Origin of the sequence: Salinisphaera sp. T5B8 (genome assembly GCF_040361255.1) — a bacterium.
Lineage (GTDB): Bacteria > Pseudomonadota > Gammaproteobacteria > Nevskiales > Salinisphaeraceae > Salinisphaera.
On record NZ_APNG01000002.1, the window covers coordinates 113,988 to 170,027 of the forward strand.

Below are 56,040 nucleotides of genomic sequence, written 5' to 3' on the forward strand. Positions count from 1 at the left end.
TTTTCACGTTACGATAGGCCGCCATGCTGCCCGTGCGTCGTACCCCATGACCTGCCCCTGCCAGTCCGGCCTTGCCTACGCACAATGTTGCGCGCCGTATCATCGCGGCCGACCCGCGCCAACGCCGCAGGCGTTGATGCGTGCCCGCTACAGTGCGTACGCCCTGGGCGATACGGCCTACGTGAAATCGAGCTGGCATGCGAGCACACGGCCCGCCACGCTTGATCTACCGGCCGGCGACCGCTGGCTGGGCCTGACCGTGGTCGACAGCGGCGAAACGGACGACGCGGGCTGGGTGCATTTTCGTGCCATCTCTCGCGATGACAACGGCTTTGCCGTACTCGAGGAATATTCCCGATTCCTGCGCGAACACGGCCAGTGGTTCTATGTCGACGGCGAGCCGACGGTGACGGCCCTCGAGCCGGGCCGCAACGACCCCTGCCCCTGCGGCAGCGGCCGCAAATTCAAGAAATGCTGCGCAGCGTGACCGGTAGCGAGAGCGCCGCGACCACGTTGCCGGGCTTGACCTGCCAATAAGGCAGGCGCTGCGCTCGGACGCCTTGTCGCACCGTCTGTGAGGACTCGAACGCCACCCGCGAGAGGTTATGCAGCGCTTTCCGGGCGGCCACGACCGTTTGACCGTTCTTGCGCGAGTCATGACGCACGCCGGCCGTACGCATCGATACGTAACGCGTACCGACCGCGATTCAGGCGGCCGGTACCCACGGCTGCGTGCGGCTAGGACTGGGCCGTCAACGAATAGCCATTGCGCGGAAAATGCACATGCAGCGTGCCGAATTGCCAGGCATCGCGGGTAAGCACGATGCGGTCGTCGGTCAGTGCAGCCAGCGTGCCCGACACCGGGACCTTGCCGTAGTCGGCGGGTGCGACTTGAACCTCCGTGCCGATCGGCACCGGCGCATCCGCGACGCTGTCCGGCAGCGGCCGGGGTTTTCGATCGCGTGCCGAGGCAAACGCCTGTTCCTTCGCGATTTCCTCGCGGTGGCCATGGCCGATTTCGCTCACGCGCTGATACCAGGCCTTGACCTTCGGGCCCGCGTCCAGCGCGCGGCGACTGCAACTCACATGCAGCCATAGCGGATGAAAGGTGGCGAAATCCGCCACCGAGGCCTGCTCGCCTCCGACCCACTGGTGCGTTTCCAGTCGGGCTTCCAGATCGTCGATGAGCGTATTCAGTACCGCCCGGGCCTTTTCGCCCTGGGGCGCGCGTACCGTCGAGCCTTTAACGAGGTTGATACGATCCTTGATGAACTTCACCGTGCCGACCGGCCCGAACATACCGAGCATGGTGACGAGCAACCGCGGCGTCGGCACCGCGCCGATGGCGGCAAAGAAGGCCTTGCCCTGGGCATAGTCCATGAGCGCGGCGGCCTCGGCGTCCACGGCATCGGGATCGAGCGCCGGGCAATCCAGCATCACCGCAAGTTCCTTTGCGATCAGGGCGGTGTCACAGAAGATATCCGCCCCCAGCTGAGCGACGGGAATACGACGATAGCCACCCGTGAGCGGATCGAGGCTCGGCCGCGGCGGTTGTACGGGACACAGCAGCGACGACCAGCGCGCGCCCGTGAGCCCGAACATGAGCCGGATCTTCTCTGCATAGGGCGAGCCATCGTAATGATGAAGAATCAGCGGTTCGTTCATTTTTGTAAGTGTTCTCTCGTTTCGAAATGAGCCGGCATGGCCTGGCATTCGCGCTCTGTCGTCACCCGATTTTTCATGGACCTTGCCCGGTCGAGGGTCTATTCGACCGCGCCGACCGCACGGCTGACCGCGGCGGCATCGTCATATTCCTGGTCGGGTAACGCATCGATGACGGTACGCACACCCAGCGTGGCGCCCTGCCGTTCGGCGTGGTCGGCCAGTTGTTGCTTGGTGGCGGGATAGTCCATCCCGCTCAGGTATTTCTGAATTTCTGCCGCGCTCGCATGATCGGGACGGGCCATAAGGCACTCCTGTCGAATAAACAGCGACACCTTGCCAGCCGCCGCGCGCCACGGCCAGCACTGTAACCCGCCGCGGCACGCCATAGGCGAGACCCCGTGCGCCATACCGCTTGCCTCTAAAACACCTCGTCGGCCAACTCGCGCGGGCCTGGGCGCCGGGATCGCTTCGCACCAGCGCGCTGGCGCTTGCCTAAGACCCAACATATCGGCGTTGATACAGATCAAAACACTATATGTCGTATTCGCCGATGCTGCGGCCCATATTTGGCTGCCCGCGGTTCCCGGAGACTTGCATGACCCATATCGCCCTCGCCCGCCCGACGTCCGACACCGATTCGCAGGTGGCGCTCCAGCCTGCCTCGCTGGATATCTGGGATAAGAAGTACCGGCTGCGGGCCAAGGACGGCGGTGCGCTGGATACGGATGTCGATGCCACCCGCCAGCGGGTCGCACGCGCCCTGGCGGATGTCGAAAGCACGCCGGAAAAACAGCAGATCTGGTACGAACAATTCCTTTGGGCGCTACGCCACGGCGCGATTCCGGCCGGGCGCATCATCTCCAACGCGGGGGGCACACAACACAAGCCAGCGACTTCCACGATCAACTGCACGGTATCGGGCAGCATCGCGGATTCCATGGATGCGATCCTCGGCAAGGTCCACGAAGCCGGGCTCACGCTCAAGGCCGGCTGCGGCATTGGCTACGAGTTCTCCACGCTGCGGCCCAAGGGCGCGTATGTGTCCGGCGCGGGTGCCTATACCTCCGGGCCCTTGTCGTTCATGGATATCTACGACCGGATGTGTTTCACGGTATCGTCTGCCGGCGGTCGCCGCGGCGCCCAGATGGCGACCTTCGATGTCGGTCATCCCGATGTGCTCGACTTCATTCGTGCCAAACGCGAAGCCGGCAGGCTACGCCAGTTCAATCTGTCGCTGTTGATCACCGATGCCTTCATGCAAGCCGTCGAAGACGATGCCGACTGGCCGCTATCGTTCCCGCTGCTGGCCCAGGAAGCCGCGAGCAGCAACATGGATCTGGATGATCCCGCGCAGGTGATCTGGCGCGAATGGCCCGTACGCGAAAACTACGTGACGCGCGACGACGGCCTGGTGGCCTGCCGGGTCTATCGCACGGTCAAGGCGCGGCGCGTGTGGGACATGATCATGACCTCCACCTACGACTACGCCGAGCCGGGATTCATTCTCATCGACCGTGTCAACGAGTTGAACAACAACTGGTTCTGCGAAGAAATCCGCGCCACCAATCCTTGCGGCGAACAACCGCTGCCGCCCTACGGCGCCTGCCTGCTGGGCTCGATCGACCTGACCCGCTTCGTGCGCGAGCCGTTCACCGAGCGCGCCTATTTCGACTGGGATGAATACGCGCAGGTCGTGGATGTATTCACCCGCATGCTCGATAACGTGGTCGAAATCAACGGCCTGCCGCTGGCTCGCCAGCGCGACGAGATCCAGCGCAAGCGCCGCCACGGCATGGGCTTTCTGGGCCTGGGCTCGGCGCTGACCATGCTGCGCATGAAATACGGCGCGCCGGATTCACTCGAATTCACCGAGCGGGTCGCCCGGGAGATGGCCTTGCAGGGCTGGCGCAGCGCCCTGGCGCTGGCCGAGGAGAAAGGCGCCGCGCCGATCATGGACGAGGACTTCACCGTCACCGAGGCCATGCTCAAGCGCCGCCCGGAAATGGCGGCCGACGGCTACGTTGTGGGCGACACGATCAAGGCACGCGTGCTGCATGCGAAATACAGCCGCTATATGCAAAAGATCGCCGCCGAAGATCCGGCGCTTATCGAACGCCTGGCCGAACTAGGCGCACGTTTTACCCACCACAGTTCGATCGCGCCCACGGGCACGATCTCGCTATCGCTGGCCAACAATGCCAGCAACGGCATCGAGCCGAGTTTCGCCCATCACTACTTTCGCAACGTTATTCGCGAAGGCCGCAAATCCAAGGAAAAGGTCGACGTCTTTTCCATGGAACTGCTCGCCTACCGGCGTTTCGTGGATGCCGACGCCCAGCCGGACAGCCCCGACCTGCCGGACTACTTCATCACCGCCGACGAGATCACGCCCAAGCAGCATGTGGACGTGCAGGCAGCGGCGCAGAAATGGATCGATTCGAGTATTTCGAAAACGGCCAACGTGCCTACCGACTATCCCTACGCCGACTTCAAGGACATCTATCGCTATGCCCATCAACAGGGCTTGAAGGGCTGTACGACCTTTCGCTTCAACCCCGAGGCGTTCCAGGGCGTCTTGGTCAAGGAAAGCGATCTGGCCAATACCACCTATCGCTTCGTGCTCGACGACGGCTCGGTAGTCGAGGCCAAGGGCGGCGACGAAATCGAATACGACGGCGAAACCCATACCGCCGCCAACCTGTTCGATGCCCTCAAGGAAGGCTACTACGGCCGCTTCTGAGCCGGCGCACCACTACGAGAGAACCAGATCATGGCTATCAAGATCGATCGCAAGATTGTCGACTACAACGTCGCTCGCGCCGAAGACAACGCCGCACAGGCGCCAGCCGCGCCCGAAATCGAGCACATGCACGAACAGTTGCAGCGCCCGGACCGGCTTGAAGGCAAGAGCTACAAGGTAAAAACCCCCCTATCCGACCACGCGCTGTACGTGACCATCAACGACGTCGTGCTCAATGCCGGTACGGAGCATGAAAGCCGCCGCCCCTTCGAGATGTTCATCAACTCGAAGAATATGGATCATTTTCAGTGGATCGTCGCACTCACCCGTATCGTCTCGGCCGTGTTCCGAAAAGGCGGCGACTGCACCTTCCTGGTCGAAGAGCTCAAGAGCGTGTTCGACCCGCGCGGCGGCTATTTCAAGAAAGGCGGCAAGTTCATGCCATCGCTGGTGGCCGAGATCGGCGATATTCTGGAACAGCATCTCCAGCATATCGGCATGCTCGAAGCCGACCCGCTGGACGAACACCAGAAAGCCTTCATCGCGGCCAAGCGCGCCGAGATCGAAGCCCGGCAACCGCAGAAGCCAACCGCACCCGACTGCGACGACAGCGCGGCCGACTTTCCCGACAACGCCCAGCTATGCGGCAAGTGTCAGACCAAGGCCATGGTGCTCATGGATGGCTGCCTGACCTGTCTGAACTGCGGCGATTCCAAGTGTGGCTGACCGCGCGGCGGCGTAATGGCGCCGCCGTATTTACCGAGCGTGACGGTATGTGGTCGTGGGTTAATCGCCGTGTTCGAACCCGCCTAGCCATTTTCTGAGCAGTCGGTCGAGCTCAGCACGCTCTTCGTCATCCAGCGCCGCCAGGGCTTGGTGCTGATTGGCCACATGGGCGGATACCACGGTATCGATCAGTCCAAAGCCGGCCTCGGTCAAGCGAACAACGCTGGCCCGGCCGTCATGCACGGCGCGCTCACGGGTGACCAGGCCGCGCGCTTCCAGCCGGTCGATGCGATGGGTCATGGTGCCCGAAGTCACCATCGTCCAGTCGATGAGTTGCGACGGGCTCAGCGCAAAGGGCGCCCCGGCGCGGCGCAGGGTTGCCAGCACGTCGAAGCTCGCGTTATTGAGGCCGTAGTCGCCAAAAACCTGTTCCATCGACTGCGACAAATGCATACCCAGACGCTTCATACGCCCGATGGTGCCCATCGGCGCGACATCGAGCTCCGGCCGCTGCTGGCGCCACTGTTCTAGGATTCGATCCACCTGATCCATCCTGAAAGCGTATTGGCTATTTATCTTGACATCAAGCTATTTGTATATATCTTGACGTCAAACTAATCGAACAAGGCATCCCCAATGCGAATTCTGGTTTTTGGCGCAACCGGCCACGTTGGGCGCACGATCCTGGCCGAAGCATGTGATCGTGGCCACCAGGTGACCGGGGTGGCGCGATCGAAGCCGGATACCGGCCCGTCCGGCGCAACATACACGTGCCTTGACATACAGACCCAGCCGGAACGCGCGGCCGCGCTCGCCACAAAGCACGATGTTCTGATCACCGCCCTGCGCCCCGCACCCGGCCGCGAACACGCATTGGTGAGCATGACGCGTACCGTTGTGACAATCGCAGGCCGTACCGGGCGCGCTGTTTATGTGGTGGGTGGCGCGGCCAATCTGCGTCTGGCGACGAACAGCCCAGGCACGGTGATCTCCACCCCCGGCTTTTTGCCGGACAGTGTCCGTCCGATCGCGCGCGCCTGTGCGGAACTCGAGACCGTTTTGATGGAAACACCGGATGTGAACTGGCTATGCCTGCGCCCGGCGCCGCTTTTGTTTGCAGGTGCGCGCAGCGGCCGTTACGCCTTCGGCAACGACGTGGCCATCGCCGACCGCGACGGCGCATCGCGTATTTGCTATGCCGACTTCGCCGCCGCGATGCTGGATCTCGTCGAGGCCGGCAAGACGTCACGACGTTTTGTCACCGTAGGGCAGGTCGAACACGGCGACCAACCGGCCGACCGCGATGCTTGACCTACAGGCTGTTCCAAACCGTGTGGTCACCCTCCTGGTATTGATCGGTGCAGCAATCTGTCTGGGCATGACCACCACGCTGGCCAAGCTTGCCGGCAACCACGGGGTGGCGCCCGCAGGTTTCGTTTTCTGGTCACTGGCGGGCGCGACGCTGGTATTGCTGATCCATGCCGTGCGCAATGGTCAGCGGCCGAAAGTCAGCCTACGCCATCTTGAGTACTACCTGATTGCCGGGCTGGTATCGGCTGCGGGCCCGAACCTGATCTTCTTTAGTGCGATTCCCGTGGTCGGCGCGGCCTATGTGTCGTTCATTCTGTCCTTGCCGCCGCTGCTGACCTATCTGGGCGCACTGGCGCTGGGCATGGAGCGCTTTGATGCCTGGCGTTTTAGCGCGGTACTGGCTGCGTTGACAGGCACCGGCTGGCTCGCCGCGGGCCAACTCGGCACGCCGAACATGCCCGCATTCTGGATCGTCTTCCCGATACTCGGGCCGGTGTTATTGAGCATCGGCAATCTCTATCGAAGCCTGCGCTGGCCCGCCGCGGCAAGCCCTGTCGCACTCACGCCGGGGATGACCGGTGCCGCCGTACTGTTGATCGGCCTGGCCGGCAGCGGCCAGTCGCGTTTTCAGCTCGCCATCGCGCTCGATACGAAAACCGTGGTGTTGCTCTGCGCCCAGGCGGCGCTGTTTGCCGCGCAGTTTCTGCTGCTGTTCATCCTGCAACGCCGTGGCGGGCCTGTGTTTCTGAGCCTGTTGGGTGGCGTGGCCGCGATCTTTGCCGTGCCCGTGGCCATTTTTCTGCTCGGCGAGCCACGGCCCCAGTATATGCTCCCGTCAGTCGTTGGTATCGCGACGGGGGTGATCATCCTGGCAGCCCGGCGGGCACAAAGCCGACCCGCATAGCCCACCCGCGCAATGGCGAGCCAGGCCTAATCCGCGTAGCTGGGCGCTAGTAGCGCTGTGGTTTGCTGCGGCGCTAGCAGGTGGCGTCAGCACTTGCGTATCGCGCTTGTGCCGGCCATAAAAAAGCGGTCACTGAAGACAATGACCGCATTTCGCCCGGGCCGCCAGCCCGATTGGGCCGGCGGCTGTGCCAAGCGCCTTTTATGCCTCAGGCTCCATTGCATAGCGCAGCACGGCAGCCACGCCCGTGTCGGTCGGCATGAGGTTGCCCGGCACGAATTTCACATCGCCGTCGCTGGCGATCACGAACTCGGCGATCTTGTCGAGCACGTCGTCCGTGTGGCCATCGCCGGCCGCGCCGTATTCGACCCGGCCATTGCTGTCCACCGTGCCTTCAACACGCGCGGTTTCGTCGATCAACAGGGTGTCAACCTGGCCGATGGTTGCCGAGTACGCGACCTCGTCGAGCGCGCTGGCGCCTTCCTTGTGGGCGGCGCGTTCGTTGTAGCGCTCGACAAGCTGTTCGATGTTGTCGCGAGTGGCACGTTCGGCGATCTGCCAGGCCTGTTCACCGAGGTTGCTCTGTCGAATCGCCTCGAACGGATCGTGATCCAGCCCGTTTTCGAGCAGATTCGGGTGTTCGCTGACCTCGCGATACAAGCCCTGGTGCTCGGCGACCGCCGCCAGTACCAATGGACGGATGGTCTTGCCGTGGTAGTCACGAATCGCCTTGTCGACTTCCTTGAAGTAGTTCTTCAGGTCGGTGCTGTTACTACCGGCGCTTTCGGAATCCTTGCGGTTGGGCGAGGTGTCGGGTTTGCCCAGTGCCTCGCCCATGCCGCGCGGCACGTCGCTGTGCAAGTCCACTTCGACAATCGCATCCTGATTGGCGTCGTAGAGGGCGACATCCTGAACGCTGACACACAGGATCTGGTAGTCCATCCAGTTGGCCGCCGCGCGCAGTGCGGGACGCAGATGAAACGAGTCGGCGACAATACCCTGTGCTTCGACGGGGCTTGTCATCATGCGACGTACGGTAAAACGCTTGGACGAGGCGAACACGACCAGGCCGTACTGCTGGTGCGTCCAGAACACCTCGTTGGCGCCCACGGATTCGAGCTTTTCGATCAGCGCGTCGCGTTCGTACTTGTCCATGTCGCGCTGTTCGAGCGCCTCGGCGACCTTCTTGATCTGATCCTTGTAGCGGATGCGATTTTCTTCTCGATAATTCGATACCGGCGTCGTCGGCACATAGATCGTCACGCAAGGCGACTCGTCGGCCAGCGTGAGCGCATTGATATCACGCCACTGCAGCATCGGCGCGTGGGTTTCCGGGTTTTCGTTATCTTTGGAATCGGTCATGATGATCGATCGGTCTCCAGACGTTATTCAGTTCTTTCGCGTTACCCATTGTGGGTGCTGGTGAGCGAATCGTTTTTCAATAGTTCATTTTCACTTCGAATACGTAGCCGAAAAGCGGTCGCGGCACTCGCGCGTCCATGTCATGCGCCGGTCTGTCGATCGCGGCCCTGCGGGGCCGAACCCCGAATACACGGGTCACGTCACGGCGCCCGCCTTGTTCATGGCAAAGTACGCGCCGTCCCATGACCCGACCCATTGAATGAATCGCTTTTCCGATACCGCCTCCGCGTCGCCGCTGACCAATCCCCTGCTGATGGTGATGGTGCTGGCCGCGTTCACCAGCGTGCTCAACAACAGCATGGTGAATGTGGCGATTCCCACCATCAGCACCGGGCTGAATGTCTCGCCCAGTCTGTCGGGTTGGGTGATTACCGCGTTCTCGATCGTGTTCGCGACCGGCGTTGCGCTATACGGGCGCGTATCCGACAGCTACAGCTTTCGGGTGACGTTTCTATCCGCACTGGTGATTTTCGGCATCGGCTCGTTGACCTGTGCGCTGGCGCCGAGCTTCGGCTGGCTGGTCGCCGGGCGCGCCATCCAGGCAGCCGGCGCGGCGGCGATCCCGTCGCTGGCGTTTGGATCGGTGGCACGGCTGTTTGCGCCCGGCAAGCGCGGCGTGGTGTTCGGCACGTTGTCGTCGGCGATCGGTCTGGGCGCGGCCACCGGCCCGCTCATCGGCGGTCTGGGCGTGAGCGCACTGGGCTGGCGCGTACTGTTCTATGGCACGCTGAGCGTCATCGCTGTGCTGTTCGTGGCGGCCTGGCGTTTCCTGCCGGATCTGAACGCCGAACGCGAGCGCCAGCCCCATCGTTTTGCACGGCTGGATCTGCCGGGCGGGCTGTTGCTCGCGCTCGGCGCGGCCGCCCTGCTGTTCGGCGTGACCGCGGCCAATCATGCCGGGCTGACCGCGCCCTCTGCCTGGGGCGCGCTGGCGGTGTCGGCAACGCTGATCGGCCTGTTCGCCTGGCGTATCCGAACGGCGGCCCATCCCTTCGTGCCGCCGGCACTGTTCACCAATCTGCAGTTTCTCTCGGCCGCGGTGATCGCCTTGTTGTCACAGGGCGCATTCATCGGCGGCGGACTGTTTCTGACCCCGTTGCTGCTGATCAACGAACTCGGGCTGACCGCGTTTCAGACCGGGCTCGTCGTGGCGCCGGGCGCGTTCGCGGTGGCCCTGCTCGCACCGACCATCGGCCGTTTGTCGGATAAATTCGGGCCGCGCACGGTGCTCGGCATCAGCCTGAGCTGGCTGTTGCTGGGCGTGCTGTTCATGTCGTCATTCGCCGTGGGCGCCTCGCCCTGGATGGTATCGATCGCGTTGGTGATCGCCAGTATCGGTTATGCCGGGGTTACGTCGCCGGCCGCCAATGCGGCTTCCAAGGCCTTGTCAGCCGACATCGCGGGCGTGGGCTTCGGCATCTATCAGCTGTTCTTCTTCATGGGCGCGGGTACCGGGGCCGCGGTATTCGGCTCGGTCTTGTCGGCTCGCCAACAAAGTGCAGCGCCGGCGTGGAATCCGTTCTACGACGGCGGCGCGGCCACGGCGGCGTTTTCCGACGCCTTTCTGGTGGCCTGCATTGCGGTGCTTCTGGCCATGGTGCTGCTGGTCGGGCTCGGTCGCAGCCAGCCACTGGCGGTCGAAAACGATTGATCGGCCGGGCTACGGCCAGGGCGTCAATTCAAGCATTTCGCCGCCGGTGCGTCGCGCGAACAGGCAAAGTCACTCGGCGCGCGTACGATAAACGGTCGCGTTACGGCCCCGACATTTGGCCGCATACAAGGCGTTGTCGGCCCGTTCCATCCAGCTTTCGATCGTACGAGCGGGCTGAAAGGCAACGCCACCGGAAAAGCGTACCGGGCCGTGTTCAAGCGGCTGCGCTTCGCAGGCAGCCCGCAGCAGGGTGTCGACCTCTTCGACCTCGGACGGCCCCGCCTCGGGCAGGAACACGGCAAACTCTTCACCGCCGCAGCGACCGGCGGTGCCGCCACGTACGTCCACGATCTCGCGCAGAACCCGGGCAAAGAATTTCAGCGTCGTATCGCCGTAGACATGGCCGTAGCTGTCGTTGACGTTCTTGAAATAGTCCAGATCGTAGAGAATCAACGCACCGCGCACCGGCTGCGCCGTATTCTCCTGGCGGCAGTAGCCGTCGACCAGCGCATAGAAGGAGCCATGGTTGAACAGGCCGGTCAGGCTGTCGCGCAGGCCGGCTTCGCGCAGCCGTTCGGCATAGTCGTTGATCAGACGTTGTTCACTTTCGAAGCGGCGAAAGAAACCGCTGACCATGACCAACAGCAAAACGATACAGATGGTATAGGTCATCGCGGCATCGATGGCATGCGCCGCCGGCGATGGATACGGGTCGATCCAGTCCGGCCAGCGATAGTGCGACCAGATCAAGCCATAGGGCACGACAAGAAACAGCGCCGCAATCAACAGCCGCTGCCAGGGGGGCACGAGTAGCACGCCAAAGGCGTAACCGGCGACCAACATGAACAACAGCAGACTCGGCCCATCGAGCCCCTGATTGTAGATCCAGTTCAGCGGTATCAGGCCGATGATTACCAGACACGCCCCCACCATTGCGGAATGACGCATGTAATGACCGCGGCGAAGATACGCCCAGATCGCGAGCAGCGCCGAGCCGATGATCGCTACCAACACGATATAAAACATGTCGGTCAGCCCGCCCAGATAATTGAGCAGCCCGCCGGCAAAACAACCCAGCGCCGCGCAGAACAGAAAGCTGCGGTTCATGCACTGTTCCGGAGATTCCGCGTCGCCTTCCAGCAGCCAGTGCCAGCGGCGGATCAGGCGTTGGCCGATATCCCTGTTAGCGTCATTCACGAAAACTCGGTCCTTTTCTCGAGTCGGCAGTTACGAAAGATCGACGCGCCAGGAGCGGCACACGGCCCGGGCATACTTTAGCGAGGCGCAGCGTCAGGCGCTATCGGCCATCGAGCCCCACCGGCATCCTTAGTGTTTAGCGGCGGCGTGTTCCGATTCTTTTGCAGCCATTGCCAACGCCGCCTCAGGTATTAGCGGTCGGCCACCTGTAACGGGCGTGGTGTTGCTCAGACGCTAGACCGGCCATTCCGCGGCGCAGTTGGGTGTCTCCCATACGACCATTCGGGTCAGGCGGGCGCGCCCCTCACTACGCGCGGCAACCCGCGGTGCAAGCCGTTCGAACCAGTGGCGTGCGAGATTTTCTGCCGTAGGCGGCACGTCGATCACATACAGCTTGCTACCGAGCGCGGTTTGCGTGGTACTGGCAAAGCCGTTCGATACCACCGATTCTTTCAGAGCCTGCGTGAATCCGGCGCGGTCCTGGTCGGGCGGCGTGAACAGGGCCAACAGTTCCACGTCGGCCAGTTCGGCGATAAAGCCATGATCGCAGGGGCTATCGATCTCGCGCATCATCTCGTCCTTGAGAAAGGCGAAATCGAGCACCATGCCGGCCTGCTCGCCCGTCGCGGCGAGCTGCTCGGCCTCGCAGACCGCTTCGATCGTGTAACGATGACCATGCAGATGCCGGCACTTGCTACCGTGCAGGCGTATGCGATGGCCCGCGTCGATGCCGATCTGACGGCGAATACGAAAAGCGGCGGTCAAAGAGCCTCCCGGGTTTGACGGTTGGGGCTGCGCAGCACAGCTGCACACGGCGCGAACAGGCCTGTCTATTCTACGCAAGCGCGCCTGTTCGCCGAACCGAGCGCCTAACCCACACAGCGCTAGACCCCGTCGCTAAGCCGCCTCGCGCTACGCTGCCCGACTCAGGCGATACCGATCATCTTGTGGGTCTGTAACGAAAGCCGCCATTGCGGATGGCTCAGCGCGGTTTCGATACACAGCGCCACATTCGCCTCGTAGGCCGGCCCGTCCATGGGCTGGAGGTAGAAGCGCTCGAACTCGAGTGCTTCGAACTGCTCGAGCGCAAAGGCCGGCTGCGGCCAGACCAGTTTCAGTTCGTTGCCGTGCGTCTGAACCAGGGTACTGCCGGCCTTCGGGCTGACACATATCCAGTCGATGCCCGCCGGGGCCTGGATCGTGCCATTGGTTTCGACCGCGATTTCGAAACCCGCATCGTGCAAGGCCGCGATCAGCGTCGCATCGAGCTGTAACAAGGGCTCGCCGCCGGTACACACGATATACGGGGTGCCACCGTTGTTCGCGGTTTCGTGCCAGAGATCGCGTGCACGCTCGGCAAGCTCGGCCGCGTTTTCGAAGCGCGCCCCGCCGATTCCATCCGTGCCCACGAAATCGGTATCGCAGAATTGGCAGATCGCCCGGTGCCGATCCTTTTCGCGCCCAGTCCAGAGATTGCAGCCACTAAAACGACAGAACAGTGCCGCGCGCCCGGTCTGAGCGCCCTCGCCCTGCAGGGTGAGAAACATTTCCTTGACCGCGTAACTCATGAGGTATTCGTTTTCCGATCGGCTGGTGCGGCGCGTGCTCGGCACGGCGTGGCGGTTCGCGCCTTTCTAAACGATAAGCCGGCAGTGCGCCTGCCACGCCGGGCCGTGTGATTCTACGCGGCCGGGCGCGGGCCGTGGCCTCGACAACCCGACTGGCGTGATAATTTGGGCCGATTCATAACGACAAGGTGCCTGCCATGGATTCAAGTGCCGCTGAAACGCATCTGATCGAGACAACCCTCGATGCGGGTGTACTCACCCTGACCCTCGGTGCCGCACCGGCGCATCCGCTGTCACTGGCCATGATCGACGCGCTGCATTCGGCGATCACCCACGCTGCCGACAACCCCGAGGTGGGCGCCATCGTGATCCATGGGCCGGGCAAAATCTTCTGTGCCGGGCACGACCTCAAGGAAATCGCCCATCACCGCGACGACGGCGATGCCGGGCGCGGCTACCTCAAGCGTCTGTTCTCGCGCTGCGGCGAGATGATGCAGGCGCTCACGCATTCGCCCAAGCCCACCATCGCCATGGTCGAAGGCATTGCCACCGCGGGCGGTCTGCAACTGGTCGCCGCGTGCGATCTCGCCTACGCCGCCGATACGGCGACGTTCTGCCTGCCGGGGATCAACAACAAGGGTTTTTGCACCACGCCGGCGGTGGCCGTGGCACGCAACGTGGCGCGCAAGGACGTCATGGAGATGCTGCTCTCGGGTGACACCTACGATGCCCAATGGGCGCGCGAAACCGGCCTGGTCAACCGCGTACTGCCCCAGGCCGAATTACACGACTTCGTACGATCGTTTGCCACGAAGCTCGCCGCGCGCCACGGCAGCAACGTCGCCGACGGCAAGCGCACCCTCTACCGACAACTGGAAATGCCGCTGGAGCAGGCCTATGCGCATGCAACCCAGGTGATGATCGGTCATTTCATGGATCGTGAACTCATCGAACACGACCGCGAGCGCTGGGGCTGAGCGAAACAAGCGCTGCCCTATTCATACCTGGCCCGCGCTCGTGGACCCGTTTGAATAGGCACACCTGCGCGTTCTACTAGCTCGCGCGAGCGCCGAAGACGCCGGCGGCAGCCCAGGGTGAACAAGGGGGTGAACAGGTCAGCGGTTATCCAAAATCTCGGCCACCGCCTCGGAACGATAGAAGCCCTCGAGATGGCGGCGCAGCGCGGGCTCGAGCAGGCCCTTGGCCTGCAGGGCCGCCACCACCTGCGGTACGAACCGCAGGCCGTCGCGTACGATCATCTCGCGGGTCACACCGATATCGTCGAGCAGTTCGGTGAGCGTGGTGTCGCGATAGGTGTCGAAAAAGACCTCGACCCCGTGTTCGATCAATTCGCGATAGACCCGCGTACGGCGCAGGCGCTGCCAGTACTCGTAGCCAATGACGAACAGCTCTTCGATATCCAGCTGACCGGCGAATTCACCCACCGAGGCGACCGTACGGTGCTTGTGATCATCCCAGAAGTCGAGCACCGCCTGACGCAATTCCTCGGACTCGAATGCTTCGTGCAGATAGGCTTCGCTGGCCTGCATGCCGGCGCGCGTATTGCGATCCACATAATCGCGGATACCGGCTTCCACGGCCGCGCCCAGGCGCGGCGAGGCGCGATCGACCACGGCACGGGTCACCTTGAGTGCAGATCGGGCGCCGGGCACGCGAAATGCCAGTCGTTTGCCCTGGCTCAGATAGCCGCGCAAGCCTGAATACAGCAACTGGGCCACCAGATTGGCGAATACCGGATTGGCCACCGAGTGATGGATGACCTCATCGCGCAGGCGCTGCATTTCCAGCAGCTTGTCGAGCAATTCCTCGAACTCGCGATCGGGCAGTACTTCTTCGAGCCTAGTCTGTTCGTGGATCGGGTGGGCATAGATCGCGGCAGCGATTTCGCCCACCAGTACCGGAATACCGCCGCCCAGCTTCATGTCGGCGGCGTAGTCGATGGCAGTGCGCTTGATCGACGCCTCGCTGACCACATCGGCCAGGCGCAAGCGCGCGGCGTCTGCCAGCACCCAATCCACACGGCGGCGCAGTTCCGTTTCCAGCGCCGGGCCCTGCAAACGCGCCGTGATATAGGCCACATGCGCGTCGAGCAAAGCCTGTGCTTTCGATCCTGCAAATGCTTCGGTGTCCATAGCCATCAAGATCGCTCAAGCCGGGGTGGGTGATGTTATCAGCCCCGAATGGCTGATATGCCACCCACGGGGGCACGCACGCATCAAAACACGCCCTGCCGCCACCGCAGGGGCGGCCGACTCGAAAACCGTCGCGCCTAACTACTGTATTTGGCCCCGTTTGATAATAGGCTAGAACCCATAACCCGAGCCGATTCGTTCTTTCGGACCTGCCTTTGCCGACCATCATCCTCATCAATATCGTCGTCGTGACGCTTGCGGTATTCGTTCATTACGAATTCCTCTACCGCATGACCCTTCTGCTGCCCCGTCTGGGGCTGGCCTATCGTTTTCGTATTCTGCTGGGCGTGTTCGGCTCGCTGTGTGCGCACGCGGTGGAAGTGTGGCTGTTTGCGCTTGCTTACTACGGCATGCTCGCCCACGGAGGGTTCGGCCACTTCGAAGGCCAGTTCGATGGCAGCTTGCTCGACTGTGCCTATTTTTCCTTCACCACGTTCACGACCCTGGGCTTTGGCGACATCCATCCGCTGGACGGGGTGCGTTATCTCACCGGTATCGAATCGCTGACCGGACTGATGCTGATTACCTGGACCGCCTCGTTTCTGTATCTGGAAATGCAGCGCTACTGGCGTGCCAGCGGCCCGCCCGAGCACTGAACAGCGCGCCGGGATCGGCGGGATCGCGTTCAGCGATCACTCATATCGGCGGCGCATACTCAGCGCATGTTTGTTCAGACGATGAGGTGTAGAGCCATGCATCGATTGGCTGTTCCGATTGCCGCGCTTGGACTGGCGCTGAGCCTGCAGGGCTGTGTACTGGCGGCCGCGGGTGCCGGTGCCGCGGGCGGTTATGCCGCCCATGAAGAAGGCTATCGTGTGCAGTCGCCCGTAAAAAAAGACGAGGCCGGCGGCTACAAGGGCCAGAATCCGGTCGTGCACGACGAACGCAAGGACGAAACACCCGAAGCCGAACAGCGCTAATGCGACGTCGGCGCGCGCTCGCACGCGTCAGCAGCAGCGCGGATATCGTTCACGACAGCTGGCCGACATCGCGTACCGCGCCGTTGGACGCGTTGGTGGTCAGCGCGGCATAGGCCTGCAAGGCCGGCGAGACCTTGCGCAAACGGTTGCGTGGTTTCCAGGCGTTGCTGCCTTGTGCCTGCATGACGCGCCGGCGTTCGGCCAGCACCGCATCCGCGACCGCGAGCGCAATCGAGCGCCCGGGGATATCGATGACGATCGTATCGCCGGTCTCGATCAGGCCGATGAGCCCGCCTTCAGCGGCTTCCGGCGACACATGGCCGATCGACAGGCCTGAGCTGCCGCCCGAAAAACGCCCGTCGGTCACCAGCGCGCAGGACTCAGCCAACCCTTTCGATTTCAGATAACTGGTCGGATACAGCATTTCCTGCATGCCCGGCCCGCCCTTGGGGCCTTCGTAGCGCACGATGACCACCTCGCCGGCGACGACTTCGTTGCACAGAATGCCGGCCACGGCCGCGTCCTGGCTTTCGTAGACACGGGCCGTACCGGTGAAGCCCAGCATCGAGTCGGCCACGCCGGCGGTCTTGACGATGCAGCCCTCGGGCGCGAGATTGCCGAACAACACCGCCAGCCCGCCGTCGGCGGAAAACGGCGTATCGGCCGATCGGATCACGCCGGTCTTGCGATCAGTATCGAGTGTTTCCCAGCGCGCGGCCTGGGAAAACGCGGTCTGGGTGGGCACGCCGCCCGGCCCGGCCTGATAAAACGTGGTCACATCGGCTTCGGGGTCGCGCATCACATCCCAGCGTGCCAGGGCTTCGCGCAGACTTGATGAATGAATCGTCGGCAACGACGTATCCAGCAGCCCGGCACGGTCCAGCTCACCGAGAATCGCCATGATGCCGCCGGCGCGATGTACGTCTTCCATATGCACGTCGGCCTTGGCCGGGGCGACCTTGCACAGGCAGGGCACCCGGCGCGAAAGTGCATCGATATCGTCGAGACAGAAATCGACCCCGCCCTCGCGGGCGGCAGCCAGCAGATGCAGCACCGTGTTGGTGGAGCCGCCCATGGCGATATCCAGGCTCATTGCATTCGCGAACGCTGCCCGGCTGGCGATCGCACGCGGCAGCACGCGCTCGTCGTCGCCTTCGTAATAGCGTTTGGCAAGATCGACCACGGTCTGGCCGGCATTGCGAAACAGTCGTTCGCGATCGCTATGCGTGGCCAGCAGCGAGCCGTTGCCCGGCAATGCCAGTCCGAGTGCCTCGGTCAGACAGTTCATGGAATTGGCCGTGAACATGCCCGAACAGGAACCACAGGTCGGACAGGCCGAACGTTCGATGGTGGCAACTTCGTCGTCGGAATAGCGATCGTCGGCCGCCACGACCATGGCATCGACCAGGTCGAAGGCCCGGCTCTTGCCCTTGACCACGGCCTTGCCGGCCTCCATCGGCCCGCCGGAGACGAATACCGTGGGGATGTTCAACCGCATGGCCGCCATGAGCATGCCGGGGGTGATCTTGTCGCAGTTGGAAATACACACCAACGCATCCGCGCAATGGGCGTTGACCATGTATTCGACGCTGTCGGCGATCAACTCGCGCGAAGGCAACGAATAGAGCATGCCGTTGTGACCCATGGCGATGCCGTCATCCACCGCGATGGTATTGAACTCCTTGGCCACGCCGCCGGCGACGGCGATCTCTTCGGCCACGAGTTGGCCAAGATCCTTGAGATGCACATGTCCGGGCACGAACTGGGTAAAGCTGTTGGCGATGGCGATGATCGGCTTGCCGAAATCGTTGTCGCCCATGCCGGTCGCCCGCCAAAGCGCGCGGGCGCCGGCCATGTTACGGCCGTGGGTACTGGTACGGGAGCGATAGGCCGGCATACATATCTCGGTCGGCAAGTCAGAACCAGCAAGCGTATTCGCGGCTGAATGCCTTTTGAAATATATTATTCGGCTCTTATTAAGACGTATTGCATATAAGTAATGGACGTTCGCCGGCTCAGACATTTCGTTGCCGTGGCCGAGACACGACATTTCGGCCGTGCGGCCGAACGTTTGCACATGACCCAGCCGCCCTTGAGCCAGTCGATCATGGCCCTGGAGAACAGCCTGGGCGCGAAGTTGTTCACCCGCAGCAAGCGCAGCGTCGCCCTCACCGCGTTTGCCGAACAATGGTTGCCCGAGGTCCGGGCCGCTCTTGGCCGCCTGGATGGCCTGGCCGAAACCGCGCGCCGTATCCAGCGCGGCGAAACCGGGCAGTTGAAACTGTCGTTCGTAAGCACCGCCGACTACAGCCTGCTGCCCAGTCTGGTCCAGCGCTTTCGCCAGCTGTATCCGGATGTGGAACTCACGCTCAGCGAGGCGACCAGCGACATACAGACTGCCGCATTGCTGGATAACGCCTGTCATGCGGGCATCATCATTGCGCCGCTGCACACGCCGCTACCCGATGCCCTGGCCTATCGACAGCTGTTATCGGAACCGCTGATCGCGGCGGTACCCGCGCAGTGGATCGAAAGCGGCCGGCTGGTGCCCGTCGACGGCCGACTATCGCCCGCGGCCGTAGTCGAGTCTCCCCTGATCCTGTTCCCGCGCCATGTCGCGCCGTCGTTCTACGACCGCGTCACCAATTATGTGCGCGCCTGCGGCGGCCAGCCGACGATCGCCCAGCAGGCGATTCAGATGCAGACCATCATCAGTCTGGTATCGGCCGGCATGGGCATTGCCCTGGTGCCGGCCTCGTTACGCCACCTGGCACGTACCGGTACGCGTTACCTGCCGCTGCAAAGCCGCGCGCCGGAACTGGAAACCGGGCTGGTCTGGCGCCGTGAAGACAGCAGTCCGATGCTGGCCAATCTGTTGGATGTCGTGGCCGCTATCGCCGGCGAACAGCGCCCACCGGCCGGCGGCTGGACGGATCTGGACGAAAAAACGGCAGGCAACGTGTAGTCAGGCGAGGATTTCGACCGTATCCCCAGTACTAATGGCGCCTTCATTTTCGGCTACGAGGTTCTGGCCGAAATAGACCTGATTATCGTCGCCCTTGCGATAACGCAGCAGGGTTTGCATGGGCTCGCCGTCGCTACGTCGCTGCCCGCGCGCGGGATCGACGGTGATCATCACACAGCGTGCACAGGGCGCATCCACCCGGAAGGTCACCGGGCCGATACGAATACGCTGCCAGGTGTCCTCGGCAAAGGCCGCCGTATCGGCCACCACCAGATTGGGCCGAAACTGGGCCATTACATGCGTACCGTCCGTTCGTGCGTTCAGATCCGCCAGCGACGCTTCGCTGGTAAGCAGCAACGGGTAGCCATCGGCGAAACTCACCCGCGTATCGATCTTGTCGCGATAACGCGGCGACTGCTCGCCGAGCCACAGCAGATGCACCGGTTCGCCCAGGACACGGCTGAACCAGGCGTCCAGACGCTGGGTGGTGGTCCAGGCCGAGAAATCGTCGGCCCAGACCCGGGTCGCGAACGATTGGTAGTCGAAGTCGGCGCACGCTTCGGCAAGCGCGACATGATCATCGTGCAATACCGTCAACCGGGCACCGTCGAAGCGGGCGGTCACCGTCTGCAGCACCGGATAGCGGCGCGCGGTCACGAAGCTGCCATCGGGCTTGACCACCATGAAGCGCCGGTCGTGGCGCAGCCCTTCCAGCTGAACATGGGCGCTCGCGAGCGCCTCGGCCGCGCTCGACTTGATCGCGTAACGATAGATTCCGGCAAGCGTGGGCACTGCGTTTCTCCAATGGCGCGATCGTTCGACCGAGCCGCATTCCTGCGCGTAAATCATAGAGCAAGCCACACGCCATTCAACCGCGCCCGGCCGACACGCGCCGCGCCACGCGGTTGAATACAGGCATAATTACGCCATTGCTTTGCCGTAGATAAACAGCCGTGGTCGTCATGTCCCGTCGCCCGTCGCCGCACGACGCCTTTACCAACCTGGCTGCCCGTATCGCCGCGCATGTGCGTGACGACGGCTTCACCCCGACCGCGCTGGATGGGCTGACCCTGCTCGGCTATGCCGGGCATAGCGTGCGCCAGCCCGAGGTCTACGAGCCGTCGCTGGTGTTCGTGGCACAGGGGGAAAAGACCGCGCATCTGGAAGACCGGGTCATCGATTACGGCGCCGGGCATTATCTGGTGCAGGCCATGCCCGTACCCTTCGAATGCGAAACGCGGGGCGCGCCCGACAAGCCGGTACTGGGCGCGGCATTGCGTATCGATGCAGCGGTACTCGACGAACTCGTCACCTCGATGCCGAACGCGGTCTGGCCGGCAGCCGACCCGGCCGATACCGAGTCGCTGCCCATGGCCGCGGTCGCCCTGGATGAGCGAATGACCGATGCGCTGGCGCGCCTGCTTGAGTGTCTGGACGACGAGCTGTGTGCACGGGCGCTCTATGGCATGCGGGTACGCGAAGTGATCTTCGAAGCGCTGCGCGGCCCCCAGGGGCATCTGTTGCGGCGCCTGATTCACGAGCGCGGTGCCTATGCGCGTATCGGCACCGCGATCAACCAGCTGCACACCGACTACGCGAAGTCGCTCTCGGTGGCCGATCTGGCGGCGGGCGTGCATATGAGCGTGTCCAGTTTTCACCATCATTTCAAGCGGGTGACGCGGTTATCGCCGTTGCAGTACCAGAAACGCATCCGCCTGCTCGCCGCCCGCGATCTGCTGGCCAGCCAGGTCGAAAACGTCGCGGGTGCGGCCCATGCGGTGGGCTATGAAAGTGCCTCCCAATTCTCGCGCGAGTACAAACGCTACTTCGGCGTCGCCCCGACCCACGACCGCGCACGCCAGGCCCATACCGGCACCCTGGCGCTGACCGACCCGGCCTGAACCGCGGCCCATCGGCATATGGGGCACGTGCTGGCTCACGTCATCGCATTCGGATTCGACGGCATTAACGTTTGCCTGAAAGACAAGATATATCCGCAAATGAACTCGGATGAACGCCAATGGATGGTGAAAGCCGGACCGTTTTTGTCGCCGACTTTGCGTTGTGCTCGCAGCCCGTTCTACCCGAGCACACCCACTACCCCGTTTGATTTGCGTTCATTCGCGTTCATTCGCGGACTGCCTTTGAGAACGCAGCCCGCGGGCGCAATTCGCCCGCCCGGCAACACCGGCGACGACGCCCACTCCCCGTGTGCTTACCCCCTGGCGAACAGCCAACTGACACGGCTGAAACGATGGATCTATCCGCAAATAAACGCGAATGAACGCCAATGGATGGTAAAAGCCGGCCCGTTTTGTGACCGACTTTGCGTTGTGCTCGCAGCCCGTTCTACCCGAGCACACCCACTACCCCGTTTGATTTGCGTTCATTCGCGTTCATTCGCGGACTGTCTTTGAGAACGCAGCCCGCGGGCGCAATTCGCCCGCCCCGCTAAAACCGGCCGCGCCGGCAGTTCGCTATTGACTTACGGCCTTGGCCTGGCCAATTGACACGGCTGAAACAAGCGGTCCGTCCGCAAATAAACGCGAATGAACGCCAATAAATGATGATCGCCCGCGGCCGTGGTGTTTTAACCCGCTTTGAGCGCGGTTTGCGGTCATTTCTACCACCGCATGGGGCCTACCACCGTCCTAATTTGCGTTCATTCGCGTTCATTCGCGGACTGTCTTTACGAACACGTTGCCGACGTACGAGCATAAAAAAAGCCCCCGGCAAAACATGCCGGAGGCTTTCACGACGTCATGACGACGACGTTAGGGCAAGCGCGTTACTGCGCGATCATCAGCGATTTGCTGTTGACGAATTCACGCATGCCGAAGCCGCCGTGTTCGCGGCCATAACCACTATCCTTGACGCCGCCGAAGGGCAGGTTCGGCTGGGCGATGTAGTAGCCGTTGATGCTGACCATGCCGGTATCGAAATGATCCCGGGCCAGCAGCTCGGCACGCTTCTCGTCTTCCGAGAAGATGCCGCCGCCCAGACCGTAGACCGAATCGTTGGCGATACGGATCGCATCCGCCTCGTCCTTGGCACGAATCAGCGACGCGACCGGGCCAAACAGCTCGCCGTCGTAGGCCGGCATGCCGGGGGTGACGTTTTCGAGCACGGTGACCGGGTAGAAATAGCCTTCGCGATCGGGGACTTCACCGCCGGTGAGACAGGTCGCGCCCTTCTCGATCGATTCCTTGACCTGGGCATGCAGGTTGTCGCGCAGGTCTTCACGCGCGATCGGGCCGAGCTGGGTGTTCTTGTCGCTCGGGTCGCCGAACTCGATCTGCTTCATCTTGGCGAGATAGGCATCGCGGAACTGCTCGTAGACCGCATCCACGACCACGAAGCGCTTGGCGGCGACACAGGTCTGGCCGTTGTTGTTGATACGACCGGTCACACAGGCATCCACGGCCTTGTCGATATCGGCATCCTCGAGCACCAGAAACGCGTCGTTGCTGCCCAGTTCCAGCACGGTCTTCTTGAGGTACTTGCCGGCGTCGGCCGCGATCTTGCGACCGGTGGCCGCGCTGCCGGTAAAGGTCACGCCGCGTACGCGCGGATGCTCCGTGACCTGGCTGGCCTGGTCTTCCTGGATATAGAGCACGTTGAACACGTTCTCCGGCACGCCGGCCTGGCGGAAGATGTCTTCCAGCGCCTCGGCACAGCCCCAGACGTTGGGCGCATGCTTTAGCAGCACGGTGTTGCCGGCCATCAGGTTGGCAATGGTGTAGCGCACGACCTGATAGAACGGGAAGTTCCACGGCTGGATGCCGAAGATCACGCCAATCGGCTGGTGCGTAACCAACGCACGTCCGCCCGGCAGATCGCGCTCTTCATCGGCGAGGAACGTCGCCGCGTTGTCGGCGCTGTAGTCGCAGATGCCCTTGCAGAGCTTGAGCTCGCCGGGGGCCTGGCTGATCGGCTTGCCCATTTCTTCGGTGATCAGCTGGGACAGGCGATCGCTGTTCTCGACCAGCAGTTCTCCGACCTTACGGATCAGCTTGCCGCGCTCGTCGAATGAACGCTGTTTCCAGTCGAGAAACGCCTCGTGCGTCTTTTCGATCTTGTCGTTGAGCTGCTCGTCGCTGATCGTATCGAATTCGCGGATCACCGCGCCGGTGGCGGGGTTGATGGTCTTAACGGTGTTAGACACGTAGCCTCCATACAGGGCTATGAATGAACACCCCCGAGGATAGTGGCATTCGCAAGCCCACGCGTATCGCAGGCTGTCGATTGTTTGCCCGATCCTGCAAGTACGGGCCACCTGGGCGCTATGGCGACGGAGAATCCGGGTCGAGCGGCGTGGTCATCTGCGCATCGATGATCGCGAAATAGCCGGGCAATACGGCGGTCAGGCGTGCACGCCCCGCCGCAGTCAGACCGATATGCTTCGTGCGCGCATCGCGGGCATCCTTTCGCGCGTGTACGAGCCCCGCGTCGAGCAACGCGCGCAGTGTACGGGCCACCACAGGCCCCGCGACATCGAGTCGCTGCGTGATCTCGCCCACGGTCAGGGTCGCGTGATCGGGCTCGCGGTCGATCACCACCAGGAACAAAAACCGTAGCTGCGACAGCCCGTGTTCGGCGAAATAGGCTTCCAGCCGGCGAATCATCACGCTCGCGCGGCGCATGGTTTCCAGACCGGCTGCAATACGCGCGGGCTCGACATCGTATTGCGCCGTATAGCGCTCGATCATCTGCCGTGACGGCAAGTCCTTGAGGAAAAACACTAGCCAGCGCCCCCTTCCCCGGCCGCGGCATGCATCGCTGTCATGAGCTCAGCGCTGTCGGTCGCGCGCCCGAAATGCGGCACGACATGCTCGAGCACATGCCGATGCTGCGCCTGGGTAAAAGCGGCACAACAATCGGCCACAATCCAGGCATCGAGGCCCAGATCGTGCGCTTCGCGCAGGCTGGATTCGACACAGACGTGGGTGGCGAAACCACAGAAATAGACCGTTCGGATATCGTTGTTGCGTAAATACGCATCCAGCGTGGCGTTCTTGAGCACACTGGCGCCGGAGCGCCCCTTGGAGACGAACTCGCGCGCCCGATCGCCCGGCACGAATGGCGGGCGAAACGCGCTACGTGCGCCGGTCCACGTGCCGGCCCGGGCAATAGCGCCACGCAAACCGGCCTGGTCCCGGCCGAACAGCAGGTAATGCGGATCGTCGGTCATATCGAGACCGGCATGCACGATCGGCTGTTTCGCAGCTCGCGCTGACTCGATCAGCCGCGCCGCCGCGGCAATGGCCTGCGCGAAGGCATCTTGATCGCGTACGAGATTGCGCCGCAGCGGCGCATCCGTATCGAGCCATTCACCCTGGAACTCGATAAATACGATCGCTGCCCGCTCGATCGGCGGTTTAACCGGGATTCGCGCTTCGCTCATGATGGCTCTGGGTTGCACCATCTATTCGAGCCGGGGCGATTCGCTTTTTAGCAAATGCGCCGCCTGACACTTATTTATCATGATACCTATCATGCTAATAAAAAGCACGAAGCCTTCTCCCGATCACGCAACCCAGGCGGCTAACGACCGCTACGCGACGCGATAAGCGCCTCGACAATATCAACCTGACGGGCGAAATAACGGCCATCCGAGGGTGGCGTCGGGTCCGAGGTCATAACCACGGTCATATCGCGTTCGGGCACCACGAACAGCACCTGGCCGCCATAGCCGCGCCCGTAATGGGCGCTCACGCCGGCCAGCTCGGTCGTGAACCAGCCATAGCCATAGGCGTCGCCGGTGTAGACCGAGTGCGTGCGCGTGCGCCAACTGGTTTCGATCCACGCCTGCGATATGACCTGTTGCTCGCCAACCCGACCGCCCTGGCGAATCATCTCGCCGAAGGCCAGTAGCGCGCCCGGCGTGATGCCCATTTCGTTACCGCCGAAATAGATACCCTGCGGATCACGCGTCCAGGGCGGGATATCGATTCCCAGCGGCCCGGCCAGCCAAGCGCGCATGAGCGCCAAGGTGCTGCGCCCGCTCGTCTCGGTGAGAATGGCCGATAGCACATGGGTATTGCCGGTCGAATAGAGCATGCGCGTACCGGGCTCGGCCACGAACGGGCGCGACAAGGCCTCGTCCACCCAATTATCGCTGGCCACCCAGGCGCCGTAATTCGCACCCGAGGTCCGCTCCAGCCCGGCCTGCATCGACAATAACTGGCCAACGGTAATCGCGGCCACGCGCTCATCGGCATCTGGTGGCATGCGCGTGCCCAGCAGTTGGCCGATGGGCTGATCCACGCTATCGATCACGCCGCGATCGATGGCCGCGCCCACGAGCGTGGCGATCAGTGTTTTCGACAACGACTTGATATTGGCGGTCGCATCTACCCGATGGCCCCGATAGCCGCGTTCGATCACGGTATCCCCGTCGACGGCAACCAGCAATGTGTGGGTTCGCGGCAAATCGCCGGCACGCTCGGCAATCGCCTCCAGCGCGGGCGGCGCGGGCGAATCCGTCGCGGCACTGGCCATGCCGATAAAGACCATCAGCGCCCAACAGGCAGCCGACCGCACCCAACGATGAGCCCCACACCGATGCGCTGCCAAACGCGTCATTTCAACGAACCGATTACGCATGCCGCCATGGTAATCATATTACCCGCACCACGACCGCTGGCGGCACTGCGCGATCCCCACTGCCAGGGGTGTTTTTCATCCGCGGGCGCGTACTTGGCGGCAGCGCCCGAAGTGCTATCGTGCGCAAAAAATACGAGGAGCATCGATGGCTACGGTATTGGTCGCCGGCACCTGCGACACCAAGGGCGCGGAATTGCGCTATGCCTGTGATTGCCTGGCGGCGGCCGGCGTTGCCGCCCAGGTGGTGGATCTGGGGACCGGCGATATTGCACGCACCCACCCACCGGATATCGACGCCGCGAGCGTTGCAGCGCACCACCCGGACGGGGCCGACGCCGTGCTTGCAGTGGATGATCGCGGCCGGGCGGTGAATGCGATGGCCCTGGCTTTCGAGCATTACGTGGCCGCGCGCCGCGATATCGCGGGCGTACTCGGGCTGGGCGGCTCCGGCGCACGGCACTGGTTACGCCGGCGATGCGACGTCTGGCGGTAGGCGTGCCAAAGGTCATGGTGTCGACTGTCGCCTCGGGCAATGTCGCGCCCTATGTGGGCCCCAGCGATATCTGCATGATGTATTCGGTGACCGACGTGGCCGGGCTCAATCGTATTTCGCGTATAGTGATCGGCAATGCCGCGCATGCCCTGGCCGGCATGATCACCAACGCATTGCCCGAGGCGCGCGATACCAAACCCGCACTCGGATTGACGATGTTCGGCGTGACCACGCCCTGTATCACCCAGCTCACCGACGCCCTCGAGGCCGAGTACGACTGTCTGGTCTTTCATGCCACCGGCACGGGTGGCCAGTCAATGGAAAAACTGGTGGATTCCGGCGCCCTGGCCGGCGTGCTGGATATCAGTACCACCGAAATCTGCGATCTGCTCATGGGCGGCGTGATGAGCGCGGGCGATACCCGCCTGGATGCGATCGCCCGCAGTGGCGTGCCCTATGTAGGCGCCTGCGGCGCGCTGGATATGGTCAACTTCGGCGCGCGCGATACCCTGCCCGCGCAATATCGCGATCGCACCGTTTACGAGCACAACGCCCAGGTCACGCTCATGCGGACCACGGTCGAGGAAAACCGGCTGATCGGCGAATGGATCGCGGCCAAGCTCAATGCCTGTGACGGGCCGGTGCGTTTTCTGCTGCCGGAGGGCGGCGTGTCGGCCATCGACGCACCGGGCCAGCCGTTTTACGACCGAGCCGCCGATGCGGCCCTGTTCGAAGCACTCGAAACCCACGTGCAGCAGACCGAGAATCGACGGCTGATACGTGTGCCCCACCATATCAACGATCCGGCATTCGTCGGCGCGGCACTCGCTGCCTTCGAAGACGTGATGTCGACCCACCGGAATTAAAGGAAACCCCATGCCCCGATTCGAACGTCAGGCCATTCTCGACACCCTGCGCGCCAAGATCCGCGATGGCCGGCCCATCGTCGGCGGCGGCGCCGGCACCGGGCTGTCGGCGAAATGCGAGGAAGCCGGCGGCATCGATCTGATCGTGATCTACAACTCCGGGCGCTATCGCATGGCCGGGCGTGGCTCGCTGGCAGGCCTGCTGGCCTACGGCAACGCCAATGAAATCGTGGTCGACATGGCCCGCGAAGTGTTGCCGGTGGTCAAGCACACGCCGGTGTTGGCCGGCGTCAATGCGACCGATCCGTTCGTGTCGATGGACGAATTCCTGGCCCAGCTCAAACAGATCGGTTTCGCCGGGGTGCAGAACTTTCCGACCGTGGGCCTGATCGACGGCAGCTTTCGCGCCAATCTGGAAGAAACCGGCATGGGCTACGATCTGGAGGTCGACATGATCGGCCGCGCCCGCGCAGCCGATCTGCTGACCACGCCCTATGTCTTTTCCAGCGATGATGCCCGTGCCATGGCCGAAGCCGGCGCGGATATCGTGGTCTGCCACATGGGCCTGACCACCGGTGGCAGTATCGGCGCCGAAACCGGGGTGGATCTCGACGGCGCGGTCGAACGCGTCAATGCCTGGGGCGACGCCGCGCGCGCGGTGCGCGACGATGTGATCGTGCTCTGTCATGGTGGGCCGATCGCCCAGCCCGAGGATGCCGAATACGTATTGTCGCGCTGCCCGGGCTGCCACGGCTTCTACGGCGCGAGCAGCATGGAGCGGCTGCCGGTCGAGCAGGCGCTGACCGAACAGACCCGCCGCTTTGTCGATCTGCAGGTCGATTCCCCCAAGCGCTGATTGGCGCGATCGCCCACACCGAGGAGATTGTCATGGAACGTATTTTCATCAGCCGCGTGATTCGTGCCGAGGCCGATGCCGTCTGGGCCGTGCTACGTGACTTCAACGGCATGCCGGCCTGGCATCCGGCCATTGTCGACAGTGAAATCGAGGACGCCCGCGCGGCCGACTCGGTCGGCTGTATTCGCAGTTTTCATCTGGCCGATGGCGGGCATATCCGTGAACAGCTGACCGCCCTGTCCGATGCCGATCGCCACCTGCGCTATATCATCCTGGAATCGCCCATGCCGGTGACCGGCTACGACGCCACCATTGACGTGATCCCGATCACCGAGGGCAATGCCAGCCTGGTGGTCTGGAAAGCCGAGTTCGAAGTCCCGCCCGCGGATGCCCGCGCCACGGTGGATACGGTCGCCGGCGGTGTATTCCGTGCCGGTCTGGATGCGCTGGCCGCGCAGCTCGAATAACGAGAGGCCCATACCGGCGCGCAACATGGCCCGGCGCACAGTACGCCGGGCCGTGCGCAACTACTCTTGCGGCAGCGCGTAGACGACGACCTGGTCGCCGACCTGATCCTTGAGGATGGTATTGCCGCCGGCCACGAAGGCGACATACTGGCGCCCCTTGTAGGCATAGACCGCCGGGTTGGCCACGGCGGGGGCTTCGGCCTGATCGGACCACAACGGCTCGCCGGTGGCTAGCGAATAGGCGCGCAGCTTGGCGTCCATGGAAGCGCCGATGAAGATCACGCCGCCGGCGGTGACCGCCGGCCCACCGATGGTGGGCGAGCCCCAGGCCTCGGGCATGAAAAAGCCATACTGCTGGGATGCGCCCACCGGGCGCCGCCATTTCACGTCGCCCGTATGCATGTCGAGTGCCACCAGCTCACCGAATGGCGGCTCCCAGCAGGGCATGCCCAGCCAGTTCATCGCCACCTTGAGGCGCATGCCATAGGGCGCGCCGGTCTGCGGCGAGAAACCACTTTCGTTGCCCGAACCGGTATCGGCTTTTTCGTAGGCCCCGCGCTCGTAGAGCTTGACGTATTGCACGATATGCGAGGTGTTGACCACCGCGGTCTGGCTGGCCGGATCGTAGGCCACACCGCCCCATTGCACCCCGCCGGAACTATCGGGATAGGCCATCGTGCCCTCGCCCTTCGTGGTCGGCGGCGTGTACATGCCGCGATAGTCGAGTTGATCCCACAGGCGCGAACATTGCCCGCCGCCGACGATATCCGCCAGCTTCCAGACCGGCGGTTTTTTCGTCTGGTCCAGCAATGGCGCGGGCCGGGTCGGAAACGGCTGGGTCGGCGAATAGATCTCGCCCTCGACCGAGCCGTCGCCTGCGGGCACGGGGCGGTCCTCGATCGGCCAGACGTCTTCGCCGGTGCGGCGATCGACCACGAACAGAAAACCCATCTTGGTCGCCTGGACCAGGGCCGGAATATCTTCGCCGTCGACGGTTATGTCCATGAGCGTGGGCGCGGCGTTGATATCGTAATCCCAGACATCGTGGTGCACCCACTGACGCGACCAGACCACCTCGCCCGTGTCGATATCCAGGGCCGTGGTCGACGTTGCCAGCGGTGCTTTCTCCTGGCGATTACCGCCCCAGAAATTCGGCGATGGCGACGACACCGGCAGATACACCAGGCCCAGATCCTCGTCGGCGGACATATGCGTCCAGACATTGGCCGTGCCGCTTTTTTCGCGCATGCCGTCCGATAGCGCCTGGAATGTCCATTCGCGTTCGCCGCTGCGCGCGTCGATGGAAAACACGGTGCCGGGCGGCGCCTGCTCGAAGGCCCAGTCCTTGCCGGCCCAACCCAGCAGCAGATGATCGCCGACAACCGTGGGCGGTTGCAGCAACGACAACGGCCATTTGGCGTGGGTATCGTTCCACTGGTTCACATCCAGCACGCCGTGATTGGCAAAGCCTTCGCATTTTTTGCCGGTGTCGGCATCGAGGGCGAACAGGCGCGCGTCCATCGTGCCCATGTAGACGATCTTCTGGCAGGCCTCGCCGGGCACGGGATTCTCGGCTGCCCAGTACGACACACCGCGATTCTTGAGTACCGGCTGGGTCAGCGCCTTCTTCCGGGTCTGGGTATCGAACGCCCATTTCTGTTCGCCGGTACCCGGATCGAGCGCAATCAGACGGTAGAACGGCGTACCGATATACAACGTATCGTTGGCAAAGATCGGGGTCGCCGACCACACCGTGGCGGGTATGTCACCGCTGCCATCGGACACATCGCCCGTATGAAACTCCCAGACCTTTTCCAGATCGCCGACATTGTCGGCGGTAATCTGGGTCAGCGGGCTGTATTTCTGGGCGTTGAGCTGACCGTGAAAACTCTCCCAGGTCGCGTTTTCGGACACCGCCGCCGGTTCGGGCGAATGATCGGGATCACCCGATTCGCCGGGCTGCTGGGCACAGCCGGTCGCTACCAGCAACGCGCATAGCGGCGCGCATAGTGCAAGGCGTGATCTGGCCAGACGCCGGGCTGGCGTTGGCGGCGAATGGCGGATAACTGAAATCATGAGCGCACCGTCGTGGCATGCCTGGGCGCGGCGAACAGATCGATGAGCAGCCCGAGCAAAGCGACACCCATGGCGGCACATAGCCACCATTCGTGCAGTAACGCGCCGGCAAAGGCGTTGCCGAGAATCATCAGTACGACCAGCCCGGCGAGCAAGTTACGCCAGCGGCCCGACGCGCCTCGGGCGAGCACCCCCGCACAGGCAATCAGCAAGCCACTGACCACGATCGCGGCCAGTGCGCCGAGCGTGCCGGTCACGCCGGTCAACGCAGCGAAATAGCCATAAAGCGCAACGCTGAGGCTTGCCAGCGCGCCCAGCAAGAGCACGGCCGCGCCGAAACGGGCCGAAGATTCGGATAAAACCATGGAGGATTGTTCTGCCAACGCGCAGACCCGGACGGGCCTACGCACAGAAACTAAGATGTATAACGCAGATAATTATACGCGTTCAGGCCGCGATCGCCAGTCGCTGCGGCACAATTCGCCGCGCATCAGACACAGCAGGCAGATCATCGGCGCGTCGCCATCGTGTTCAAGCAGACAGACGGGCGGCGCTACGTTCGTGCCCGTCCAGGGTCTTGCCCAGGAAGTGGCGCGCATAGCGCGGCGTCAGCCGGTTGAGATCCAGATGCATGAAAACATCGGCCACGTTGAAATCCGGGTCGTAGCATGGCGGGCCGCCCACGCAGGCGCCTACGCGCAGGTAGGCCTTGATCAACGGCGGCAGGCGCACGGCCCGATCGAGCGGCACGTCCGCCGACGGCAAGGCCAGGCGCGGACGTACGCAACGGTGCGCCTCGGCCGGCTGACGGGCCCAGATCTGGCGATAGGTCGCATGCGCAAACGCTAGGCCGTCGCGCAGGTCGATACTCGCACAGCCAATCAGATGATCGTAACGATCGGCACGAATCAGATCCGCAATACCCGCCCACAACACTGCCATCGCCGGGCTGCGCCGATAGGCCGCATCCACACAGGTACGCCCGATTTCCAGAAAACGCCCCGGACAGGCCAGGACCGCGTCCAGATCGAACTCGCTGGCGGAATAGAAGCCGCCGGCCGCCTGCGCGGCTTCGTGGGTGAGAATGCGCGTACTGGCCACGGCGCGGTCGTCGCGGCGATCGCGTACAACCAGATGCAGGCAATAGGCGTCCATGGCATCGGCTTCGAGCCCGGCCCCGGCCAGCGCGGCCGTGGCGCCCATTTCTTCGACGAATACGCGATAGCGCAGGGCCAGGCTGTCGTCGATCTGCGCCTGGCTGCGGGCAAAGCTGTAGTAGAAACGGGCAGGCCGCGTTTCGGGCGTTGGCTGGGTCGTGGTTGCGTTCATGGCGAACATCTCGATCGCGAATCAACGCCAGCGATTGTCGACCGGCCATGTGATAGCGACATGACCACGCGATGACGCGCCGATGACCGCGACGTACGTCACCGCCCTGTCATGTCACGCGGTTATCAATAGCCGGATGTCCGATTCCTCCGTTATCGCCGATACCCGCTTGCTTCTGCGACTGTGGTTGAGCAAGCCACGCCAGATCGCGACCTGGACGCCCACCGGCCCGGCCGTGGCGCGTGGCTTTGTCGATGCACTGGCCGCGGCCCCGCAGTCGGGCCACATCGTGGAACTGGGCGCGGGTACCGGCCCGATCACGAGCGCGATGCTCAACGCCGGCATCGATCGCAACCGGCTATGCGTGGTCGAATACGACCGCGAGCTGGTCGCCCTGCTGCATACACGGTTCGGCCAGGCCGGCATCGTGCAGGGCGACGCGCGCGCGCTGCCCGAGCTGTTCGCGGCCCAGGGTGTAGAGCGCATCGCCGCGGTCGTATCCACCCTGCCGATCCTGCATTTCTCCCGGGCCGATCAAAAACGCGTGCTCGATGCCTGTTTCGAACGCGGTGTGCCGGGGGCAGCATTCACCCAGATCACCTATCTGCCCGGCTCGCCGGTTCGCCAGCGCGCGCTGGCCCGCTGGGGCTATCGCGCCACGCGGCTTCGTCATATCGCACGCAACTGGCCGCCCGCCATGCTCTGGCAATACCGGCCCGACACCACGGCCTGAAAAAGCGCTGCACGATCGTTCAAGATCACGGCGCCGCGCAGCGTCAGGCTTAGCGCCCGAACATACCCATACGGGCAAGGCCGCAACGCCGTGGAAATCGCCATCTATACCTTCTGTGTGATGTATTCGCCGGGACCGGTAAATCTGCTTGCCTTCAATGCCGGCCTGCGCGTGCATCCGTGGCGCCTGGCCGGCTATTGCGTGGGCGTGGGCACGGCCATGTTCAGCGTGTTCCTCGTGCTCGGTTACCTGGGTGCGGCGGTGGTACGCAGTGCCCTGCTGCCCTATTTCGCCGCCGCCGGCAGCGCCTACATCCTGTATCTGGCCTATCACCTGTTTACCGCGCGTACCGACTGGCATCAGCAGACGCCCGCGCCCACGCGCATGCGCTTTCACCAGGGGTATCTGTTGCAACTGCTCAACCCCAAGGGCTGGATACTGGTATTGCCGGTGACGACCGTCATGTTCCCGGCCGCGGGACTGTCCGGCTACCAGATTCCGGTCTGCGCGCTGCTGATCTCGCTGGGCGCAATCGGCGCGCCGGGCAGTTATGCCGTGCTCGGCCGTATGGCCGGGCGCCGTATCGGTAACGGCCGTACCTCGGCTTTCGTGAACAAGGCGATGGCCCTGGTACTGGTGGCCGTGGCGGTGTCCATCGTCTACGATTTCTTCATCGCAGGCACACACGCGGCATGATCACGCCCATCAACGACAACGACTGGTTCATCCATTCGCGTACACCGCGCATGGAACGCCTGGAAGCCTATTTCGGCGGCCATGCCTACGATCCGCATCGCCACGATACCTATGCCGTCGGCGTAACCCTGGCCGGGGTCCAGAGCTTTCACTACCGCGGGGCCCACCGGCACAGCCTGCCGGGACGGACCATCGTGATTCACCCGGACGAAATCCACGACGGCCATGCCGGCGCGGCAGGCGGCTTTCGTTATCGCATGATCTTTATCCCGCCGCATGTCTTTCAGGACATTCTGCGCGGCCAGCCATTGCCGTTTCTACCGGGCGGGATCACCACCGATCCGCGCATGGCGCAAAGCGTTGTGCGGCTACTGCGCCATATCGATAGCCCGCCCGAGGCGCTGGAAGAAGACGACGCCCTGTTCGAACTGGCGATGGCGATGAACGCGGTTACCGGTCACCGGCCGCCCCCGCGGCGTTTCGATTACCCGGCCGCGCAACGCGCGCGTGCCTTCATCGACGAATCCCCCAGCACAACGATCACGCTGGCCCAGCTTGAAGCGGTAAGCGGCCAGAACCGCTGGCGTCTGTCGCGGGATTTTCGGGTGCTGTTCGGCACCAGTCCCTATCGCTATCCGACCATGCGTCGGCTCGAACGCTTCAAGGGCTATGTGCAGGCCGGCAATACGCTCGCCCAGGCGGCGGTCGATGCCGGTTTTGCCGATCAAAGCCATATGAACCGCCAATTCGCCGATGCCTACGGCATGCCGCCCGGGCGCTGGTTCAAACTCACACGCCAGTCCACAGACACCTGAGCGCGCACCGGCCGCTAGCGCAGCGCGGCTTCGCTGTATTCGAGAATGCTTGGAATAACGAGCGCTTCTTCGTCGTCCAGATGACGGTCGAGCAACCCGTGCAGCCGCTCGGCGCGATCGCTATAGGCATCGGCGCTATAGCGCGGCGCATCGCCACCGCGCTCGATATCGCGCAACAAAGCCTGCGCACTCTCGACGACGGTCAGCACCTGGGCATGGATGATTTCATGATCGTTCTCGAGCAGATCGAAGCCAGCAACCAGGCGATTGTCCAGCGCCCGAAACCGCGGAAAATAATGCAGATCCTCGATACGGTGGTGGCCTTCCAGATGCTGCAGATAGTCACGCAGCTGACCCGCGAACACACGCCCGAAGGTGGCGATATCGATCCGCGCTTCGCGAAAATCCCGAGTCGTTTCGGCCAACACTCGCCCCTGGCCACGCAGGCCCGCGTGCACCTGTAACCAGAACGCGGCCAGTTCGCCGTAGTTACGATGCGCTGGCCATTGCGCGGGCGGATACCGGTGTCGCAGCACCATCAGCTCGGCCGGTGGTGCCTGCCGCTTGTCCAGGCGCAACTCGTCGGAAATGCTTTGCATGGCCGACAGAATAACGCGATCGGCGGCGCTGGGCGCGCGTCGCCGAACACGCGCCCAGCGCTTATCCGGGTTCAGCGCGCCGGCGAGGCCACCTGCGCATCGGGCAGATCGACGATCGGCAGGCCGACCTGGCCTTGGACATCGATCACGCCCGGAATGGTCGAAAAACTCGCCACGTATTGCGGATGAAAACCATAGATCATCAGGCCGATTTCATCGCCAACCTGCAGCGCCCGACTGAGGCCATTGAGTTCAACGCGCTGCTCGCCAGTACCGCGCACCGGGCGCACCTGTTTGTTGACCAGTTCCGCGCTTTCGTTGGCATCGCGACGCACGCCGATGCCCAGAAACGCTACCGGCGCGACGCCACCGCCGGTGATCTGAATATCGGCGACCGGGATACCAACCAGTGCCTGGCCGGCACGCTCCACGGTTGTCAGCGGCACGAAGGTGCCACCACTAAGCAGCTCGTCGATCTGGTCGGCAGGCAGCGCGTTGATCAATTGCGCCAGCACGAAGCTCGGCGTGGCATCCGAAGGTACCCCGCCCTGCGGATTGAGCAGCGTGTCGACGATATCGGTGGCGTTATCGACGGTGACGGCCAGCGCATCGACCAGATCGTCCACGGTATGGGTGCGCAACAAATCCAATAGCAGGCTCAAGCCGCCGGTCGTTGCTTGTGCGCTCACCGAATACCCGTTGCCGGTAGCCGGGTCGGCGACGGGCAACGTATCCAGCGCCACGCCCTGGTTGTCGGTCACGGTCACGCAATTGCTCGGAATCGGCTGCGGTAACGGCGTGCCGCGCAGCTTCCAGTTGAGGTAATCGAGTTCGAGCGTGGCCGTATCGAAGGTCTGGCGGCCACAGTGCAGCGTCGCTTCGGTGCTGTAGGCGACGCGGTCCTGGGATTGGAGGCTTTGCAGCACCGGCAGGGTATGCCCGAAACGCATGCCCACGAAATGCACCTCGTTACCCGCCGCGCGCAGACATTGCGCGTTCGCCCAACCCTCGTTGAGGGTGAACAGCGTATCGGCCACGCCCTGGATAATCAGCGCATCCACCTGGGCCGGTACCCGCCCGCTGGCGCTCGGCCCGAGTTGTCCACCCGCGGATTCGCGGCTTTCGCAAAACGAGCGCGGGCTGTTGTTATAAAACTTGTCGCGTACGTCGGCGGAAAAACCGCGCTGCGTCAGCGGCGCCGCGAGACCTTCGACAAGCGCCTGGTAGAGCAAGGGGTCGAGACGCACCTGCGATGTCGGAATGCCGAGGGCGACCAACAGCACGCCCCAATCCGACTTGATCACGTCGCCGGGGCTGAGGCTGTAGAGCAGGTCATACCAGCCGACGGTGGGCACGATCGCGTCGAAGCGCGGATCGACCGCCGCACCGACCAACTGGAAGCCACCGCCATAGGAGAGCCCCAGTGCGCCCACAGCGAGGTCGCCGTCCTGATAACCCAGATGGCCACGATTGTCCATCTGCTGTTCGGCCCAGTTGAGGATCGCCTTGATGTCTTCGCCTTCGAAGTCCGGGTCGATCACTTCCACCTGACCTTCGGATTGCCCGAAGCCGCGTTCGTCGAAGCTGATGACGAAATAGCCCGCGGCCGCAGCCCGACGGGCGGCCTCGGCCGAGGGCAACGTGCCCCCGGTAAGCGTTTCGTAGAGGGTGTTCTGATCGCGCCCGCGCAGGCGCGTACCGCCAAAGCCGTGACTATGCAGGATCAAGGGCGCGGCTTCGCCCGGTGCCAGTGCAGGCTGTAGCACGGTAATCGCGATGTCGGTGCCGTCTTTGGGGTTGGTCACCACCGCGTTGTAATCGCGCGCCACAACCGCATTGGACGCGTCGCCGCCCGGCGTGAGCGTCGACCCGGGCGTGGCGCCCGGCGTATCGCCGCCGTCCGGCGTCGACCCGGATTGCGACTGGCTGTCCGTGCCCAGATGCACCGCGTCCGAGTCGTCGTTACAGGCCGCCAGGGCCAGCAGGCTCAGTGCCAGCACGGCCACTCCCAACACGCGGCTCGCCCGTCGAAAACCGTATTGCTGCAACATGTAACTCCTCCCCACCAAGACGCTGTTTTGTTCTACGAGAATCAATCTATCGGAAAAATTTCTATTTTTATAGTCTGACGCGCCTCTGGTACGAAAGCACAGCTGCCACATCGGATTGCCGTGCCCAATATATTGCGGCGCAATCGAAACCATCCTGCTATGCTTGACGGCCGGGTCGGGGGAACACCTTGGGCATGCCACAAACGCAGATCGCCGCCGGCGTACAGTCAGCGTCCTTGTCGGAGTCGTGGGCGTTATGGCTCAAGCTCGTGAGTGCCGGCGCCACGGTCGCCCTGACCTCGGTGCTGGTGGTACTCACGCTCTCCCTGTACACCCGGCGCGATCAGTACACGCCGAGCGCGGTGCATTTCACCCTGGCCAATCTGGCCACCGCGGGTTATGTCGTCAGTGACACGAGCGTGCACCTGGGCATCGCGCTGGCCAATACCGGGCTCATCGAAATCGCCTACCGAGTCGCATTATGCGTACTGCCTTTGGCGTTGGCGGCCTATATCTGTGTCTATTGGTGTCTGACGTGTGCTGGCTGGCCGTCGCGGCGCCGTCTCGGTATCACCTACGGGATCGGCCTGTTTGCGATGGCCCTGCCCTGGATCGATAGCCCCTACATGGTCGTGGCAGACACGCGGCTACGCTTTTCAGGCTCGAATGTCTTTCTGGATTACGGCGCGGCGGCCGGGCCGTTCTTCGCGCTGTGCCTGGGCGTATTCGCATTCGTGAGCTATCGCGTCTTGCGGCTGGCCGCGGCACAAAACAGTGCCCATATCTCTTTATTGACCGGCTTCGGTTTTACAATCTTCGTGCTATGCGGGCTGCTCGATGCAAGCCGCGAACTCGGCCATTCGATTCTGCCGGTCGATGCGCTCGCGCTTTCATGCGTACTGTTTCAGACGGTCGCGCTCGCGGTGATGGTCCGTCATTATTCGCTGACCCTGGACGAACGACGCGCCCACAGCGCCCAGCTCGAGCACGCAACCGATCGTGCCAACCGCGATGCGCTGTCGGGGCTCTACAACCGCGGTTTTTTCGAGGATTACATGACACGCCCCGGTGTCGCCGCGCGCGGCGGGCTGCTGTTCGTGGATATCGATCATTTCAAGACGATCAACGACAACTATGGCCATGCCACCGGCGACCGACTGATCCAGCAGCTGGCAACCTGTCTGTGCGAGGCTACCCGAGAGCACGACATCGTATGTCGCTGGGGTGGCGACGAGTTCGTGATTCTGTTGGAACTCAGTGGCGATTGCGAAACCGCCAAACCTGCGATCGAGCGCCTGGTCCGCGCGCTGGATCAGGCGAGCGTCGATGGCCCCGATGGCCTGACGCTCAGTGCCAGCATGGGCTATGCCGAGTTCGACCACGGCCAGTGGCAAGAAGCCCTGCAACGCGCAGACGCCGCGCTCTACGAAGCCAAGCGCGGCGGTCGCAAACGGGTTCGCATCGCGGGCTGAACCGCCACTGCCGTGCCGGTATGCCCGCATCCGTCTGCGCGGCCCCGACACACCACACAGCTGGCCCGGCACACGCCACCACACCGAAGACGAGCACATTCAGCGGCCGCGATCGCGCCCTGGCGTATCCACCTGCCCGCCGCCGTGCCAACAGCGCGGCCCCCGAAGCGCGGCCGCAGGCTGGCCTCTGGCATTCGCGCAGCGGGCCGCCAGACTGGCCGCCCGGAAAACGGGCGGGCATACTCCGAGTTGACGGTAACAACAATTTCTAATGGCAAACGAGGGGAACGTCGGCCGTGATCGTCACGAGGGGAGACTGTGCCCGGCCACTCCAGCTGTCCGTCTGGACCGAGCCGTACCTGCGCAAGGCGAAGGCAACCCGGCCGCAAGCCTTTTTGCAGCCGGGAACGGGTCTGCGCACGCCAGGGCCTACGCGTGAACAGCGTCACCGTGCCTGACGAAGCCCTGTCTTTTCATCGGCATCGTCGCGCGCTGATGCAGGTGCTGTTGATCTTTACCGCCCTGTTCGGCGTGATGTTCATCGTGCTGAATTTCTTCGCCGGCAAATATTTGCTCATGGGTGTCGAAATTGCGGTTACGGCCTTTGCCCTCGCCCTACTGCCGGTCGTCCGGCGTACGCCGTATCTGCAACTTTGGTCGATTGGTTATCTGTTTGTGCTGTATAGCGGTGTGAGCTATGCCCTGATCGCACCCGATACATCGGTCACGGTATTCGGCTGGGTTTTGCTCATGCCCGTCGTCGCCCATCTGTTGATCGGGCGCTTGTGGGGCGGATTGCTGTGTGCGGTATTCGTACCGCTGGCCGGGGCGGTGTTCATCTGGCGCTTTGGCACTGATCCGATATTCGCCAACCCGGGCTCGATCGCGAACATGGTCACGATCACATCCTGTAGTTATCTGTTGTCTTATGTCTACGAAGGCAGCCGCACCGAGGCCGAACGCCGCCTACGGCGCATGGCCGCCACCGATGCACTGACCGGCCTGCCCAATCGTACCCGTCTGGAACAGATCTACACGGGACACATGAGCGTCGAGCGCTTGCCGCTTGCCCTGCTCATGATCGATCTCGACCATTTCAAACGCATCAACGACAACCACGGCCACGGCGCTGGCGATACCGTATTGCGCGCCGTGGCCGCAATAATGCGTGACCGGATTCGCGATAGCGATTTCGTCTGTCGCCTGGGCGGCGAGGAGTTCTGTGTATTACTACCCGCAGCGGACCTGTTCGCGGCGCGCGAGCTGGCCGAACGCATTCGCGACGCGATCGAAACACTCGAGTGCCGCGAGCGCGAAGCCGTGTTGCGCTTGACCGTCAGTATCGGTATCGCGATCGCCGAAGATGCTGCCGTGTCGCTCGATACGCTGCTGCACGCGGCCGACCAGAATCTGTATCGCGCCAAACTCGGCGGGCGCAACCAGGTGATCGGGTGAACCGCGCATATCGAGCGGTACTGCGCGACATGCGTTCGAGCGGCTGCGGCTTGCGAACAAACGGCCAGCGACGTAGAAATAGCGCGCCCACTTGCCCGTGACCCGGTCCCTGTCCATGAGCCGTAATATCGAAATCGACACCGCCGATGGCCGTATCGACGCCCACGTATTTACACCTGCCCAGGCGCATCGTCCCTTGCCTGCGGTCATCATGCTCACCGATATCGGCGGGCTGCGCCCTTGCTACCACGAAAAAGCCCAGATTGTGGCCGATGCCGGGTATGCGGTACTCATGCCCAATATCTATTATCGCGACGCGCAGGGCGCGGTCGTTCCCGAGGGCAAGTCCTTTCGCGACGAAGACGTACGTCCAACGCTGTTCGACTATGCCGCCCATCTCACGCCGCACGCCCAACGTCGCGATTTCCAGGCCTGGATCGACGCCATCGATGCGCAGCCCGAGTTCGATAGCGCTGCCATCGGCGTGGTCGGTTATTGCATGACCGGCGCATTCGCCCTGCGCATGGCGGCGTGGCAGCCGGAACGTATTGCTGCGGCCGCCGGTTTTCATTCGGCAAACCTGGCCAAGGCCGACGACCCGGACAGCCCGGTGCATGAGCTCGATTCGATACGCGCGCAGGTGTATCTGGGCCATGCCGATGGCGATACGCTGCTGCCGCCCGAGCAGATCGCGCGCGTTGATGAGGCGCTGGCGAAAGCGGGCGTGCACTTTTGCACCGAACTCTACAAGGGCGCGGGCCACGGCTACACCGCCAAGGACGCGCCGGTCTACGATGCGCAGGCCGACGCCCGTCACTACCGGCGGCTGCTCACGCTGTTCGAAGAAGCGCTACAACCGCGCGCGACCGGGTAGTCGCGACCGGTATCAACGACCGATGCCGGCAGGCCGCGTCTTCGCGAACGGGTCGGCGCGTACGTAGGCCTCGAACCGGTCGGCAGTCAGCGCTTTGCTGAACAGGAATCCCTGTTGCTGCACGCAGGCGCCGGCCAACAGGAAATCGCGGGTGGCCACACTCTCCACGCCTTCGGCGACGACCTCCATACCCATGGCCTGCGCCAGCGTAATGATCGTATGCACGATTGCGGCATCGTGCGGATCGGTGAGGGCTTCGCTGACGAAGCGCCGATCGATCTTGAGCTGGTGCAGGGGCAAATTCTTGAGGTAATACAGCGAGGAATAGCCGGTGCCGAAGTCGTCGAGCGCGAAGCGAACACCCCGTACGGCCAGCTCCGCCATGATTGCGCGTGCGCGCTCGATGCTATCAAGCAATACGCTTTCAGTGAGCTCGATCACCAGCCGCCGTGGATCGATTGCAAACCGCTCGATGGCGGTTGTGATATCACGGGTGAAACTCGGATCGTGAAACTGGCTGGCACTGACGTTGACCGCGATCGAGATCGACGACATCGCCGGACTTCGGCTCCATTCGCGAAGGCGGCGACAGGCCTGCTCGATCACCTGGCGGCCGAGCGGCACGATCAACCCGCAGGCCTCGGCCACGGCGATGAAATCGCCAGGATAGACCACACCGCGGCTCGGGTGATGCCAGCGCAGCAAGGCCTCTGCCTTCACGGAGTTGGCCGCCAGATCCAGCTGCGGCTGGTAATAGAGCACGAATTCGTCGTTCTCGATGCCCTGCTGAATTTCTCGCTCGATCGCCACGCGGCTATCGATCGCCTGCTGCATCTGCGGTTCATACAGGCACAGGCCGTCGCCGCCTTTGGCCTTGGCGCGATACATCGCCACGTCGGCCTGCTGGAGCAAGGTGGTCGCCTCACAGTCGTTATCGCCAAATATCACCCCGCCGATGCTGCAGCTCGCACGGCGTTGCTCGATCGTGCTCAGCTCGAACGGCGCCAGCAGCGCGGTACGCACGATGCCGGCAATCTCGGCAGCCGAGGCCGCGGCCGCGTCACGGTCGGTACCCAGATCCTCCAGCACCACCACGAATTCGTCGCCGCCAAAACGCGCGACCGTGTCGTCCTCACGTAAACAATCGCACAGGCGTCGCGCGGCCTCCACGAGCATTTCGTCGCCCACGTGGTGGCCCTGCGTGTCGTTGATCGATTTGAAATCGTCGAGATCGAGAAACAGGATGGCGCCGAAACGCCGCTGCCGGCGAGCATGCACCACCGCATGGGCCAACCGGTCGTCGAGTAAGCGGCGATTGGGCAGATGGGTGAGCGAATCGTAATACGCCAAAAATTCCACTTGCGCTTCGGCACGCTTGCGCTCGGTGATATCGGCGATTACACCGAACACCGCCGCCGGATCGCCCTGGATATCGTCTTCAAAACCACCCTGGATCGCGATCCAGCGGATATCGCCATCGGTACGCTGGATACGGCAATCGAACGCCCAGCGCTGGTGGGCGCGCGTGGCCTGTTTGAACGTGCGATTGACCCGCTCGCGATCGACTGGAATCACATGGGCGAGAAACTTTTCGTAGGTCCAACGCGGCTGCGTGTGCTCGTAGCCGAAGATGCGGTCGTGAAGGTCGGTACGCCATGCCTCGCCGGTGCGCAGATTCAAGCCCCAGGCGCCTAATTGCCCCACATCGAGCGCGACCTCGAGCTGCGCCGAGTAGGCGCTGGTCGCGATGCGATCGCCAAACCCGCGTACGGTAATAACGACCACAGCACCGGATCGCCGACGATTGCCTGCATCGACGTCGTGAAAGGCGACCAAAACCGGGATCTTGCGCCGTTTGTCGGCACTGCGCAGATGCGCGTGCAACGGCGCGCGCTCGCGACGGGCGCGCGCCAGCAGCGCGTCGATACCCCTATCCAGAAAATGGCCCAGCGGCAGACCAACAATATCGCGGGCCTGCTGTTTGCCCACGAGCCGCGCGAGCGCCGGGTTTGCCTGAACGATACGCTGGCGGGCATCGATCACACACAAGCCACGCCGGCTTGGACTTCCTACCATTGCGCCCCGCTCCCTCGTGCCCGTTTCATCTGAATGCCCGCACCGCGCGCCGTGATCATCTACCCGCGGTGCCTGTAACCGAACACGTCGCGCTCGGGCCACGTCGTTTCCATATGACGCGCGACAGACAGAGCGTGCCAGCGCTGTTTCATGTTCTTGAATCGGCGGCCGTGCGCGGTACTTGAATATGATTCATTGTGCACAATATATATTGTCGAGAATTCACTAGCAGGAAAATTCAATGGCCCTGGATAAAGTTCTCTATCGCGCGCAAGCCACAGCAACCGGTGGTCGCGACGGCCACGCAAGCAGTGCCGACGACCAGATCGATCTGAAACTGGCCACGCCCAAGGCCATGGGTGGCGCCGGTGGCGAAGGCACCAATCCCGAACAGCTGTTCGCTGCCGGCTATTCCGCCTGTTTCATCGGCGCCATGACGGTCGTGGCCGGCAAGCAGAAGGTTTCGTTGCCCAAGGACACGCAGGTCACCGGCGAGGTGGGCATCGGCCCTTCGGGCGAGGCATTCGGTATCGAAGTCACGCTCAACGTATCGCTGCCGGGCATGGACAAGGCCGAAGCCGACAAGCTTGTCGAAGCCGCACACCAGGTCTGCCCGTATTCGAATGCCACCCGCGGCAATATCGATGTCACCCTGAACGTGCAGGTATAGCGCCATGGGGCCCCTGCCCGCGCCCGAGGCCATCGTCGCGGGCACGGGCAGAGCCCGCGAAGAATGTACGTCTATTGTGTGTTGTGCCTATTCGCGCGATCATTACATTCGTATCAGTGAATTCGACAGGTTAGCTCGGCTTCTTTGACGTTGTGTCATGGATGAAGCGATGAAAAAGTCCAACGGTTTTCGACCCCGATTCATCTTCGTGTTGGCGCTGGCCGCAGCCGGCGGGCTGGCTGGCGGTACGTGGTGGTATGCGCAATCTCCGCAGTTCAACGGCGTCGCGACCTCTACCGAAACCACACCGGTGGCTGACGCAACGCGAACCGGCAAAGCCAGTGCTGGCGAAACCCAGGCCCTGGCCGAGCTGCCGCTTGCTGTCGACGGTGCCACGCAACTGGTGGAGCACACCAAAGCGCAGCGCAGCGACAACACACCGGTGCATGCCAACGATACACACGGCGTGGATGCCGACACGGCCGGTACCTTCGTCGAAAACGACTCGCCCGCCAAGGCGCTGGATTTGAATGTCCCGGCCAGCCCTGCCGACGACAATGAACAGCTCAATGCAGCGAAAGTGGCTACGAATACCCGCGAGGTCAATCCGCTCGATGTCAGCGAGTTCGAGCGGCAGGCGCCCAAGGTGGAAAGCTATAACCTGTTCAAGTCGGAATACGGTCTGCGCGGCTTCATGAAGCAGAACTGGCTTAACCAGCGGGTCGCGCTCCAGGGTGGGCTGGGGCTCAACGACGATCGGCTGATCAAGACCGATAGCGACTTTCGCGACGATATCGCGGTGGGCATGGGGCTGATCGTCGCCTTCTGAACGGCCGCACCGGCGTCGCCGCCCAGCTACAGATTACCGCCGAGGCCCGCGATCACGCGGCCTCTGGCGTAGCCTTGGTCGCCCTGCGCAACAGGATATAGGCCAGCGTCGAGCCGGCCGAGGCCAGACACATCACGATCGCCATCGCTGCGGCATCACCGCCGAGCAGACCGACCAGCCAGGTGGCGACCGCGCCGCAGGAAAACTGCACCACGCCAAACAGGGCCGAGGCCGCCCCGGCCGCATCCGGCGCCATATCCAGCAGACCGGCCACCGTGTTCGCCCCGGCCACGCCCACCGTCGACAATAGAAAGAACAACGGCACGGCCACACCCCAGAAACCGCCGACGCCGCTCAGCGTAGTGGCCAGAAGCACCAGCGAACAGGCCAGCGTATTCACCACCGCCACGCCCAGCAGCGTGCGGTAGCCGAAATACATTACCAGCCGGCCGTTGGTGGCGGTGCCGATGAGCATGGCGAAGACATTGGCCCCGAAATAGAAACCGAACAGCGATTCGTCGACTCCGAACTGGTCGATATAGACAAAGGAGCTGGCGGCGACATACGAGAACAGGGCTCCGAACATGAGCCCGCCGCAGAACAGAAACAATGCGATCGGGCCCCGCTTGAGCAGCGCGAGATACCCCACGTATTGCGCCAGGAGGCTGCGATCGCGGATACGCCGTTGCGGCGGATGGGATTCGTGCAGCAAGACCGTCAGTGCCACCAGGCACAGCAGCGCGTATACGCACAGCAGCCAGAAAATACTCGGCCAGGCCGCGAACTTGAGCACCAAGCCACCGACAATCGGCGCCAGCAAGGGCGCGGTGGCCATCACCATGACCACGAACGACATCACGCTGGCGGCCTTCGATCCATGAAAACGATCGCGCACGATCGCGCGCGACATCACCGGCCCGGCGGCTGCGCCAAAGCCCTGCACGGCCCGTGCCGCGATGAGCATGCCTACCGAATCGGACAAGGCACAGGCAACCGAGGCGAGCAGATACAGCCCCAGACCGAAATACAGTATCGGCAGGCGCCCGTAGCGATCGGCCAGCGGGCCATAGGTCAGCTGACCGGCCGCCAGCCCGACAAAGAACAGGCTGAGGCTGTACTGCACATAGGCCGGATCGACCGCGAACTCACGCGCCAGACCCGGCATCGCCGGCAGGTACATGTCGATCGACAACGGCGTCACCGCGGTGAGCATGCCGAGCACCGCAATGAATACGAAATACGCCGCGCGGCTTTCGAGGGACGTGGCCATGCAGGCGGCTCCTTGGGAGGGGTTGGCCGCGGCGCGTCGGCGACGGCGCGAGGCGCTGGCTCAGTCGGCCGAATGAAGCGCGCGGCGGATCAGAGCCGCAGCATTATGCCAGCCGGCATCGATCACGGCCACGGCTTCGCCGGGCGTATCCAATGGTGGATGCAGCCGTGTGAGCACCCGCGCCGGTGGCATTTCCACCGCCAGCGTATAGCCCGACTCGTGCACGATACGGGCGGTCGCGGCCCAGTAGACGGTGCGGGCCATGTTGTAGACGAGATCGTCACGAATCTGTTCGCTGCGCCACAGGCGGCGCTGCCGGTTGGCGCTGAAGTAGGCACAGGCCGGCGTGGCGAACGGCGTATCGGCTGCGGCCTGGGCCAGACGTTCGGCCGGGGCACCAAGCAACGCGCAATGCGACGGGACCGCCATGTCCAGGCGCTGGACGCGCGACGCGCCCTGCTCGAGCGCGACCGTAGCCAGCCGCTGCAAGGCGTCGTCGTGACCGGCGACCACGATCTGGCTATCGCTATTGACGTTGCCGACATACAAGGGCCTGTCATCACGGTAGAGATCGGCCACCAGTTCACGCACGCGCGCCTCGTCCAGGCCGATGACCGCGCTCATGCCATAGCCGGCGGGGTACGCCTGCCCCATGAGCCGGCCGCGTTCGCGCACGAGCGTGAGCGCATCGGCATAGGCGATCGCACCCGCGATCACCGCCGCCGGCCAGGCACCGATGGACAGTCCCATCACGGCACCCGGCGCGCCGGTCTCCGCAGTCAGATGCCGGGCGCTGGCTACACCGACGATGGTCAGGGCGAGCTGGACGGTTTCGGTATCGGCCAGTGCTTCGCGACTATCGAGTCGCGCCATATCGCAGCCGAGCACATCGGCACTCTCTACCAGTGTTTCACGCACCGCCGCGCTATCCGGAAGCGCGGCCAGCATGCCGGGACGCTGGGCCCCCTGGCCTGCAAATGTCAGTACCACGCCCATGCCGATCAGCCTACCAGCGCCGTGTCAGCTGCCAGCGGTGCGGGCGACCATGGATTCGGACACAGGAACGGACCTTGATCGCTCTTGACCAGAACCTGTGTATTGCCGGCTGCCCAGTCCGCCAGTGCCACGCCGCCACGCGGCGTTTCCATCTGAATATCGCAACGCACCGCAAGCCCGGCTAGCGCGTCGATCACCGCGCGTGCGTCGGCCCGCGCTATCTCGCGCGGCATTCGCAACAACACATCGATATCCGAGGCCTTATGACACACGGCCTCGCCCGTGGCCAGTTCGTAGCCGACCGCGCCGCCCAGACCCCAGCACAGGCCGGTTCTGTCGAGCGTACGCGCCATATCACCCAGCACAGCCAGTGCGGGGATGGCCCGTCGTCGCGCCGGGGCAAGCTGTGCGATACGCGCGCTCAACTGCTCGGGCGTGCAGATATCGGCCACTTGCGCCGAGTCGATGGTCATTGCAAAGCGCTCGCGTCGACACCCGCCGCGCACACCTACCGGCAGCCGTCCCGGCATACGGACTGCGCGTCGCACCACGAACGGCCCGCCCCGCCCCAGTATCGGTACCACCCAATCCGGCGTGTCATCGGCGCAGCGCTGGGCCTGTGTCCAGAGCAGATCGTGCGGCCGTGCCGATACCGCCGCTTCGACGCGGCTGTAATCGATACGCCGGCCGACACTCAATCGCCGGCCCATTGGGCACGCAAACGTTCGCGCACCGTGACCGATGCGGCCCGGCCTTTGGCGTCCAGGCGCGCGGCCAGACTGTCATCGTCGCCGATATCGGCCAGCGCCTGCATCAGGGTCTCGCGTGCCGCAGCAACATCTGTCTCGCCCGGCGTATCGGCATTGGCGACCGAGAGACGGGCGAACAACAAGCCGAGACGATCGAAACTGGCGATGTCATAGGCCATCGGCGTAATGGTTTGGGCGAGCTGCTCGACGCCTTCGACGGTCCGCTGGGTAATACGCGCGGCGGCCTGTTTACCCATCGCATGCACCTGTACGCGGTCGTCGTCGAGCGCGATCAGGCGATTCGCCTGGTAACCATGGGCAAGAAACGCGCCCGACATCGCTTTGCCCACGATCAACCCGAGCACCGGATGACCGGCCGCCCGGGCCGTGGCATAGGCCTCGACCGCCGCGGCCAGGGCCTGATGAATACCCAGGGCTTCTTCGGTACGCCCATAGGCCTGGCTGGGCACATCGATGACGGCGACGATCGCCCGCTTCTCGGCCTGTTCCGCATCCGCATCGAGCACGTCACGCACCGCCTGGGCCAGCGCCCACCCCTCGACCAGACCCACCTCGCCGTCGCGCGTGCGCGGGTAGGCATTGTCGGCATCCGGTACGACCGCGATATAACGGGCTGCGATATCGCCCAGCGGTGCATCCACCACCCGCACGCTGGCCGGGAAATGGTCGACATGGGGCGTGTTGTCGGTCAGCGCGGCCAGCCAGGCGGCGCCGCGCGAGGGATAGTGGTTGGTACTCATCGGCCGTCTCCGGCTGCAGGGTTCATATCGGCGAGCATCTCGCGTGCCCAGTCGGCATCCGCGCGCCGACTCGTATCCAGCCCGCGCAGCCGCGCCAGATGGGCATCGATCGCCTGTGTGCGGGGCAAGTCGGCGACGGGCGCAGCCACGGCCTGGGCGATCGCCGCGCGAATCTGCGCGGTATCGTCGTCGCACAACCTATCGACCAGGTCGGTCGCATGGCGCTGGGCACCGCCGGTCAGGCTCCAGATCATCGGCCGATCCCGCGAATCATATTCATCCACACCGGCTTCCTGTTCGATCACCTGCGGGCCATTGAGTCCCAGACGCGCCTCGCGCGTCGCAATCAACGTCGAACACAGCCCGGCGGCGATAGACATGCCGCCGAAACACCCCACCGGTCCGCTGATCACCCCGATCACCGGGACATATTCACGTAGAGCGACAATCGCGGCATGGATTTCGGCGATCGCCGCCAGACCGCAATTGGCTTCCTGCAGGCGTACGCCGCCGGTTTCGAGCAGCAGCACCGGCACCACGGGCGTGCCCGCACGCGCATCTTCCAGCGCCAATTCGAGTGCACCGGCGATCTTGGCCCCGCCGACCTCGCCCATCGAACCGCCCTGAAAGGCCGGCTCGATCGCTGCGACAACCACGGCCACGCCGTCGATCGTGCCGCGGGCGAGCACCACGCCGTCGTCGGCCTGGGTGACGATATCCTGCAGGCCCAACCAGGGCGAGCTCAGGCGCTCGAACGGGTCGAGCAGTTCGCGCAACGTGCCGGCATCAAGCAGATGCTGCACCCGCTGGCGTGCGTTTTTCTCGACAAAGCTTTCGCGTTGTAACAGTTCGGCGCTTTCCATCACGCACTCTCCGGGCCGCTGGCGGCCTGTTCCATGGCCTGGGCGATGCGTAGGCGTACCACCGCGGGCGTGGCCCCGAAATCGTTGATTTCGAGGGCGACCGCCGGCTGTTCGCTATTGGCGAAAATACGATCGATCACCGCTGTCCATATGTCGTTGACGCCGTCGACGGATGTCGTAATCGCGACCGTCGAGCGTCCCTGGCCCGCCGGTTCGAGCAGCACTTCCAGATCGCCCGAGCCGACCACACCGGCCAGGGCGCGGCGCGCGGCCGGCGCGCCGGCGGGATATTCAAGCGATAAGCGTTGCATGGCCTTTCTCCTTGAGGCGTGTATCGCCGCACCGCACCCGGCCCCAGGGCCGTTGCGCGGCGTACTCGAGGGCATCGATGAGCAGAGTCGCCGCGAGCAGATCGGCGCTGCCGCCGGGCGAGGCATTGAGTCCAAGCAGTTCACGTTCGAAACATGCCAGCGCGCGGCCGCCGGCCACCGTGCCGACCCCGCCCATGTCCAGGATGGCAGCGGCATTGGCTTGTACCTGCACAAGCCCCGCGCGCCCGGCCCGGCTGAGTACGCAGGTGTCGTCGAGCACCGCCATGATCGCCAGCAGTGCATTCAGCCGGGCCACGCGTTCGCTACAGCCGCGTGCCCGCGCGCGGCGCAGCATCGGCAGGCCCGCCTCGGCCAGTGCCGGGAAGCCGCGACAGGCTTCGCCGCGCGCGCCGGCAACGTGATAGCGCTGTACCGCGCGCTGACCATTGGAACAGCGCAGCGGCGATACCGCCGGGTCGTCGATCGCGGCCATGGCGGCCACCCCTTGGAGCAATACCGGCGCCCGCCAACGCGGACGTTGTGCAGCCACCGCCACGATCAGACCCAGACCCCAGATCGCACCGCGATGGGTATTCACCCCGTTCGTGGCGAGCATCATCCGGGCTTCGCTTTCGCGACCGAGCAGACCCAGCTCGGCACGCAGCGTGTATGGGTCACGCTGTTCGATGCCTGCGGCGGCCATATCGTGAAAGCCGATTTCCAGCGCATCGACCGACGCATGCATCAGGCCGTGATCCATATCCCGATGCGCACCGGTATCGCGCCGATCCACCAACCCCGGTTTGGGGGTGAGATCGATCTCGGCTCGCAGCGCGACGCTGGCGGCACGCGCGAGCATGCCGGGCAAGGTTTCGGCGCGTACCGTCGCGCCTGTGTCGTGTTGTGTCATTACCAGCTCCGAAAACGTGCCGGTGGCTCGTAGAGCCCGCCCGACCAGTCGACCAGATCGGCGATACTGCTGGCCGCCAGCTGCGAGCGTGTCGCCTCGGTACGGCTCACGCCCAGATCCTCGGGGGTGCGGATCTTGTCCTGTTCGCGCAGGCGTTGTGTGGTGGCTGCGTCGGCACTCAGACCCAGCGGCGTGACCCCGGCGACAGCCGCGATCATCGCACGCCGCTCGTCCAACGATTCGGCCTTGTAGAGATAGGCCAGGCCTTCCTCGGTGAGCAGATGGGTGGTGTCGTCGCCGTAGACCATCACCGGGGCCAGATCCAGCCCGGCCTTCTCGGCGACCGTTACCGCATCGAGGCGATCCACGAAGGTGGGTTTGAGCCCGGCCTGGAAAGTTTCCACCATTTGTACGACGAGCTTGCGCCCGCGTGCCATGGGGTCGTTACTGGGCGCGAGATTCGCCCAGGCCGGCGTGGCATGACGGCGCCCGCGGGCATCACAGCCCAGATTGGGGGCGCCGCCGAAACCCGATACACGTGAGGTGGTTACTGTCGACGAATTACCGTCGCCGTCCATTTGCAGCGTCGAGCCGATGAACATATCGGCGGCATAGTGGCCAGCCAGCTGGCAGAACGCGCGATTGGAACGCAGCGAGCCGTCCGCGCCGGTGAAGAACACGTCCGGGCGCGCGGCGACATAGTTTTCCATGCCCAGCTCGGTGCCGAAGCAGTGCACCGTCTCCACCCAGCCGGATTCGATCGCGGGAATAAGCGTCGGGTGCGGATTGAGCACCCAGTTCCTGGCGATCTGGCCGCGCAGGCCGAGTTTTTCGCCGTAGGTGGGCAGCAGCAATTCGATGGCTGCGGTATTGAAGCCAATGCCGTGGTTGAGCGATTGCACGCCGTGCTCGGCGTAGATGCCCTTGAGCGCCATCATCGCCATGAAGATCTGTACATCGGTGATATGGCGCGGGTCGCGGGTGAACAACGGCTCGATATAGAACGGCTTGTCGGCCTGTACGACCACATCCACCCAGGAGCCCGGAATATCCACGCGATCGAGCTGGGAGACGTCGTCGACGATCTCGTTGGCCTGGGCGATGACGATACCGCCGGAAAATGCCGCGGCCTCGACCAGTGCCGGCGTGTCTTCGGTGGACGGGCCGGTATAGAGATTGCCCTGACGATCGGCCTTGAAGGCGGCGGTGAGCACCACCTTGGGAATCAGGTCCACGAACAGCCGGGCATAGAGCTCGATATAGGTATGGATCGCGCCGACTTCGATGGTGCCGTCCATCATCAGCGCGCCGATACGATGGCTCTGGGTGCCGGAGAAGGCGAAATCCAGCTTGCGGGCAATACCCTTTTCGAACACTGCCAGATGTTCGGGCCGACCGACGCTGGGCTGGATCATGTGCAAATCGTGTACGCGCTCCGGGTCCAGCTCGGCCAGCGCGCGCGACAGGAAATCGGCCTGCTTCTGGTTGTTGCCCTCGGCGATCACCCGATCACCCGGCGCGATCAGCGCATGCAGGGCATCGTGAATACGATCGGCCGGCAACTGTTTGGCATCGAGCCACGGCGCGACCCGGGCCATGCGGGCCTGTTTGTCGTCGCGGCGCGTGGTCCACTGGCGTTTGGTCATAGGGATTCCTGGCTTGCGCGAAGCGCGCTCACGTTAGAATGCGCGACGCGGCGGTTCAATAAACCTGTCGTTGACTTCGTTAACATCGAATGTCGACGTCCCGGAGAACGTGTGTGAGCAGCGACGAGATCACCCTGCGCAAGCTCGAGATCTTTCTCGTGTTCATGCGCGAACGCAATCTGGCCCGGGCCGCGGAAACCCTGTCGCTGTCGAATGTGTCGGTGCACAAGGCGATTCATTCGCTGGAAGCCGCGGTCGGCTGCCCGTTGTTCGCCCACCGCAGCCGCTCGCTGGAACCGCTGGATTCGGCCTTCGTGCTCGAACGCCACGCCAGCGATATCATCGAACGTATTCAACGCAGCGTCGACGACACCCGCGCCGCGGCCGGTATCTCGCCGAGCATCTTTCGGATCGGCTCGCTGTATTCGCTGACCGTGGCCGTGGTGCCGCGCATCATCAATGCGCTCAAGGCCGATGTGCCGGACTGTGATATCGAACTGGTACTGGGCTCGAATGCCGATCTCGAAGACAAGCTCCAGGCCGGCGATATCGACGCCGCGCTGATCTGCGTGCACGAACTCGGCCGGCGCCGGCATCGTCTGGTCACGCCCCTGTTCGACGACGAAATCCATTTCGTCCAGGCCGCCGGCGCCGTTGCGCAGACCGGCGCGCCGGTCGATCTGCGGCGTTTCGACGGCGAACCCTTCGTGATGCTGTCGCAGGAATTTTCCACCGGCCGCGACAGCTATCGCATGTTCATGCAAGCCGGCGTCACACCGCGCGTGGCACTGAGGGCCAACGATATCTTCACCCTCGCGAGTCTGGTCAAGGGCGGTGTGGGCCATGCCCTGCTGCCCAAGCGTATCGACGATATCTATCCCGGCGCGCTGGCTTTTTTGCCCGTGGCGGACAGTCAGCGTGTCACCCAGACCATCGGCCTGTGCTATCTGAAGTCGCGCCAGGCCGATGAACGGATCACGGCCCTGGAAAAGGCCGCGATCGCGGTCACCGGCTAGACACGCCGGCTTAGCCGCCGAGCAGCGCACGGACCACCAGATACAGCAGCGACGGCCCCAGCAGACAACCCAGACCTGTATAGAAGGTCGCGGTCATCGCCCCGTACGGCACCAGGCGTGCATCGGTCGCGGCCAGCCCGCCGGCCACCCCGCTGGTGGTACCCATCATGCCGCCGAATACGAGCGCTGCCGAGGGATTGTTCAGGGAAATACTGCGCGCGACCATGGGCGTCACGATCATCACCGAAATGGATTTGACCAGACCGATGGCGATGGACAGCGCAATGAGCTCGGAACTGGCGCCGATCGCGCTGCCGGTCACCGGGCCCACGATATAGGTCGCCGCACCCGCGCCGATCGTGGTCACCGATACGGCATCGGTATAGCCAAAGGCATAGGCAATGGCACCGCCGAGCACGAACGGCACGATGATGCCCACGAACAGGGCGATCACGCCGTTGAGGCCGGCCTTGCGCAGTTCTTCGACATCCACGCCGAAGGCCGTGGCGACGATCGCGAAATCGCGCAACATCGAGCCGCCCATCAAGCCGAGCCCGGAAAACAGGGCCACATCGGCCAGCCCGTCCTCACCGCCGGTGGCTACACCGCCGATATAGGACAACACCAGCCCCGCGGCGATCGCGATCGCCGAGCCGTGAATACGTCCGCGTGTGAGGTGCCTGGATACCAGATTGCACACCAACATCAGCAGCCCGACCGTGGCAAACGCCGTGATCAGTCCGTTGCTGGTGAATACGTCGACGAGGCGTTCATGCATCACGATCACCCCGCTCGGCTTCGATATCGTCGAGGGCCACTGCGTACTTGCCCTTGCCCAGCCGCGCGATCACCGGCACCAGCGCAAAGCTCACCGCTACCACGATCAGCCCGCCGACCAGGGCGACCGGGCCACCGGTGACCGCGCCGAGCACGTTCTGGCTGGCCGCCATGGCGACCACGATCGGGATATACAGCGAACTCCAGAACTCCACGCCGCGTCGCGACGAGGTATCCAGACAGCCGGCCCTTTGTAGCCGATAGACCACGAATACCAACAGCAACATGGCCAGGCCGACGCCGCCCACATTCGAGCTCACGCCAATGGCCATGCCGATCAGCTCGCCAATGATGTTGCCAGCGAGCATGCAGGCCGCCAGCAACGCCACACCATAGATGATCATGGCTTCTCCTCCGTTATGTCGTTTTTTCGTTGTGGCGAAAGTGAACGACACCGGCGCGTAGCCGATCAACGAAGATGGCGTTAAGCGTCTTAGCCTGAATCTAAGCGCGCAGATAAATCAGGCATTTGGCTAATCCTGTCTACGACGATGGTCCCATGCTGGGTTTGGTCCGCGTTACGAATTCGTCGCCCTGGCCGGGGCCTAACCGCGCGAGCGTGCGCGGATGCGCTTCTGGGCCAGTTGCGTGAGGGTGAGCGTCTTGGTGAATTCCTCGCTGCGCTTGATATGGCCAATCATGAGATTTTTGGCAGCCGTCACATCACGCGCGAGCAGATACTCGCAGATCTTGTGGTGTTCGACATACGTCAGGTCGATGCGTTGGTTTTCGGTGAAATCGAGTCGGCGCACCACACGTATATGGTTGTTCACATCAGCCAGGTATTCGGCGATCGCGGTATTGCCACCGCCTTCGGCCAGGCGAATATGAAACGACTCGTCGCGCGCTTCCATGACTTCCGAATCATCCGAGCGGCCTGGCTGTGTGGCCGGGTCCCAGTCTGCGGCCAGTGTTTCCAGCTGTGCCGTGGGCATGAACAGCGCGGCCTTGTCCAGCGATAGCAGCTCCAGCGCAATGCGTACGTCGTAGTACTGCATCAGCCGGGGAATATCCAGATCGCGGATGAAACAGCCCTGTTTCGGGCGCACCGACAGATAACCTTCGGACTCGAGCCGCTGCACGGCCTCGCGGATGGGCGTACGGCTGACCTGAAACATCTCGGCGAGTTCGGTTTCGGTGACCCGGCTCCCGGGGTACAACTCGAATTCGAGAATCTTCTCGCGCAGCTGCTGATAGACGCGCTTGGCCGAGGCCATTCTGGGTTCCAGCGCGTTTTTGCCCATCCGATCCGCCTGTCTCGTTTGATTCCCGTGCGCCATTGCGCGCCACACTCGAATCATACGGCGCCCAGCGGCGACCGCAAACGCGTGCCCCGCACGAAGCACAGCCCCTGATCGCGCCCACGAAAAAGGCCGCTTGAAAAAGCGGCCTCTATCGATATCTGGTGGAGCCGGGCGGAATCGAACCGCCGACCTTCGCATTGCGAACGCGACGCTCTCCCAACTGAGCTACGGCCCCAGATTTTGTTGCCCGCATCGCGGCGAGCGAGCGGCGTATGATAGCAGGCTTATGTCTGTTGCCAACCCCCTGTCCCGCCTAAATTCCCAAACCGCGGCACAAGCGCGATTGTCGGTCTGGATATTCGCCAAGGCGCCGATCGTTGGCCGGTGCAAGACACGGCTGGCCCGGCGGATGGGCGCGGTGCGCGCAACCCGTATCTACCGGGCCATGCTCGAACATGCCGTGGCCGAGGCGTCGACACGCGCGCCCGGGCGCGTCACCCTGGCCTGTGCGCCGACACCGGCGCATCCACTGTTCGTGCAGCTGGCGCGCCGCTACGGCGTTTCGCGCTGCCGCCAGGCCGGTGGGTCGCTGGGTTATCGCATGGCCACGGGCATACGTCAGGCGCTACGCAATAGCCCATGCGTGATCCTCATGGGCGCCGATCAACCTATGCTCGACGGCCCCTGGCTTGAACAGGCGCAGAGACATTTATCTCACAGGCATCGGCTCTGGCTGGCGCCGACGCTGGATGGCGGCTATTGGGCAATCGGCCTGCGCCGGGCGAATGCGCGGCTATTTCGCGGGCCGGTATGGAGCACAGCACGCGTAGCCCGCGCAACGCGCACGCGCGCGGCTACGCTCGATCTGGAAATGGCTAGCCTGTCGCCAAGGCGGGATATCGACGACTATCGCGACTGGCAGGCGCTGACCATGCCGTTACGGTCGGCCCTCGCCCGAGCGGCCGTCATGCCCGCGCTCGCGCGGCGCGCCGACTGAATCGAATCCGACTCGCGGTCAGCCGGCTTCCGAGCCGGTGCGGCTGGCGCTCGCCTGGCGTACGCTACGGAAGTAGCGATCCAGCCATTCGTTCAGATCGGTGAACATCTGCGCCATCTCGCGATCGGTGGGCGGCTCGTCGGCATCGTCGAGTTCGACCGTAATCACCGGAATGCCCTGCATGCGCGAGGCGAA

56 protein-coding genes, 1 tRNA gene and 1 pseudogene (1 of these 58 cut by a window edge) are annotated in these 56,040 nt (G+C 63.5%); 24 read left to right on the top strand and 34 right to left on the bottom strand.

Annotation, left to right across the window (positions count from 1 at the left end):
- The first annotated feature begins 46 nt into the window (after positions 1-46).
- Entirely contained in the window at positions 47-487 is a 441-nt protein-coding gene (locus tag T5B8_RS02275; RefSeq protein ID WP_353176189.1) for a YchJ family protein, read from the top strand.
- Here the strand turns inward: T5B8_RS02275 and T5B8_RS02280 are convergent.
- From T5B8_RS02280 to T5B8_RS02290, 3 genes are all read right to left on the bottom strand, one after another.
- Positions 465-680, bottom strand: coding sequence for a hypothetical protein (locus tag T5B8_RS02280; protein WP_353175876.1), 216 nt, complete (start codon positions 678-680; stop codon positions 465-467). The genes T5B8_RS02275 and T5B8_RS02280 overlap by 23 nt on opposite strands.
- Before the next feature lie 58 nt (positions 681-738).
- Positions 739-1,665, bottom strand: coding sequence for a glutathione S-transferase family protein (locus T5B8_RS02285; RefSeq protein ID WP_353175877.1), 927 nt, complete (start codon positions 1,663-1,665; stop codon positions 739-741).
- A gap of 98 nt (positions 1,666-1,763) precedes the next feature.
- Complete coding sequence (locus T5B8_RS02290; protein ID WP_353175878.1) at positions 1,764-1,967, bottom strand: DUF2795 domain-containing protein; 204 nt, start codon at positions 1,965-1,967, stop codon at positions 1,764-1,766.
- Between the two features lie 293 nt (positions 1,968-2,260).
- Between T5B8_RS02290 and T5B8_RS02295 the strand changes: the two genes are divergently transcribed.
- On the top strand, positions 2,261-4,405 hold the full coding sequence (locus tag T5B8_RS02295; protein WP_353175879.1) for an adenosylcobalamin-dependent ribonucleoside-diphosphate reductase: 2,145 nt from the start codon (positions 2,261-2,263) through the stop codon (positions 4,403-4,405).
- A gap of 30 nt (positions 4,406-4,435) precedes the next feature.
- The gene (locus tag T5B8_RS02300; protein ID WP_353175880.1) at positions 4,436-5,131 is read left to right on the top strand and encodes a TSCPD domain-containing protein; all 696 of its coding nucleotides are present in this window, start codon (positions 4,436-4,438) and stop codon (positions 5,129-5,131) included.
- Positions 5,132-5,191: 60 nt separating this feature from the next.
- Here T5B8_RS02300 and T5B8_RS02305 read toward each other — a convergent pair whose 3' ends face one another.
- A complete protein-coding gene (locus T5B8_RS02305; protein ID WP_353175882.1) occupies positions 5,192-5,683 on the bottom strand; it encodes a MarR family winged helix-turn-helix transcriptional regulator in 492 nt (163 codons plus the stop codon).
- An 84-nt stretch (positions 5,684-5,767) separates the two neighbouring features.
- Here T5B8_RS02305 and T5B8_RS02310 point away from each other — a divergent pair, with 84 nt between their 5' ends.
- Complete coding sequence (locus T5B8_RS02310; protein WP_353175884.1) at positions 5,768-6,442, top strand: NAD(P)-dependent oxidoreductase; 675 nt, start codon at positions 5,768-5,770, stop codon at positions 6,440-6,442.
- Positions 6,435-7,346: a DMT family transporter gene (locus tag T5B8_RS02315; protein ID WP_353175885.1), complete on the top strand. Its 912-nt coding sequence runs from the start codon at positions 6,435-6,437 to the stop codon at positions 7,344-7,346. Before T5B8_RS02310 ends, T5B8_RS02315 begins: the two co-directional genes overlap by 8 nt.
- 201 nt (positions 7,347-7,547) lie before the next feature.
- Here T5B8_RS02315 and T5B8_RS02320 read toward each other — a convergent pair whose 3' ends face one another.
- On the bottom strand, positions 7,548-8,708 hold the full coding sequence (locus tag T5B8_RS02320) for a baeRF3 domain-containing protein (protein ID WP_353175887.1): 1,161 nt from the start codon (positions 8,706-8,708) through the stop codon (positions 7,548-7,550).
- Positions 8,709-8,967: 259 nt separating this feature from the next.
- Here T5B8_RS02320 and T5B8_RS02325 point away from each other — a divergent pair, with 259 nt between their 5' ends.
- Positions 8,968-10,419, top strand: a complete 1,452-nt coding sequence (locus T5B8_RS02325; protein WP_353175889.1) for an MFS transporter — start codon at positions 8,968-8,970, stop codon at positions 10,417-10,419.
- 69 nt (positions 10,420-10,488) lie between these two features.
- Here T5B8_RS02325 and T5B8_RS02330 read toward each other — a convergent pair whose 3' ends face one another.
- The 3 genes from T5B8_RS02330 to queE all read right to left on the bottom strand — a co-directional run bounded on the left by T5B8_RS02330 (position 10,489) and on the right by queE (position 13,184).
- A complete protein-coding gene (locus T5B8_RS02330; RefSeq protein ID WP_353175890.1) occupies positions 10,489-11,616 on the bottom strand; it encodes a GGDEF domain-containing protein in 1,128 nt (375 codons plus the stop codon).
- 234 nt (positions 11,617-11,850) lie between these two features.
- A complete protein-coding gene (locus T5B8_RS02335; RefSeq protein WP_353175892.1) occupies positions 11,851-12,381 on the bottom strand; it encodes a 6-carboxytetrahydropterin synthase in 531 nt (176 codons plus the stop codon).
- Between the two features lie 161 nt (positions 12,382-12,542).
- Positions 12,543-13,184: a 7-carboxy-7-deazaguanine synthase gene (gene queE, locus T5B8_RS02340; RefSeq protein WP_353175894.1), complete on the bottom strand. Its 642-nt coding sequence runs from the start codon at positions 13,182-13,184 to the stop codon at positions 12,543-12,545.
- Positions 13,185-13,381: 197 nt separating this feature from the next.
- On the opposite strand from queE, the gene T5B8_RS02345 reads away from it, so the two are divergent.
- The gene (locus tag T5B8_RS02345; protein ID WP_353175896.1) at positions 13,382-14,161 is read left to right on the top strand and encodes an enoyl-CoA hydratase-related protein; all 780 of its coding nucleotides are present in this window, start codon (positions 13,382-13,384) and stop codon (positions 14,159-14,161) included.
- Positions 14,162-14,299: 138 nt separating this feature from the next.
- Here T5B8_RS02345 and T5B8_RS02350 read toward each other — a convergent pair whose 3' ends face one another.
- Complete coding sequence (locus tag T5B8_RS02350) at positions 14,300-15,337, bottom strand: hypothetical protein (RefSeq protein ID WP_353175897.1); 1,038 nt, start codon at positions 15,335-15,337, stop codon at positions 14,300-14,302.
- Between the two features lie 215 nt (positions 15,338-15,552).
- On the opposite strand from T5B8_RS02350, the gene T5B8_RS02355 reads away from it, so the two are divergent.
- Entirely contained in the window at positions 15,553-15,993 is a 441-nt protein-coding gene (locus T5B8_RS02355) for a potassium channel family protein (RefSeq protein WP_353175899.1), read from the top strand.
- Between the two features lie 96 nt (positions 15,994-16,089).
- A complete protein-coding gene (locus tag T5B8_RS02360) occupies positions 16,090-16,317 on the top strand; it encodes a hypothetical protein (protein WP_353175901.1) in 228 nt (75 codons plus the stop codon).
- A 49-nt stretch (positions 16,318-16,366) separates the two neighbouring features.
- Here the strand turns inward: T5B8_RS02360 and ilvD are convergent, their stop codons facing one another.
- Positions 16,367-18,214, bottom strand: coding sequence for a dihydroxy-acid dehydratase (gene ilvD / locus T5B8_RS02365; protein WP_353175903.1), 1,848 nt, complete (start codon positions 18,212-18,214; stop codon positions 16,367-16,369).
- Positions 18,215-18,316: 102 nt separating this feature from the next.
- Here ilvD and T5B8_RS02370 point away from each other — a divergent pair, with 102 nt between their 5' ends.
- The gene (locus T5B8_RS02370) at positions 18,317-19,282 is read left to right on the top strand and encodes a LysR family transcriptional regulator (protein ID WP_353175905.1); all 966 of its coding nucleotides are present in this window, start codon (positions 18,317-18,319) and stop codon (positions 19,280-19,282) included.
- Here T5B8_RS02370 and T5B8_RS02375 read toward each other — a convergent pair whose 3' ends face one another.
- The gene (locus T5B8_RS02375; protein ID WP_353175906.1) at positions 19,283-20,074 is read right to left on the bottom strand and encodes an MOSC domain-containing protein; all 792 of its coding nucleotides are present in this window, start codon (positions 20,072-20,074) and stop codon (positions 19,283-19,285) included. It lies immediately after the preceding gene.
- A 170-nt stretch (positions 20,075-20,244) separates the two neighbouring features.
- On the opposite strand from T5B8_RS02375, the gene T5B8_RS02380 reads away from it, so the two are divergent.
- Positions 20,245-21,183, top strand: a complete 939-nt coding sequence (locus T5B8_RS02380; RefSeq protein WP_353175908.1) for an AraC family transcriptional regulator — start codon at positions 20,245-20,247, stop codon at positions 21,181-21,183.
- Positions 21,184-22,070: 887 nt separating this feature from the next.
- On the opposite strand, the gene T5B8_RS02385 is transcribed toward T5B8_RS02380, so the two are convergent.
- The 4 genes from T5B8_RS02385 to T5B8_RS02400 form a co-directional block, all read right to left on the bottom strand.
- The gene (locus T5B8_RS02385) at positions 22,071-23,447 is read right to left on the bottom strand and encodes an NAD-dependent succinate-semialdehyde dehydrogenase (protein ID WP_353175910.1); all 1,377 of its coding nucleotides are present in this window, start codon (positions 23,445-23,447) and stop codon (positions 22,071-22,073) included.
- Positions 23,448-23,565: 118 nt separating this feature from the next.
- Positions 23,566-24,024 carry a MarR family winged helix-turn-helix transcriptional regulator gene (locus tag T5B8_RS02390; protein ID WP_353175911.1) on the bottom strand — a complete coding sequence of 153 codons (459 nt, stop codon included), beginning with the start codon at positions 24,022-24,024 and terminating at the stop codon, positions 23,566-23,568.
- Entirely contained in the window at positions 24,024-24,686 is a 663-nt protein-coding gene (locus tag T5B8_RS02395) for a cysteine hydrolase family protein (protein ID WP_353175913.1), read from the bottom strand. The genes T5B8_RS02390 and T5B8_RS02395 overlap by 1 nt, the downstream gene beginning before the upstream one ends.
- Positions 24,687-24,826: 140 nt before the next feature.
- A complete protein-coding gene (locus T5B8_RS02400; RefSeq protein ID WP_353175915.1) occupies positions 24,827-25,783 on the bottom strand; it encodes a serine hydrolase domain-containing protein in 957 nt (318 codons plus the stop codon).
- 250 nt (positions 25,784-26,033) lie between these two features.
- On the opposite strand from T5B8_RS02400, the pseudogene T5B8_RS02405 reads away from it, so the two are divergent.
- From T5B8_RS02405 to T5B8_RS02415, 3 genes and pseudogenes are all read left to right on the top strand, one after another.
- A pseudogene (locus T5B8_RS02405) lies at positions 26,034-27,247 on the top strand (Tm-1-like ATP-binding domain-containing protein).
- A 10-nt stretch (positions 27,248-27,257) separates the two neighbouring features.
- Entirely contained in the window at positions 27,258-28,103 is an 846-nt protein-coding gene (locus tag T5B8_RS02410; RefSeq protein WP_353175917.1) for a phosphoenolpyruvate hydrolase family protein, read from the top strand.
- Positions 28,104-28,135: 32 nt separating this feature from the next.
- Positions 28,136-28,570 (top strand): SRPBCC family protein, encoded by a 435-nt coding sequence (locus T5B8_RS02415; RefSeq protein ID WP_353175918.1) that lies wholly within the window; start codon positions 28,136-28,138, stop codon positions 28,568-28,570.
- A 60-nt stretch (positions 28,571-28,630) separates the two neighbouring features.
- Here T5B8_RS02415 and T5B8_RS02420 read toward each other — a convergent pair whose 3' ends face one another.
- The 3 genes from T5B8_RS02420 to T5B8_RS02430 form a co-directional block, all read right to left on the bottom strand.
- Positions 28,631-30,646, bottom strand: a complete 2,016-nt coding sequence (locus T5B8_RS02420) for a pyrroloquinoline quinone-dependent dehydrogenase (protein ID WP_353175920.1) — start codon at positions 30,644-30,646, stop codon at positions 28,631-28,633.
- Positions 30,643-31,011 (bottom strand): hypothetical protein, encoded by a 369-nt coding sequence (locus T5B8_RS02425; RefSeq protein WP_353175921.1) that lies wholly within the window; start codon positions 31,009-31,011, stop codon positions 30,643-30,645. The genes T5B8_RS02420 and T5B8_RS02425 overlap by 4 nt, the downstream gene beginning before the upstream one ends.
- 166 nt (positions 31,012-31,177) lie before the next feature.
- Positions 31,178-31,975, bottom strand: coding sequence for a GNAT family N-acetyltransferase (locus T5B8_RS02430; protein WP_353175923.1), 798 nt, complete (start codon positions 31,973-31,975; stop codon positions 31,178-31,180).
- A gap of 136 nt (positions 31,976-32,111) precedes the next feature.
- Here T5B8_RS02430 and T5B8_RS02435 point away from each other — a divergent pair, with 136 nt between their 5' ends.
- From T5B8_RS02435 to T5B8_RS02445, 3 genes are all read left to right on the top strand, one after another.
- Positions 32,112-32,708 (top strand): class I SAM-dependent methyltransferase, encoded by a 597-nt coding sequence (locus T5B8_RS02435; RefSeq protein WP_353175924.1) that lies wholly within the window; start codon positions 32,112-32,114, stop codon positions 32,706-32,708.
- 90 nt (positions 32,709-32,798) lie between these two features.
- On the top strand, positions 32,799-33,404 hold the full coding sequence (locus T5B8_RS02440) for a LysE family translocator (RefSeq protein WP_353175926.1): 606 nt from the start codon (positions 32,799-32,801) through the stop codon (positions 33,402-33,404).
- On the top strand, positions 33,401-34,219 hold the full coding sequence (locus T5B8_RS02445) for an AraC family transcriptional regulator (protein WP_353175928.1): 819 nt from the start codon (positions 33,401-33,403) through the stop codon (positions 34,217-34,219). Before T5B8_RS02440 ends, T5B8_RS02445 begins: the two co-directional genes overlap by 4 nt.
- Before the next feature lie 14 nt (positions 34,220-34,233).
- On the opposite strand, the gene T5B8_RS02450 is transcribed toward T5B8_RS02445, so the two are convergent.
- Both T5B8_RS02450 and T5B8_RS02455 read right to left on the bottom strand, forming a co-directional pair.
- Entirely contained in the window at positions 34,234-34,818 is a 585-nt protein-coding gene (locus tag T5B8_RS02450; protein ID WP_353175930.1) for a hemerythrin domain-containing protein, read from the bottom strand.
- 71 nt (positions 34,819-34,889) lie between these two features.
- Positions 34,890-36,869, bottom strand: coding sequence for a CocE/NonD family hydrolase (locus tag T5B8_RS02455; RefSeq protein ID WP_353175932.1), 1,980 nt, complete (start codon positions 36,867-36,869; stop codon positions 34,890-34,892).
- 194 nt (positions 36,870-37,063) lie between these two features.
- On the opposite strand from T5B8_RS02455, the gene T5B8_RS02460 reads away from it, so the two are divergent.
- The 3 genes from T5B8_RS02460 to T5B8_RS02470 all read left to right on the top strand — a co-directional run bounded on the left by T5B8_RS02460 (position 37,064) and on the right by T5B8_RS02470 (position 40,670).
- Complete coding sequence (locus tag T5B8_RS02460) at positions 37,064-38,341, top strand: GGDEF domain-containing protein (protein ID WP_353175933.1); 1,278 nt, start codon at positions 37,064-37,066, stop codon at positions 38,339-38,341.
- A 435-nt stretch (positions 38,342-38,776) separates the two neighbouring features.
- Positions 38,777-39,796, top strand: coding sequence for a GGDEF domain-containing protein (locus tag T5B8_RS02465; RefSeq protein ID WP_353175936.1), 1,020 nt, complete (start codon positions 38,777-38,779; stop codon positions 39,794-39,796).
- A gap of 115 nt (positions 39,797-39,911) precedes the next feature.
- On the top strand, positions 39,912-40,670 hold the full coding sequence (locus T5B8_RS02470) for a dienelactone hydrolase family protein (RefSeq protein WP_353175938.1): 759 nt from the start codon (positions 39,912-39,914) through the stop codon (positions 40,668-40,670).
- Between the two features lie 12 nt (positions 40,671-40,682).
- Here the strand turns inward: T5B8_RS02470 and T5B8_RS02475 are convergent, their stop codons facing one another.
- On the bottom strand, positions 40,683-42,746 hold the full coding sequence (locus T5B8_RS02475; protein WP_353175940.1) for a putative bifunctional diguanylate cyclase/phosphodiesterase: 2,064 nt from the start codon (positions 42,744-42,746) through the stop codon (positions 40,683-40,685).
- A 241-nt stretch (positions 42,747-42,987) separates the two neighbouring features.
- Here T5B8_RS02475 and T5B8_RS02480 point away from each other — a divergent pair, with 241 nt between their 5' ends.
- Positions 42,988-43,416 carry an organic hydroperoxide resistance protein gene (locus tag T5B8_RS02480; protein WP_353175942.1) on the top strand — a complete coding sequence of 143 codons (429 nt, stop codon included), beginning with the start codon at positions 42,988-42,990 and terminating at the stop codon, positions 43,414-43,416.
- 169 nt (positions 43,417-43,585) lie between these two features.
- A complete protein-coding gene (locus T5B8_RS02485; RefSeq protein ID WP_353175943.1) occupies positions 43,586-44,245 on the top strand; it encodes a hypothetical protein in 660 nt (219 codons plus the stop codon).
- A gap of 52 nt (positions 44,246-44,297) precedes the next feature.
- Here T5B8_RS02485 and T5B8_RS02490 read toward each other — a convergent pair whose 3' ends face one another.
- From T5B8_RS02490 to mdcA, 8 genes are read right to left on the bottom strand one after another with little or no spacing between them, the layout of a single operon-like run.
- Positions 44,298-45,515 (bottom strand): Bcr/CflA family multidrug efflux MFS transporter, encoded by a 1,218-nt coding sequence (locus tag T5B8_RS02490; RefSeq protein ID WP_353175944.1) that lies wholly within the window; start codon positions 45,513-45,515, stop codon positions 44,298-44,300.
- 60 nt (positions 45,516-45,575) lie between these two features.
- Positions 45,576-46,511: an ACP S-malonyltransferase gene (locus T5B8_RS02495; RefSeq protein WP_353175945.1), complete on the bottom strand. Its 936-nt coding sequence runs from the start codon at positions 46,509-46,511 to the stop codon at positions 45,576-45,578.
- A 5-nt stretch (positions 46,512-46,516) separates the two neighbouring features.
- Complete coding sequence (locus tag T5B8_RS02500) at positions 46,517-47,221, bottom strand: malonate decarboxylase holo-ACP synthase (protein WP_353175947.1); 705 nt, start codon at positions 47,219-47,221, stop codon at positions 46,517-46,519.
- Positions 47,206-48,021, bottom strand: a complete 816-nt coding sequence (mdcE, locus tag T5B8_RS02505; protein WP_353175949.1) for a biotin-independent malonate decarboxylase subunit gamma — start codon at positions 48,019-48,021, stop codon at positions 47,206-47,208. The genes T5B8_RS02500 and mdcE overlap by 16 nt, the downstream gene beginning before the upstream one ends.
- Positions 48,018-48,887, bottom strand: coding sequence for a biotin-independent malonate decarboxylase subunit beta (locus tag T5B8_RS02510; protein WP_502950732.1), 870 nt, complete (start codon positions 48,885-48,887; stop codon positions 48,018-48,020). The genes mdcE and T5B8_RS02510 overlap by 4 nt, the downstream gene beginning before the upstream one ends.
- A complete protein-coding gene (locus T5B8_RS02515) occupies positions 48,884-49,195 on the bottom strand; it encodes a malonate decarboxylase subunit delta (RefSeq protein WP_353175952.1) in 312 nt (103 codons plus the stop codon). The genes T5B8_RS02510 and T5B8_RS02515 overlap by 4 nt, the downstream gene beginning before the upstream one ends.
- Positions 49,176-50,105, bottom strand: a complete 930-nt coding sequence (locus T5B8_RS02520; RefSeq protein ID WP_353175954.1) for a triphosphoribosyl-dephospho-CoA synthase — start codon at positions 50,103-50,105, stop codon at positions 49,176-49,178. Before T5B8_RS02520 ends, T5B8_RS02515 begins: the two co-directional genes overlap by 20 nt.
- Positions 50,105-51,751, bottom strand: a complete 1,647-nt coding sequence (mdcA, locus tag T5B8_RS02525; RefSeq protein ID WP_353175956.1) for a malonate decarboxylase subunit alpha — start codon at positions 51,749-51,751, stop codon at positions 50,105-50,107. The genes T5B8_RS02520 and mdcA overlap by 1 nt, the downstream gene beginning before the upstream one ends.
- Before the next feature lie 113 nt (positions 51,752-51,864).
- On the opposite strand from mdcA, the gene T5B8_RS02530 reads away from it, so the two are divergent.
- Entirely contained in the window at positions 51,865-52,767 is a 903-nt protein-coding gene (locus T5B8_RS02530) for a LysR family transcriptional regulator (RefSeq protein ID WP_353175958.1), read from the top strand.
- Between the two features lie 10 nt (positions 52,768-52,777).
- On the opposite strand, the gene madM is transcribed toward T5B8_RS02530, so the two are convergent.
- From madM to T5B8_RS02550, 4 genes are all read right to left on the bottom strand, one after another.
- Complete coding sequence (gene madM, locus T5B8_RS02535; protein ID WP_353175960.1) at positions 52,778-53,545, bottom strand: malonate transporter subunit MadM; 768 nt, start codon at positions 53,543-53,545, stop codon at positions 52,778-52,780.
- Positions 53,538-53,948, bottom strand: a complete 411-nt coding sequence (gene madL / locus T5B8_RS02540; RefSeq protein WP_353175962.1) for a malonate transporter subunit MadL — start codon at positions 53,946-53,948, stop codon at positions 53,538-53,540. The genes madM and madL overlap by 8 nt, the downstream gene beginning before the upstream one ends.
- 201 nt (positions 53,949-54,149) lie before the next feature.
- Positions 54,150-54,848, bottom strand: a complete 699-nt coding sequence (locus T5B8_RS02545; protein WP_353175964.1) for a GntR family transcriptional regulator — start codon at positions 54,846-54,848, stop codon at positions 54,150-54,152.
- A 159-nt stretch (positions 54,849-55,007) separates the two neighbouring features.
- A tRNA-Ala gene (locus T5B8_RS02550) sits at positions 55,008-55,083 on the bottom strand.
- A gap of 51 nt (positions 55,084-55,134) precedes the next feature.
- On the opposite strand from T5B8_RS02550, the gene T5B8_RS02555 reads away from it, so the two are divergent.
- Positions 55,135-55,845 (top strand): TIGR04282 family arsenosugar biosynthesis glycosyltransferase, encoded by a 711-nt coding sequence (locus T5B8_RS02555; RefSeq protein WP_353175965.1) that lies wholly within the window; start codon positions 55,135-55,137, stop codon positions 55,843-55,845.
- 18 nt (positions 55,846-55,863) lie between these two features.
- On the opposite strand, the gene T5B8_RS02560 is transcribed toward T5B8_RS02555, so the two are convergent.
- Positions 55,864-56,040: the 3' end of a M14 family zinc carboxypeptidase gene (locus T5B8_RS02560; RefSeq protein WP_353175967.1), read on the bottom strand. 1,008 nt of this gene lie beyond the right edge of the window; 177 of the gene's 1,185 nt are visible here — the last part of the coding sequence; its start codon lies off the right edge, out of view; the stop codon is at positions 55,864-55,866.

Coding starts and splice junctions, on each gene's coding strand:
- T5B8_RS02275 (WP_353176189.1), top strand. CDS start 47: ATGACCTGCCCCTGCCAGTCCGGCCTTGCCTACGCACAATGTTGCGCG.
- T5B8_RS02280 (WP_353175876.1), bottom strand. CDS start 680: ATGCGTACGGCCGGCGTGCGTCATGACTCGCGCAAGAACGGTCAAACG.
- T5B8_RS02285 (WP_353175877.1), bottom strand. CDS start 1,665: ATGAACGAACCGCTGATTCTTCATCATTACGATGGCTCGCCCTATGCA.
- T5B8_RS02290 (WP_353175878.1), bottom strand. CDS start 1,967: ATGGCCCGTCCCGATCATGCGAGCGCGGCAGAAATTCAGAAATACCTG.
- T5B8_RS02295 (WP_353175879.1), top strand. CDS start 2,261: ATGACCCATATCGCCCTCGCCCGCCCGACGTCCGACACCGATTCGCAG.
- T5B8_RS02300 (WP_353175880.1), top strand. CDS start 4,436: ATGGCTATCAAGATCGATCGCAAGATTGTCGACTACAACGTCGCTCGC.
- T5B8_RS02305 (WP_353175882.1), bottom strand. CDS start 5,683: ATGGATCAGGTGGATCGAATCCTAGAACAGTGGCGCCAGCAGCGGCCG.
- T5B8_RS02310 (WP_353175884.1), top strand. CDS start 5,768: ATGCGAATTCTGGTTTTTGGCGCAACCGGCCACGTTGGGCGCACGATC.
- T5B8_RS02315 (WP_353175885.1), top strand. CDS start 6,435: ATGCTTGACCTACAGGCTGTTCCAAACCGTGTGGTCACCCTCCTGGTA.
- T5B8_RS02320 (WP_353175887.1), bottom strand. CDS start 8,708: ATGACCGATTCCAAAGATAACGAAAACCCGGAAACCCACGCGCCGATG.
- T5B8_RS02325 (WP_353175889.1), top strand. CDS start 8,968: ATGAATCGCTTTTCCGATACCGCCTCCGCGTCGCCGCTGACCAATCCC.
- queE (WP_353175894.1), bottom strand. CDS start 13,184: ATGAGTTACGCGGTCAAGGAAATGTTTCTCACCCTGCAGGGCGAGGGC.
- T5B8_RS02345 (WP_353175896.1), top strand. CDS start 13,382: ATGGATTCAAGTGCCGCTGAAACGCATCTGATCGAGACAACCCTCGAT.
- T5B8_RS02350 (WP_353175897.1), bottom strand. CDS start 15,337: ATGGACACCGAAGCATTTGCAGGATCGAAAGCACAGGCTTTGCTCGAC.
- T5B8_RS02360 (WP_353175901.1), top strand. CDS start 16,090: ATGCATCGATTGGCTGTTCCGATTGCCGCGCTTGGACTGGCGCTGAGC.
- ilvD (WP_353175903.1), bottom strand. CDS start 18,214: ATGCCGGCCTATCGCTCCCGTACCAGTACCCACGGCCGTAACATGGCC.
- T5B8_RS02370 (WP_353175905.1), top strand. CDS start 18,317: ATGGACGTTCGCCGGCTCAGACATTTCGTTGCCGTGGCCGAGACACGA.
- T5B8_RS02380 (WP_353175908.1), top strand. CDS start 20,245: ATGTCCCGTCGCCCGTCGCCGCACGACGCCTTTACCAACCTGGCTGCC.
- T5B8_RS02395 (WP_353175913.1), bottom strand. CDS start 24,686: ATGAGCGAAGCGCGAATCCCGGTTAAACCGCCGATCGAGCGGGCAGCG.
- T5B8_RS02400 (WP_353175915.1), bottom strand. CDS start 25,783: ATGGCCAGTGCCGCGACGGATTCGCCCGCGCCGCCCGCGCTGGAGGCG.
- T5B8_RS02410 (WP_353175917.1), top strand. CDS start 27,258: ATGCCCCGATTCGAACGTCAGGCCATTCTCGACACCCTGCGCGCCAAG.
- T5B8_RS02415 (WP_353175918.1), top strand. CDS start 28,136: ATGGAACGTATTTTCATCAGCCGCGTGATTCGTGCCGAGGCCGATGCC.
- T5B8_RS02420 (WP_353175920.1), bottom strand. CDS start 30,646: ATGATTTCAGTTATCCGCCATTCGCCGCCAACGCCAGCCCGGCGTCTG.
- T5B8_RS02425 (WP_353175921.1), bottom strand. CDS start 31,011: ATGGTTTTATCCGAATCTTCGGCCCGTTTCGGCGCGGCCGTGCTCTTG.
- T5B8_RS02430 (WP_353175923.1), bottom strand. CDS start 31,975: ATGAACGCAACCACGACCCAGCCAACGCCCGAAACGCGGCCTGCCCGT.
- T5B8_RS02435 (WP_353175924.1), top strand. CDS start 32,112: ATGTCCGATTCCTCCGTTATCGCCGATACCCGCTTGCTTCTGCGACTG.
- T5B8_RS02445 (WP_353175928.1), top strand. CDS start 33,401: ATGATCACGCCCATCAACGACAACGACTGGTTCATCCATTCGCGTACA.
- T5B8_RS02450 (WP_353175930.1), bottom strand. CDS start 34,818: ATGCAAAGCATTTCCGACGAGTTGCGCCTGGACAAGCGGCAGGCACCA.
- T5B8_RS02455 (WP_353175932.1), bottom strand. CDS start 36,869: ATGTTGCAGCAATACGGTTTTCGACGGGCGAGCCGCGTGTTGGGAGTG.
- T5B8_RS02460 (WP_353175933.1), top strand. CDS start 37,064: ATGCCACAAACGCAGATCGCCGCCGGCGTACAGTCAGCGTCCTTGTCG.
- T5B8_RS02470 (WP_353175938.1), top strand. CDS start 39,912: ATGAGCCGTAATATCGAAATCGACACCGCCGATGGCCGTATCGACGCC.
- T5B8_RS02475 (WP_353175940.1), bottom strand. CDS start 42,746: ATGGTAGGAAGTCCAAGCCGGCGTGGCTTGTGTGTGATCGATGCCCGC.
- T5B8_RS02480 (WP_353175942.1), top strand. CDS start 42,988: ATGGCCCTGGATAAAGTTCTCTATCGCGCGCAAGCCACAGCAACCGGT.
- T5B8_RS02485 (WP_353175943.1), top strand. CDS start 43,586: ATGAAAAAGTCCAACGGTTTTCGACCCCGATTCATCTTCGTGTTGGCG.
- T5B8_RS02490 (WP_353175944.1), bottom strand. CDS start 45,515: ATGGCCACGTCCCTCGAAAGCCGCGCGGCGTATTTCGTATTCATTGCG.
- T5B8_RS02495 (WP_353175945.1), bottom strand. CDS start 46,511: ATGGGCGTGGTACTGACATTTGCAGGCCAGGGGGCCCAGCGTCCCGGC.
- T5B8_RS02500 (WP_353175947.1), bottom strand. CDS start 47,221: ATGGGCCGGCGATTGAGTGTCGGCCGGCGTATCGATTACAGCCGCGTC.
- mdcE (WP_353175949.1), bottom strand. CDS start 48,021: ATGAGTACCAACCACTATCCCTCGCGCGGCGCCGCCTGGCTGGCCGCG.
- T5B8_RS02515 (WP_353175952.1), bottom strand. CDS start 49,195: ATGCAACGCTTATCGCTTGAATATCCCGCCGGCGCGCCGGCCGCGCGC.
- T5B8_RS02520 (WP_353175954.1), bottom strand. CDS start 50,105: ATGACACAACACGACACAGGCGCGACGGTACGCGCCGAAACCTTGCCC.
- mdcA (WP_353175956.1), bottom strand. CDS start 51,751: ATGACCAAACGCCAGTGGACCACGCGCCGCGACGACAAACAGGCCCGC.
- madM (WP_353175960.1), bottom strand. CDS start 53,545: ATGCATGAACGCCTCGTCGACGTATTCACCAGCAACGGACTGATCACG.
- madL (WP_353175962.1), bottom strand. CDS start 53,948: ATGATCATCTATGGTGTGGCGTTGCTGGCGGCCTGCATGCTCGCTGGC.
- T5B8_RS02545 (WP_353175964.1), bottom strand. CDS start 54,848: ATGGGCAAAAACGCGCTGGAACCCAGAATGGCCTCGGCCAAGCGCGTC.
- T5B8_RS02555 (WP_353175965.1), top strand. CDS start 55,135: ATGTCTGTTGCCAACCCCCTGTCCCGCCTAAATTCCCAAACCGCGGCA.